This is a genomic window from Methylobacterium gregans, from assembly GCF_022179245.1.
GTDB lineage: Bacteria > Pseudomonadota > Alphaproteobacteria > Rhizobiales > Beijerinckiaceae > Methylobacterium > Methylobacterium gregans.
The window spans coordinates 1-44554 of record NZ_BPQM01000042.1; the positions used below are offsets into that span (position 1 = coordinate 1).

Here is a 44554-nt window from a genome sequence, read left to right on the forward strand (position 1 = left end):
CAGGCAGGACCGAGCAGCCCGACACCGCGAGGGCGGCGCACAGGACAAGGGGTGAAGCGCGCATTCAGGGTCGCCTGACGGTTTCGCCGAGTCCGCTGCCTAGCCCAATCCCGTGTCCTCGTCCGTAGCGGGTCGGCCACACCGGGGCGAAGACCCCGCAGGAGCGGGCTCCATCCCCGTTGCCCACAGCCCGGGCCCGCCTCCCGCCCCAGACGTCGGCACGGACAAAGACGGCGGCCGCGCGTCCTGAACCGGCTTTCCTCCGGCGGCGTCCGACCTATTCATGCTTGACGGGAGGACGATCCGTGACCCTTTCAGACGATGCCGCAGCGCGGGCACGCCCGCACATCCTCGTGGTGATGGGCGTCTCGGGCTCCGGCAAGAGCACCGTCGCCGAGGCCGTCGCGCGACGCCTCGGCTGGACCTTCGTGGACGGCGACGCCTTCCACAGCCCGGAGCACATCGCCAAGATGCATGCCGGCCAGCCTCTCACGGACGCCGACCGGGCGCCCTGGCTCGCCCGCATCGCGGACTGGATCGGCGAGCGGCTGGCGGCGGGGGAGTCCGGCGTCATCGTCTGCTCTGCCCTGCGCCGCCGCTACCGCGACGGCCTGTCCCGGGGGCGTCCCGAGGTGCGCTTCGTCTATCTCGACGGCGATCGTGCGCTGATCGAGCGGCGCCTCGCCGGACGGGCCGGGCACTTCATGCCGCCGGCCCTGCTCGACAGCCAGTTCGCCACTCTCGAGCCGCCGGGGCCGGACGAGCGGCCGATCGTCGTCGGCATCCGCGACGAACCGGAGCGCATCGCGGAGCGGGTCGTCGCGGCACTCGGAGCGGAGACGGGGAGGGCAACGTGATGCGCGATATTGCTCTCGTGATCTCGGACGTGGACGGGACCCTGGTCACGGACGACAAGCGGCTGACCCCGGCCACGATCGCGGCCGTGCGCCGGCTCGAGGCCGCAGGCATCGGCTTCACCCTGGCCTCGTCCCGCCCGCCGGTCGGCCTGCGCGGCCTCGTCGGCGAACTCGGCCTCGCCCTGCCGCTCGGTGCCTTCAACGGCGCCTGCGTGGTCGGGCCGGACCTCGCCGTGATCGAGGAGCACGCGGTTCCGGAAGACGCCGCGCGGGAGGCGGCGCGGCGCCTGGAGGCGGCGGGCATCGACGTCTGGGTCTTCGCCGCGGGCGCGTGGTGGCTGCGCGACCCGAACGGTCCCTACACGGACCTCGAGCGCCGCACCCTGCGGGCGGAGCCGCAGGTGCGGGACGATCTCGCATCCCTGCTCGGCCGCGCCCAGAAGATCGTCGGCGTGAGCCGCGACCGGGCCCGCCTCGCCGCCTGCGAGGACGCGCTGGCGCAGGCGCTAGGGTCCGGGGCGAGCGTACACCGCTCGCAGCCCTACTACCTCGACGTGACGCCGCCCGGCCAGGACAAGGGCGCCTTCGTCGCCTGGATGAGCCAGCATCTCGGCATCGCGCCCGAGCGGATCGCGACCTTCGGAGATGCCGCCAACGACCGGGCCATGTTCGAGCGGAGCGGATTCTCGGTCGCGATGGGCAACGCGGCGGCCGCGGTGAAGGCTGTCGCCTCCGCGACGACCGAATCGAATGAGGCGGACGGGTTCGCCGCCGCGGTCGAGCGCCTGATCCTGGGACCCGTGTAACCAAACCGCAACAGACACCGTCCTTCGGGAGGCCCATTCCTCGGCGCGTGCTGTGTCGCACGAGGCACAGGCCCGGGCAGGCAGGGCCGCCGCCCACAGGCTGACGCGGCCGGGCCGCTTTCCGGCCTCATTTCGCCCCGACCAGAGCTTGGCCAGAACAAGCACCGGGTCTCGAATGCATCGCCTCCTCCTCGCGACCGCCCTTGCGGCGGCGCCGGCCACGGCCTTCGCTCAAGGCGCGCGCGACAACATCGACGCGCTGATCGAGCAGCAGGCCAAGGCGAACGGCGTGCCCGCGAGCTTCGTCCACGCAGTGGTCAAGCGGGAGAGCAACTACAATCCGAAGGCGAAGGGCGGCAGCGCGCTCGGGCTGATGCAGATCAAGCACGCGACCGCCAAGGGCCTGGGCTACCAGGGAGACGCCGCCGGCCTCTACGATCCCGAGGTCAACCTGCGCTACGGCGTCGCCTACCTGGCGGGTGCCTACAAGACCGCCAAGGGCAACCTTGCGCAGGCCTACACCTACTACAACCGGGGCTACTATTACGCGGCCAAGCGCCAGGGCGTCGCCACGGAGGTGGCCAGCGTCATGGCGCCGGTGGCGGCCTCGGCCAGCGCCGTGGCGAGCCTCTTCACTGGCGCCCCGCCCGCCGCCGACCCGAACCTCGCCGCGGCCGGCACGGCGCTGGCCTACGCGCCAACCCTGGCGGCGACCCCGTCCATCCAAGTCGAGAGCGTCGAGGTGCCGCTGCCGCCGCGGCGACCGGTGGGCCTCGGCGACTCCCTAGGCACGGTCCAGCTGGCCGCGGCAGACCTCGCCGCGGTGGAGGTCGCCCCGCAGCCTTCGACCACCCGGATCTCCACGCCTCAGGCCCCCGCCGGCCAAACGCAGAAGACGGCCGCCGCGGATCCGGCCCAAATCGACAGCGTCGAGGTGCCGCTGCCGCCGCGCCGGCCCAGCCTGCAGACCCTCGCCGCCGCAGCGGCTCCGGCGCCCCGGCCCACGGCGCTCGCCCGAAAGGCCGGTACCCAACCCATCCAAGAGGCCTCCGCCCTACCAGTACCGCAACCGACGATGCCCTAGCGGACAGGAACGCAGGCCTGATTCGGGGCTGTACCGCGTCGCCCCGACTATCCGCACCCAACCGGTCCGGCGTGGCTTGACCCCCGCGGCTCAGCACAACAGATAGATGGCGGGCTTCGCTGCACCGCAGCGCGAGCGGCCCTGAACCGGCGCAGCAGGCGGCGGGGGGAGCGCCCGATCCGGGCGGGAGGCATCGGCTCTCACGGACGCGCGAAGCCGCGAGGTTTCGGCGGACCCGTGCCCGAAGGGCGTCGCCTGGGCATCGAGACGGATCGGACGCGGACGGCAGGACAGGCGTGCCACCGCACCGGAGCAGGACGGCCCCTTCGGGTCAGCCGCCCTGCCTATGAAGGAAGGCGGACGGACGCCATGAACGGCGTGGTGGAACAGGAATCTCTCTTTCTCGCCGATCTCGGTCGCCGGGTCCGCCATGCGCGGACGGTGCGTGGCCTGTCGCGCAAGACCCTGTCGCAGAGTTCGGGCCTGTCCGAGCGTTACATCGCGCAGCTCGAGGGCGGGCAGGGCAACGTCTCGATCATTCTGCTGCGCCGGGTGGCCAACGCCATGGGCGTGCGCCTCGACGACCTCATTACCGGCAACGACGCGATCCCCGACTGGCCGGTCGTGCGAGACCTCGTGACCCGGGCAACGCCCGCGCAGATCGCGGCCGCGAAGGCGGTGCTCTCGGGCAACGCGCAGGGCGGAGGCGCCATGCGCCAGCGGGTCGCCCTGGTCGGCCTGCGGGGTGCCGGTAAATCGACCCTCGGGCGCCTTACCGCCGAGCGCATCGGCTGGACCTTCATCGAGCTCAACGCCGAGATCGAGCGCGAGAACGCGCTCTCGGTGCGCGAGATCTTCGCGATCTACGGGCAGGAGGGATACCGCCGCCTGGAGCAGGCGGCGCTGCGCCGCCTCACCGAGCATCCCGGCCCGATGATCCTGGCCACCAGCGGCGGCATCGTCGCCGAGCCGCTGACCTACGACCTGCTGCTGCAGAACTTCTACAGCATCTGGCTGCGGGCCAAACCCGAGGAGCACATGCAGCGGGTGCGCGACCAGGGCCATCTCGCCATGACGGGCGACCACGCCACAGCGATGCAGGAGTTGCGCGCGGTGCTGATGAGCCGCGAGCCGCTCTACGCCCGCTGTCAGGCGACGGTCGACACCTCCGATATCCCGCTCGACACCATGGTCGAGCGTCTCACCGCCGCGATCGAGACCCGTTTCGGGCTCGGCGCGCGCGTCGCGAGCGCCTGAGCGCAGCCTCGCCCGCATCGGGGCCCCGGCGCGTTTCTGCCGGGCCGCTTCGTCATGGCGCGTCGCGCCGGGGGGCTTGATCGATCGGGGACGCAGCCCCACGCTCAGCCGCGTACGAGGCGTGAGGCCCCCAGCGGACCTTGAGAGCGGCCCGGGCCTGCGCAACCCTGATGCTGCAGGATCGGCACTTCGTCGCCAACGGTTATCAGATAGGATCCTTCCCCGGCGCGCTGCGGGGCGCAGTAACGGGACGGCGCAAGGCCCTCGGGGGAGGGCCGTCGCGCCCTGGGAGACCATGTTCGAGGAGAGAAGCATGAGCGCAAGCCCCGCCGTCAGTCCGGTCGCCCAGGGCCACGACGAGACGCTCGCGGTCTGCGATCCGGTCTGGTCCCGCCTGCGCGCCGAGGCCGAGGCCGTGCTGCGCGAGGAGCCGCAACTCGCCTCCTTCATGGTGGCCAACATCCTGAACCACGAGACCCTGGAGGGCGCCGTCGCCCACCGGGTCGCCCATCGGCTCGGGCACCCGGCGCTGCCGGCCGAGCTCATCGCGCACGGCTTCTTCGAGGCGCTGCGCGAGGATCCGCGCATGGGCGAGGCCTTCCGGGCCGACATCGTGGCGGTGATGGACCGGGACCCGGCGACGTTCCGGGCGATCGAGCCGGTGCTCTACTTCAAGGGCTTCCACGCCATCCAGGCGCACCGCCTCGCGCACCATTACTGGACCGCCGGCCGGCGCGACCTCGCCCTCTACATGCAGAGCCGCTCGTCCGAGGTGTTCCAGTGCGACATCCACCCGGCGGCGCGGATCGGGCGGGGCATCTTCCTCGACCACGCCACCGGCGTCGTGGTGGGCTCGACCGCGGTGATCGAGGACGACGTCTCGATCCTGCATGCGGTCACGCTCGGCGGCACCGGCAAGCAGGGCGCCGACCGCCACCCGAAGATCCGCCGCGGCGTGATGATCGGCGCGGGCGCCAAGATCCTCGGCAACATCGAGGTTGGCGCCTGCGCGCGGGTCGCCGCCGGCTCCGTGGTGCTGCGCCCGGTGCCGCCGAACACGACGGTCGTCGGCGTGCCGGCCCGCGTCGTCGGCACCGCCGGCTGCGCCGAGCCGGCGCGGGCCATGGACCAGCTCGTCAGCATGGACCAGTTCATCCACATGGCCGAGGGCATCTGAGCGCCCCGCGCCAGCGGCGACACCGCGCTTGCCGCCTGCCTCCCGGCGTGGCAAGCCCGCGCCGCGTCAGCGACAGGAGACGAGATAGCGTGACCAAGCCCGAGATCGCGAAGCTGCAGGACTACCTGCGCCGGAAGTTCGCGAACAACAACATCCGCATCGTCGCCATGAAGGCCGCCGACTCGGCGGAGGTGTATATCGGCGAGGAGTCGATCGGCGTGATCGCCGACGACAAGGAGGACGGCGACGACTCCTTCGTCTTCCGCATGCCAATCCTCGATATCGACCTCGAGGAGTAGGCGCGCCTGTTGACGGGTTAACCCTGTCCCGGACAAACGCTTAACGTTTCGTAAACGAGCGGGTTAGAGTGCGCGCGATCTCGTACAGGAGTCCGCGCGCATGGTCGTCTCGCCCGCCGCCCTCGAATCGATCCGCACGCTCTGCGTCGGCCTCGCGCTCTCCGGCCTGCTCGCCAGCGCCTACGAGCTGTTCACCGCCCGTCGGGCGAGCTTCAGCCTGCTTGGGCGGGGCGGCGTGGCCGCCGCCGCCGCGCTGCCGATGCTGGCCTTCAGCGCGCCCTTCATCATCCTGCGCAACACTGTGCGCGGACGCCGGATCGAGGGCCGCCCGATCCCCTTCGTGATGCTCGCCACCATGATCGCCTGCGGCTGGAGCTTGCTCTCGGGCAGCCTCGCGCTGCGGCTCGCCGGCCTGATCGCGGGCGTCTGAAAGCCTGGGATCCCAAAGGGCCACAGGCCCTTGGGCGGGGTCCCGGGGCGGCGCCCCGGGTTGGCCTCTCCGGCCCGGCTCTGCCGGGCCGGAGAGGCCAAATCCAGGACCCTGCCCTGCATCCGCCAAAGGTCTCGACCTTCGGGATCCAGGACTTCAGCGGTTCGCCGTCACCGCCGGAGAGGCGCCGCCGTTGAGGGAGACCCAGCGATCGCTGTCCTGGCCCTCGCGCTTGATGTAGGCGTAGCCGGTGCGGCGCCAGGACAGGACCGCGTTGGTCTTGTTGTCGAGGATGAAGTCCCCGCGGTCGGTGCGCACCATCAGTACCGCGTGGCCCTCGCCGATCTCGTCGATCACCACCGTCATGCGCAGCGCGCGCTTGGGCAGCCCGCGCTCCACCAGCATCCTGCGCTTCAGGAGCTGGTAGTCCTCGCAATCGCCGAAGCCGTCATCCGGATACTCCCAGCGATCGACCACGCCCCAGTGGGCCTGGTCTGTGATCGGCTTGATGCGCGCGTTGACCCGGCGGTTCACGCTGGTCAGCGTGCGCCACACGGCCGTGTTGAGAGGGATCGCGGCGGGCTCCCGCGTGTCGACGGCGCATTCCTCGGGCGTCCGTGCGCACATCGTCGTCCAGGCCGCGACGGGCCGCACCTCGCCGCCGGTCTCGACGGCGGGACCGCCCTCCGGCAGGGCGGGCTTGGTGCCGGCCTGCGTGGAGGCGCCCCCGAGCATCAGGATCGTACCGACGAGGCCGAAGCTGCAAGCCCGTCCGAGCCGCCCGGCGATCACGCGCCAGCGCGGAGCCGACACCGTCAGCGCCACCTCAGCCACATCTCGGACAACCGCGTGCGTCATGTCCGCCGCCCCATCGCCCCTCGTCGTTGCGATGAAGGTTGCATGCCGCCACGCGACGCTCAACCTGAAAATGAAGGAGAAATTAACGCGCGCGCCGCAACAGGGTTCCAAAGAAAAATACTGTTGCGGGCAGGTCGATGCGGTGACGTGTCCGCCATGCAGCAGGAGCATGAGAGAGCCGCGGCTGCGCGGGAGAGCTTGATTCCGCCCCGGTTTGCCGGCTTGAGACGATGCTCCGTGTCCGGGTGATTCGTCCCGGTCGCCCCCATTGTCGCAAGAACCCGGCCAGAGTGGCCCAACGAACAGGACCCGAGATGCAGCCCGCCATCCAGCACGTGATCCGCGCGCTCGCCGAGGATGGGCGGGACGGTGCTCAGGGGATCGCCGAGTACGCCATCGATACCTTCGCGGCGTCCTGCCCGACCGAGGGCGACCGGGCCCTTGCCCTCGATATCCTGCTGCGGGATCTCGCGAGCCTGCGGGGCGTGGCGCCGCATCTGGCCGCCTTCGTCGGCCGGATCGAGGCCTACGTCACCCGTCTGAAGGCCGTGAAGCGGCCGCTCATCGTGGCCGAGGCGGCCTGAACCGAATCAGCGGTTGGCGGTCATTGCCGGCGAGGTGAGGCCGCCGAGGGAGACCCAGGCGGTAGCCTCCTGGCTCTCGCGCTTGACGAAGACGTAGCCGGTGCGGTGCCAGGGCAGGATCTGGCTGGTCTTGTTGTCGAGCACGAGGTCGCCGCGGTCGGTGATCAGGGTGAGCACGGCGTGGCCCTCGCCCTTCTCGTCGATCACCACCGTCATGCGCATGGCCCGCTTGGGCAGGCCGGCGGCGGCCAGCAGGTGGCGCTTGAGGAGCTGGAAGTCCTCGCAATCGCCGATGCCGTCCTCGGCGAGGTCCCAGCGGTCGGGCGTGCCGAGATGGTCCTGGTCGGTCATCGCCTGCACGCTCTTGTTCACGCGCTTGTTGACCGCGATGATCGTCGACCACAGAGCCGGCGTCAGGCTGATCCGCGCCGGCTCGGCCCGGTCCACCGCGCACTCCGCCGCGTAACCCTGGCAGAACGTCACCCACGCCGCGATCGGCTTGGCCGCGCCGAGCGGGGTCGCTCCCGCCTCGATCACGGGCAGGGTAGCCTCGACGGCCTGGGCCGCCCCGCCGAGCAGACCGACGCACAGGCCGACCGCGACACCGACCACTTTCAGAACCGATCCGCCGCGCATCGCAACCACCCTCGTTCGTGTGGTCACGATGCCGCCTCGGCCCCTGTTCCGCGCTGAAACCGATGCGCGCAATTTTATCGATTCGCCGCCCCCTGCGCCCGGCCTCGGCGCAGGCACAACTGGGCCTCACGCCGATGCCGCGACTTGCGGGCATCGCGTTCAGGAATGGGAAATCCTGTTCGCGAGTGGAGGAGAGGGGCGCCGTCGATCCGGACGGCGATGCGGCCTCCGGATGCCGCTTCGGCGCGCGATGCCTCTCTCCCCGCGATGCGAGGGAAGGCGACAGGAGACGGTGTCGGACAGGTGAGACGATACGGCGTGAGGAAGCCGCGGGCTATCGCTGCCCTTGAGGGCGAGCAGGCAAGCCGGGCGCCTCGCGCCCCGAGTGCGGAGGCCCGTCCGCCTCCGCATCCCGCCTCAGAGCGTCATGCCGTCGTGGAAGCGGTCGGGGTCGATCGGCAGCAGGAACTGCACGCCGAGGCCGCCCTCGAAATAGCGCACGACCCGGCCCGGCGTCTTGCCGACGGTGACGACCGCACCGATCGCGGGCTGGGCCGCGCACGCGATGGCAGCGCCCGACATCGAGAAATCGATGATGCGGGCATGGACCTCGCGACCCGTCTCGAGGCGCAGCACGATGCCCGGCATCTTCGGCACGATGCGCTCGTGGGTGCGGCCCTCGGGAAGGCCGAGCATCTCGCGGTTGGCGAGCCAAGTGAGCTGCGAGGCGATCTTGTCGCGCTTGCGCGCCGTGCCGCCGAGCTCGATCGCGAAACCGCCGGCCGTATGGCGGGCGATAGTGCCCTCGATGCGGCCGACCTGCTCCAGATAGAGCACGACCCGCTCGCCGACGCTGCCGACCACCGCGCAGGTCAGGCGCACGCCGCCCGGCGACATATCGACGGTCTGGCAGGGATATTCCCGCCGGTCGCTCAGCATGTAGCGGCCGAGCAGGGCCACCTGCACGCGCTGGAACCGGCGCTGGTCGGAGGCGCGCACGGCGTGCCGCGGCGTCGGCGCACGGCCCGTCTCGGGCACGATGCCGCCGGGGCCCGCAGGCATGACGAGACTCGCTTGCATCCGGATCCAAATGGTGGACTGACGTTGGACCGGGACGTTACGCGCCGCCCGTTACGAAAGCCTTTTCCGGTTGCGTGAAAACCTGAGGTCGTGCCGCGCGGCCTCAGGCGCGTCCGCCGCGATGGACGAGCAGGTGCCCGCGGCGCACGGGTGCGGCGTCGTTGGCGGGGGCCGGGGGAACCGCGTCGGGCAGCGGGCGGGCCCCGCTCCCGAGGATCCGGAGCGACACGGTCTCCAGCCGGGTCAGGGGCCGCAGGCCGATCCAGTGCGGCACGGTGAGGGGGCTGAGAGTGCCGAGCATGCGCGCGTGCGTGCGCCCCCGGTGGCGCAGCGGCAGCAGCAGGAGTTCGAGATCCAGGCCCTCGCCGGCCGCGGTGTGCCCGCGCAGGCCCATCACCGCGCCGACGCCCTCGCCGGCCACGATCTCGAGGATCCGCCACGATTCGGCGTGGACCGGTCCGGCGAGCGCGGGGTCCGGCTGCCAGAGGCTGCCGAAGGGGAGCCCGCGCAGCTCCCGGCCGAACAGCGCGCAGACCCGCGTGCCGGCGAGCCGGAGAGGGGCCTGGCGCATCGGCAGGTCGATCTCCAGGATCAGGCTGTCGGCGAGCAGGTGCCGGATCTCGCCGGGCTCGATCTCCGAGCGCTCGGGCGCGCAGCGTTCCCCACGGAGCCGATTCCAGTAGGTGTGCAGTGCGCGACTGGTCGGATGCTTCATGTGTCCCGGATCCGTCCCTGACCTCACGGGGCTGTCCCGGTTCGGCACACCCGAGAGCGGGTTTCCGAACGATCGTGAAAGCTTAAGGAATCGCTGCGCACACCCTATGCCGTCGCGCTGCCCGAGGCGCGCGTAACCTGTCCTTAGGGTTAATTGTCCCCCGCCAATCGTGCGCTGCGTCCCAGAGCCGCCGCGCCGCTTCCGGGGGAGGACTTGCCCCACGGTCGCCCGAGCCGACATGGTGGGGCGATGGACGCCTCCCCCGATTTCCCACGCCAGAGCCGCGTGCCCGTGTTCAACCTGCCGGGCGTGGTCACCGCCTCGATCGCGCTGATGATGGCGATCCACGCGGCCCGCACCCTCCTGCTTCCGGACGATTGGGACATCCGGCTCTTCGATGCGCTGGCCCTGCTGCCGGTGCGCTGGACGCTCTGGATCGATCCGGACCGGGCCCAGGCCGTGATCGACGCCGCCGCGAAGGTCGAGGTACCCGGCTACGCGGAGGCCGTCGAGACCTACATCCGCGTCTTCGCGAACGACCCGGAGCCGAAGCTCTGGACCTTCGCCAGCTACGCGCTGCTGCACGGCTCTTGGCTGCACGTGATCTTCAACAGCGTCTGGCTCGCGGCCTTCGGCTCGCCGGTGGCGCGCCGCTGCGGGGCGTGGCGCTACGGGCTGATCGGGCTCGCCGGCACCGTGGCAGGGGCGGCGCTCCATGTGGCGATCGACCCGTTGAGCACCGCGCCGCTGGTGGGCGCCTCGGCAGGCGTCTCGGCGCTGATGGCGGCCGCCGCGCGCTTCGTGTTCCAGCCGCCCGCCGCGGGCTACGGCAGCCAGCCCTGGCAGCTGCCGCCGCGGCGCCCGCCCGAGACCCTGCCCGAATTGCTGCGCAACCGCACGGCGGTGACGTTCCTGATCATCTGGCTCGTCACCAACCTGCTGTTCGGCATCATCGCCCTGCCGTTCGGCGCAGAGGGCACCACGATCGCCTGGGACGCGCATCTCGGCGGCTTCGCGGTGGGCTTCTTCCTGTTCCCCTTCGTGGACCCGCTGAGCCGGTCACCGCGCTGAGGTTGGCGCCCGCCCATGCGAACATTGCAGAGCCGGGCAGCGTGCAGCGCTTGCCATCCGGCCGCATTCGCCACACACTTGCCGCGATCGGCATGAGCGCCGGGACGAACCCGGCCGAGCCGCAACCAGCGCGCCGCGGGGCTGCGGCGTGCTTCTCCAGGCAGGGAGGGGACATGACCGTCGCACGCATTCTCATCGAGAAGGGCAATTCCGTCGTCACGATCGGCCCGGCCCACACGCTGGACGCCGCGATCCACCTGCTCGCCGAGAAGAGCATCGGCGCGCTCGTGGTGACGGAGGCGGACGGCCGGGTGGCCGGCATCCTCTCGGAGCGCGACATCATGCGGGTGCTGGCCAAGCTCGGCGCCGCGGCGCTCGACGAGCCGGTCTCCGCGCACATGACCCGCAAGGTGACCACCTGCGGCCGCAGCACCACCGTCGAGGAGGTGATGCAGACCATGACCGCGGGCCGCTTCCGCCACGTGCCGGTCTGCGAGGACGGACACCTCGTCGGCATGGTCTCGATCGGCGACGTGGTGAAGCGGCGCATCGCCACCGTCGAGGCCGAGCACCAGGCCCTGCGCGACTACATCACCACGGCCTGAGTCCCGGGCTCCCGAGGAGACAAGACCCTTCGGCGGGGTTCGGGGCAGGGCCCCCCAGGTGGCTTCGCCACATCACCAGGGCTCCGCCCTGGACCTGCCGAAGGCCGAAGATCTTCGGGATCCGGGACCTAAGCTCTGGCGCTCGCGCCGGCCATCAGGGCTCGTAGGCGGGGCAGGGCGGCGCGGGCGGCTGCCTCGCCGAGCGCGATGCCCTCGGCCGCCCGGTGGAACTCGAACAGGCCCATCCCGGACAGTTCCGGGCCGATGCTGAGATCGGGCGGGTCGCGCTCCAGGCGGGCGCGCGAGATCCGGTCCTGGGTGATGTTGAAGGCGTCGAACATCACCCGGGCGATGCCGGGCGCGGCCGGCACGGGATCGCGCGGCCGGCGGCGCCGGCGGCGCACCGCCCCGAACAGGCTCCAGCGGCGGCGCGCCTCGACGGCGCCCGCCACCGCCCACTCGACCGGGTCCGGGGCCTCGGGCTCGATCACGCGACCGCGGGTGCCGGATTCGCAGCCGAGATTGACGCAGACCACGAGGTCCGCCCCCATCGCCCGGGCGAGCGCCACCGGCACCGGGTTGACCAGCGTGCCGTCCATCAGCAGGCGCCCGTCGATATGGACCGGCGGGAAGATGCCCGGCAGCGCGTAGGAGGCCTGCACCGCCTCGATCAGGGGCCCCCGGCTCAGCCAGACCTCGTGGCCGGCGCCGAGCTCGGTCGCCACCGCCGCGAAGCGCACGGGCAGGTCCTCGATGCGGCGCGTCTCGAGGTCCGCCACGAGCCGTTTGCGCAGCCGGTCGCCGCCGATCAGGCTGGCGCCCGACAGGCGCAGGTCGAGCAGGCCGACGACCCGGCGCTTGGTGAGCGCGCGGGCGAAGTCCTCCAGCGCGTCGAGCTTGCCGGCGGCGTAGCAGGCGCCGACCACCGCGCCGATCGAGCAGCCCGCCACCACGCCCGGATGGATGCCGGCCTGCTCCAGCGCCCGGATCACGCCGATATGCGCCCAGCCCCGGGCCGAGCCGCCGCCCAGCGCGAGGCCGAGCCGGGGCCCCGCCGCGGGGGCGCGGCGCGGCTCGACGGCGTCCGGCCCGAAGCCCGGATCCGGCGCCGCGCGGGTGCCCGCGCGCAGGCTCAAGGGTCGGTCGGACGCAGCACCGCGCGGCCGGCCGAGCGGTCGAGCGAGACGCTGCGGTAGAAGCAGGCGCGCCGGCCGGTGTGGCAGCAGCCGCCGTCGCCGCCGACCTCCACGGTGATCAGCACGGCGTCCTGGTCGCAATCGGTGCGCATCTCGACGACGCGCTGGATCTGCCCGGAGGTCGCGCCCTTGTGCCAGAGCTCGCCGCGGGAGCGCGACCAGTACCAGGCCTCGCCGGTCTCCAGCGTCCGCGCCAGCGCCTCGGCGTTCATGTGCGCCAGCATCAGCACGCGCCCGTCATGGGCGTCGACCGCGATGCAGCTGATCAGCCCGTTGGCGTCGAAGCGGGGCGTGAAGGCGGAGCCTTCCTCGACCGCGTGACGGCTGCCGGGGGCATCGAAGGACGGGGGGGTCGTCATCGGGATCGGTCACCGCGTGTTCCGCCTCCCCCTGAGCGGGGGAGGGTGCATGACGTCAGCCCTTGCCGCCGCGCACCAGGGTGAGGAAGCGGACCTGCTCGTTCGGGTCGTCCTTGAAGACGCCGCGGAACTGGCTGGTGATGGTTGAGACGCCGGCCTTCTGCACGCCGCGCATGGCCATGCAGAGATGTTCGGCCTCGACCAGCACGGCGACGCCGCGGGGCTTGAGGATGCTCTCGATCACGTCGGCGATCTGGGCCGTCATGGTTTCCTGCGTCTGCAGGCGGCGGGCGAAGGTATCGACCACCCGGGCGAGCTTCGAGAGGCCGACCACGCCCTTGGTCGGGTAGTAGGCGATGTGGGCGAGGCCCATGAAGGGCACCATGTGGTGCTCGCAGTGCGAGTAGAACGGGATGTCGCGCACCAGCACGATGTCCGAGTAGCCCTCGACCTCCTCGAAGACCCGCTCCAGCAGCTCCTCGGCATCGGTGTTGTAGCCGCCGAAGAGCTGGCCGTAGGCCTTCACCACGCGGGCGGGCGTGTCGAGCAGTCCCTCGCGGGTCGGGTCGTCGCCAGCCCAGCGCAGCAGGGTGCGCACGGCGGCCTCGGCCTCCTCGCGGCTCGGGCGACCGAGCGCGATGCCCTCGGGCACGCGGGTGGCGGACGCGGGCTCCGGGGCGATCTCGGGCGAGATCTCAGAAGCCTGCGACTCGGCGCGGGGCGCGTTATCGTTGCGCATCATTGGCAGAACCCGGCCCTCCTCGGCCTCGACCGAGCGGTAGGACAGGGATTTGAGAGCGGCATCCATGGCATCTCCCGCCCGCGCCACACGGGACTTCATGGTCGTGCTGTCGGGCTTTGCGTACATCGCGACAGGGCGTCCCGGGCTTCGTCTCCGGTCCGGGGTCGGAGTCCGGACGGTGCCCGCTGCGATCGAGCGCCCCTGGCCGTGGGCGCGACCCTGGTCGACGGCCGCCTCCTCGCGAAGCGGCGTGTTCCCGCCTATATCGTCGTTTCGGCGCCGTCGCGCAACGGACCATCCGATGCGCGGCGTGCGGGGCTGATCCCGATCGCGACGGGTTCCTGCGAGAGAGCGACAGAGAGCGACGCTTCGATGCTCGACGACATCTACAACCGGCGCATCCTCGAACTCGCCGCCGACATCCCCCGGCTCGGGCGTCTCGACCGGCCGGACGCCAGCGCCACAGCGCATTCCAAGCTCTGCGGCTCGACCGTGACGATCGATCTGGCGCTGGACGCCGAGGACCGCGTCGCCGATTTCGCCCACGAGGTGCGGGCCTGCGCGCTGGGGCAGGCCTCCTCCTCGCTGATGGCGCGCCACGTGGTCGGCGCCTCCGCGGCGGAGCTGCGGGGCCTGCGCGAGGCGGTGCGGGCCATGCTGAAGCAGGGCGCGGCCCCGCCGGATGGGCCCTGGGCGGATTTCGCGGTGCTGGAACCGGTGCGCGACTTCAAGGCCCGCCACGCCTCGACGCTGCTGACCTTCGACGCCGTGGTGGACGCTCTCGACCAGATCGCGGCCAAGCGGCAGGCCGCCTGAGGGGCCTCGCGTGAGCCTGACCCGACAGGCGGCGCATGTCGCGATCCGGGGCTACCAGCTCACCCTGTCGGGCCTCGTCGGGCGCCAGTGCCGACACTGGCCGAGCTGCTCCGCCTACACGGACGAGGCGATCGGCCGGCACGGCCTCTGGCCGGGCGGCTGGATGGGCTTGGCCCGGATCTGCCGCTGCGGCCCCTTCGGCACCCACGGCATCGACCTCGTGCCTGAGGCGCTGCCGGTGGGCGCGCGCTGGTACCGCCCCTGGGCGTACGGCCGCTGGCGCGGCACGCTGACTCCGCCGCCGCTCTGCGAGGCGGTGGAGGAGGGCGGCGGATAGCCCAGCCTCTCCCCCTCTGCGGGAGAGGGAGAGCGCCGTGGGAATGCCGTGCGGCGATGCCGACCTTGCCAGCCCGGCGGAAAGCGCGCCACACTCCGCGCCCGGATGAAGGAACGCCCGCGCGCATGACATCAGGCTCAGCCGCCACCGCCCTCGACGAGGGCATCGTCGCCACCGCCGAGGGCTGTCTCGCCGCCGTGAGCGAGGCCCGCGAGGCCATCCACGGGGTGATCTTCGGCCAGGAATCGGTCGTGGACCTCGCCCTGGTGACGATCCTGGCCGGCGGCCACGGCCTCCTCGTCGGTCTCCCCGGCCTCGCCAAGACCAAGCTGGTGGAAACGCTGGGCACGGTGCTGGGCCTCGACGCGCGGCGCGTGCAGTTCACCCCCGACCTGATGCCCTCGGACATCCTGGGCACCGAGATCCTCGACGAGGATGCCGAGCGCCGCCGCTCCTTCCGCTTCGTGAAGGGCCCGGTCTTCACGCAGTTGCTGATGGCCGACGAGATCAACCGGGCGAGCCCGCGCACCCAGTCGGCCCTGCTCCAGGCGATGCAGGAGCACTTCGTCTCGGTCGCCGGCGAGCGCCACGACCTGCCGCGCCCCTTCCACGTGCTGGCGACGCAGAACCCGATCGAGCAGGAGGGCACCTACCCGCTGCCCGAGGCTCAGCTCGACCGTTTCCTCCTCGAGATCGACGTCGGCTACCCCGATCGCGCCGCCGAGCGCCGCATCCTGATCGAGACCACGGGCGTCGAGGAGACGCGCGCCAGGGCGGTGATGAGCACCGACCAGCTGCTGACCGCCCAACGCCTCGTGCGCCGCCTGCCGGTGGGCGAGGCGGTGGTCGAGGCGATCCTCGACCTCGTGCGCGCGGCCCGGCCCGACAGCGGCGACGCCCTGGTGAAGGGCAAGCTGATGTGGGGCCCCGGCCCCCGTGCCAGCCAGGCGCTGACCCTGGCGGTGCGGGCCCGCGCGCTCATCGAGGGCCGGGTCGCCCCCTCGGTCGCCGACGTGAAGGCGCTGGCCGAGCCGGTGCTGAAGCACCGCATGGCGCTCGGCTACGCGGCGCGGGCCGACGGCGAGACCGTCGAGGGGCTCATCGCCAAGCTCGCGGAGCGGCTCTGAGCTTGGTCGCGACGCGCGCCCTCAGCGCCGAAGCGCGCAACCCCGGCCGGCGCGAGAGCGAGAGCGCCGCGGCTCTGGCTTCGCGGATGCCGCGGCTGATCCTGGAGGCGCGGCGGGTGTCGAGCCTCCTCGCCCACGGCCTGCACGGGCGCCGCCGCGCCGGGCCCGGCGAGAGCTTCTGGCAGTTCCGGCCCTTCGTCACCGGCGAGGCGGCCGCCCGCATCGACTGGCGCCGCTCGGCTCGGGACGACCGGCTCTACGTGCGCGAGCGCGAGTGGGAGGCCGCCCACAACATCTGGCTCTGGATCGACCGCTCGGCCTCGATGGGCTTCGCCTCAGACCTCGCCACGGTGCCGAAGATCGAGCGCGCCCTGGTACTGGGACTGGCGCTGGCCGACGCCTTCGTGGAGGGCGGCGAGCGGGTGGGCCTGCTCGGTCTGACCCGCGCCACTGCCGCCCGCAACATCGTGGAGCGCCTGGCGCAGGCGCTGGTCGCCGACGAGGCCGGCCTGAATCAGGATCTGCCGCCCCGCGCCGAGCCCGGCCGCTTCGATGAGGCGATCCTCGTCAGCGACTTCCTCACTCCGCCCGAGCGCGTCGCCGCCGCCGTGCGGGAGATCGCCGGCCGCGGCAGCCGCGGCCACCTCGTCGTGGTCGTCGATCCCGTAGAGGAGACCTTCCCGTTCGCGGGCCAAGCGGTGCTGCACGATCTCGAATCCGGCCTCGCCCTCGATATCGGCGAGGCGGCCACCTGGGGCGCGGCCTATCGCGAGCGGATCGCCGCGCACCGGGCGGCGCTCTCCGAGATCGCCCGCGGCCAGGGCTGGACCTTCACGCTCCACCGCACCGACCGGCCGGCGAGCGAGGCGGCGCTCCGCCTGATGACGCTGGTCGCGGCCAGCGGGGCTTGAGGAGGGCGTCGTGCTCGGTCTGACCTTCGCCGCGCCGCTGGCGCTGGCCGCGCTCGTCGGCCTGCCGGCCCTGTGGTTCCTGCTCCGGGTGACGCCGCCGCGCCCGCGCCGCATCGCCTTCCCGCCGCTGAAGCTGGTGGCCGATCTGATGGCCCGGCGGCAGACGCCCGCCCGCACGCCGCCCTGGCTGCTGATCCTGCGGCTCGCCGCCGCCGCCGCCCTGATCCTGGCGGTCTCGGGACCGGTCTGGAACCCGCAGGGGATCGGTGCCGGGGGCGGACGCAGCGCGCTCCTCGTCCTCCTCGACAACGGCGCCAGTGCCGCCCACGACTGGCGCGCGCGCCTCGCGGTCGCGCAGGACACGATCGAGGGCGCGGCCCGCGACGGGCGGCCCGTGGCCGTGCTCGGCAGCGCCGAGGCCGCGGCCGCGATCGAGGCCCGCACGCCGGCCGCCGCGCTTGAGCGCCTGCGCGCGCTGGCGCCCCGGCCGCATTTCGCCGACCGCGCGACGCTGCTGCCCGTGCTCGGCGCCTTCCTGGAGAAGAACCCCGGCGCCGGCCTCGTCTGGATCAGCGACGGGGTCGCCGGCCCGGAGGCGGACGCCTTCACGGGCGCGCTCGCCAAGCTGGCCGAGGCCGGCGGCACCGTCGTCACCCTGCTGCGGGCCGACGCGCCGCCTGCCCTGGCGCTGACCGCCGCCGAGAGCGGGTCCAAGCTGACGGCCAAAGTGCTGCGCGCCGCCCCGAACGGGCGCGAGGCCGGCACGGTCCGGGCCCTCGACCCGCGCGGCCTGCCGCTCGCCGAGCACGATTTCGCGTTTCCGAACGGCGCGCTGGCCGCCGAGGTACCGCTGGAGATCCCGGTGGAGCTGCGCAACAATATCAGCCGCCTGGAGGTGTCGGGCGAGCGCTCGGCCGGCGCCGTGGTGCTGATGGACGAGCGCGGCAAGCGCCGCCGGGTCGGCCTCGTCTTCGGCGGCACCAGCGACCAGGCCCAGCCGCTGCTCGCCCCGACCTACTACCTGTCCCGCGCCCTCCAGCCCTTCGCCGACGTGCAGGAGGCGCGCGGCGCCAAGGGCACGGCCGAGTCGATCAACCAGCTCCTCGACAACCAAGTCTCGGTTCTGGTGCTGGCCGATGTCGGCGCCATGGACGAGCGCACCACGGCGCGGGTGGAAAAATTCGTCTCCGAGGGCGGCCTGCTGCTGCGCTTCGCCGGGCCGCGGCTCGCCGCCGGCAACGATCCGCTGGTGCCGGTGCGCCTGCGCCGGGGCGGGCGCAACCTCGGCGGCACGCTCTCCTGGGACAACCCCAAGACGCTCGCCCCCTTCGCGCCCGAGAGCCCCTTCGCGGGCCTCTCCGCGCCCGCCGATATCGGGGTTCGCCGCCAGATCCTGGCAGAGCCCGACGGGGACCTGCCGGCCCGCACCTGGGCCTCGCTGCAGGACGGCACGCCGATCGTCACCGCCGAGACGCGGGGGCAGGGGCGGGTGGTTTTGTTCCACGTCACGGCCGACACGACGTGGTCGAATCTGCCGCTCTCCGGCCTCTTCATCGACATGCTGCGCCGCGTGGTGGCGCTCGCCGGCTCCGCGGCCCCGCCGACGGACGGCGGGCCGCGCCCGCCCGCCGCGATCCTGGCACCGCGCCTCGCGCTCGACGGCTTCGGGGCGCTCGGCTCGCCGCCGGCCTCCGCCAAGGCGGTCGCGGCCGATTACGGCGACCGCGCCACGCCGGAGCACCCGCCGGGCTTCTACGGGCCGGCGGACGGCGGCATCGCGGTCAACGCGCTCCGCCCCGGCGACGCGCTGGCACCGCTGGATCTCTCCAAGCTCACGGGGGCCCGCACCGGCACGCTCGCCGGGGCCGAGACCCTTGATTTGCGGCCCGCGCTCTTCACCTTCGCGCTGATGCTCCTCGCGCTCGACACCCTGGCGGGCCTGTGGCTCGGCGGCTTTCTCGCCCGCGGCGGCCTCGGGCGCCTGCGCGGGCGCCCGGCGGCCCTCGTCGCCGTCGGCCTGCTGCTGGCGCCGCTGCTGGCCCCGGTCCCGGCCCGCGCCGAGGAGCCCGCCGCCAACCGGCCGAACGGCATCGAATCGGCCCTCCTCACCCGGCTCGCCTACGTGATCACCGGGGACGCGGCGGTGGACGAGGCGAGCCGAGCCGGCCTCACGGGCCTGACCCAGATGCTGGCGAGCCGCACCGCCCTGGAGCCCGGCGAGCCCGCGGGCATCGACCCGGCCAAGGACGAGCTCGCCTTCTACCCGCTGATCTACTGGCCGATCGCCGCCAACCGCCCGCAGCCGGGCGAGCAGGCGATCCGGCGCATCGATGCCTTCATGCGCAACGGCGGCACGGTGCTGTTCGACACCCGCGACGGCCTGACCTCTCGCCCCGGCGCCGCGCCGACACCGGAGGGCGCCTACTTGCGCAAGATGCTGGCGACGTTGGAGGTGCCGGAGCTGGAGCCGGTGCCGGCCGATCACGTGCTGACCAAGGCCTTCTACCTCGTCGACACCTTCCCGGGCCGCTACGCCAGCGGCCAGACCTGGGTCGAGGCGCTCCCCCCGGCCGGCGAGGGCACCGAGCGCCGCCCGGCACGGGCGGGCGACGGGGTGAGCCCGATCATCATCACGGGCAACGATCTGGCCGCCGCCTGGGCGGTGGGCCGGCGTGGCGAGCCGCTCTACCCGGTGGTCGGCGGCGACCAGCGCCAGCGCGAGATGGCCTTCCGCGGGGGCGTGAACATCGTGATGTACACGCTCACCGGCAACTACAAGGCGGATCAGGTCCACGTGCCGGCGCTGTTGGAGCGGTTGGGGCAGTGATGGTTCTCGTTGGCCCCCACGCCGCCGCTCTCCCTCCCCCCTCTGCGGGGGAGGGTACCCTGCGAAGCAGGGGGGGAGAGGGGAGCGCCGTTGCAGATGAGGGCGTTACCCTTCACGTCTGCTCCGCCACTTCCGCTCACGTGGGTCCCCTCTCCCGACCCGGCCCGACGGCCGGCCCACCCTCCCCCGCAGAGGGGGGAGGGAAGGTGCGCGTCTCATGCTGAGCCTCAGCTTCACCCCGCTCCTCCCCTGGCCGGTGCTCGCGGGCCTCGGCATCGTCGTCGCGCTCCTGGGCCTGCTCGCGGTCGCCAGCCGCGGGCGGGTCGGGCTGCTGCGCGTGCTGGTGCTCGCCCTGGTGCTCGCCGCGCTGGCCAACCCCGCCCTCGTCCGCGAGGACCGCGAGCCCGTGAAGGACGTCGCCGCGGTGATCGTCGACCGATCCGGCTCGCAGAGCCTCGGCGACCGGCCGCAGATGACCGATCAGGTCCGGGCCGAGCTGCAGCGGCGCTTCGGCGCGCTCACCAACATCGAGCCCCGCTTCATCGACGTGCCGGACGCGCGCGACGGCGACGACGGCACCAAACTGTTCGCGGCGCTGGGCCAGGCGCTGGCCGACGTGCCGCCGGAGCGGCTGGCGGGCATCGTCATGCTCACCGATGGCGTGGTGCACGACATCCCCGCCTCGATGGCCGCGCTCGGCCTGAAGGCGCCGCTCCACGTCCTCGTCACCGGCCACGCCGACGAGCGCGACCGGCAGATCAAGCTGCTGGAAGCTCCGCGCTTCGGCATCGTCGGCAAGGACCTGACGATCCGCGCCGAGGTGATGGAGCGCGGCGGCACCGGCTCGGCGGTCGTCACCGTGCGCCGCGACGGCGAGGAGATCGACCGCCGCTCGGTCGCGACCGACCGGCCCTTCGCGCTGACCACCCGGATCGAGCACGGCGGCCCGAACGTGGTCGAGATCGAGGTCGAGCCGCTGCCGGGCGAGCTGACCACCGTCAACAACCGGGCGGTGCTGCCGATCGAAGGCATCCGCGAGAAGCTGCGGGTGCTCCTCGTCTCCGGCGAGCCGCACCAGGGCGAGCGCACCTGGCGCAACCTGCTGAAATCCGACGCCAACGTCGATCTCGTCCACTTCACCATCCTGCGCCCGCCGGAGAAGCAGGACGGCACGCCGATCTCGGAACTGTCGCTGATCGCCTTCCCGACGCGCGAGCTGTTCGTCCAGAAGATCAAGGACTTCGACCTGATCATCTTCGACCGCTACGCCAACCAGAGCGTGCTGCCGCAGGCCTATTTCGACAACATCGTCCGCTACGTGCGCGAGGGCGGGGCGCTGCTGATCGCGGCCGGGCCCGAATTCGCCGGGCCGGCGAGCCTCGCGCGGACGCGGCTCGCCGGCATCCTGCCGGGCGACCCGAACGGGCGCGTGGTCGAGCGGCCCTACAAGGCGACGCCGACGCAGGTGGGCCAGCGCCACCCCGTCACCCGCCTGCTGCCGGGTGCGCAGGCGGACGGCCCGCCCGCCTGGGGCGACTGGCTGCGCATCGTCGCATCCCAGACCCGGGCCGGGGTGCAGCCGATCCTGTCGGGTGCCGACAACCTGCCGCTGCTGGCGCTCAACCGCGAGGACAAGGGCCGGGTGGCGCTGCTCCTCTCCGACCATGCTTGGCTCTGGGCCCGCGGCTACCAGGAGGGCGGCCCCTATCTCGACCTGCTGCGCCGCCTCGCCCACTGGCTGATGAAGGAGCCGGCGCTGGAGGAGGAAGCGCTGCGCGCCCAGATGACCGGCCACGGCCGCGAGGTCCGCGTTGAGCGCCAGACCATGGCGGACGCGGCCGAGCCGGTCACCGTCACGGGGCCGACCGGCCGCGAGCGGACGCTCACGCTGAGCCCGGCCGAGGCGGGCCTGTTCAGCGCCACCTTCGAGGCGCAGGAACTCGGGCTCCACACCCTGCGCTCGGGCAACCTCGTGGCCTTCGTCAGCGTCGGCCCCGCCAACCCGCGCGAACTCACCGACGTGTTCAGCGACACCGAGCGCCTGCGCCCCGTCGCGGAGGGCGCGTCCGGCTCGATCCGCCGGGTGGCGGAAGCGGGCGGGATCAGCGTGCCGCGGCTCCAGAGCGTGCGCGGCGGGCGCCTCGCGGGCGCCGACTGGATCGGCTTCCGCCCGAGCGACAGCGCCATCATCCGCGGCGTCGAGGTCTACCCGCTGGCGCTGGGCCTCTGGGCACTCGTCGGCCTCGCCGCCGCGGTGCTGGCGATGTGGCTGGTCGAGGGGCGGCGGGGCCGGGCCTCGCCCTGACCCTTCGCCGCCGGCCTCGCGGCAGGCCGGCCTATTTCACGGTCACCCCGGCCTTGCGGATGATCGGAACCCACTTGTCGATCTCGGTGCGGACGAGGTTTCCAAGCGCCTCCGGGGTCTGCTCCGCCTCCTCGGGCAACTCGGCGCCCAGTTCGAGGAACCGCTTGCGGGTCGTCGGGTCCTTGAGCGCGGCGCGTGCCGCGGCGTTCAGCGTGTCGATCATCGCCTTGGGCGTGTTCTTGGGTGCGAACAGCGCGTTCCATCCCGTCGCCTGGAACTCCGGCAGGCCCTGCTCCCCCGAGGTCGGCACGTCGGGGATGACGGGAAGACGCTTCTTCACGGCGACGACCAAGGCCTTGGCCTCCTTGGCCTGCACGGTCGGTACGATGGCGACCGTCTGGTCGCAGACGTAGTCGATCTGGCCTCCGAGCAGCGCGTTGAGGGCCGGCCCCGAGCCGCGGAACGGGACGTGCTGCGGGCTCGCCCCGATCAGCGTGTCCAGGAACAGGCAGGTCAGGTGCGAGGTCGAGCCGTGCCCGCCGGAGCCGTAGTTCAGCTTCGCCGCATTCGCCTTCACGTAGGCGACGAACTCGCGGAAGTCCTGCACCGGCAGGTCCTTCTTGGCGACGACGAGCATCGGCGTCGAGGCGGAGTTCATGATCGGCGCGAAGTCGGTGCGCGGGTCGTAGGACAGCCGCGGATAGAGGCCGACGCTGGCGGCTTGCGTGCCGAGGTTGCCCATCAGCAGGGTATACCCGTCGGGATCCGCCTTCGCGACACGGGCGGCGCCCGTGGTGCCGCCGGCTCCCGTCACGTTCTCGACCACGAGCGACTGCCCGAGCGTCCGGCTCATATGGTCGGCCATCATGCGCGCGATGATGTCCGTCGTTCCACCCGCCGAGAACGGGACGACGAGCGTGATCGTCCGCGTGGGATAGCCCGTCTGCGCTGCCGCGGGCAGCAGGGTGCCGAGGGCGGCAACCAGCGCCAACATCGTCCGTCTCATCGTATCGCTTCCTCCTCGTCGTGCACCGTGAGCGATGCATCCCTTCTTCCATGGAAGGTTACGCACAAGGGACTGGAACGGCCTGACGATGTCAAGCTTGCAGGCGGCGATACTGAATTCGGGAGACGATTTTTGTCGCTCCGTGCGAAGCGAAGAGGGCGGACATTCGAGATTACCCGGCGCCGAGAGGGGAGAGACCTTTGATAGGCGTGTAGACCTGATGTCGGGCCGCACGATCAACCGCCGGCGACGGATTTCCATCGCCGGGCTGCTCCGTCTCCAGGGTATTCTTCAAGGTGTTCCCAGGGTCCGCAGCGCGCCCGGCCGCGTGGGCGCACGCATCCACACCCGACGGGGAACACGAGGCGGGATCAGGCGCGGGATGCCCGGGTGCCGCGCCGTGCCGTTGCACGCCGGAGGGCGGATCGGTCCCCAGCCAGCGGATGGCGGCGGGCACGGGCATCGCCAGCACGTCCGGAGATGCGGGCCTCGGCACGGCAGGGGCTCCGAGCCCGTGGGCGATGCTTCCGGTGGAAGGGGGATGCCGCTCAAGGCATCCCCGGCCCCTCACTTCGTCATGGCGCCGTACACCATCTGCCGCAGGATCGCGTAGTAGTGGCCGCGCAGGCTCGGCGCCTGGAACAGCGCCACCACCACGAGGCGCTCGGCCGGGTCGATCATGTAGCGCGGGCCGGTGATGCCGCCCCAGTAGACGTCGCCGACCGCACCCGGCGTGGCGTGCGGCCCGGAGCCGAGGCGGACCGGGTTCACGAGGCTCCAGCCGTAGCCCGGGTCGACGTTGTTGCGCGGCCCTTTGATCCCGTTGAGGTGGTCGCTGTGCAGCATCAGGCGCACGGTCTGGGGTGCGAGGAGCCGCACCCCGTCGATCGCGCCGCCGTTGGCGAGCATCTGCAGGAGCCGCCCGACATCGCCCGCCGTCGAGGCGAGGCCTGCACCGCCCGAGAAGCGCTTCGGCGCCTTGCGCAGGTCGAGCCAGGTGTAGACCCACGCGAGCGGATCGGTCTCGCGGATCTGCTGGGAGGGCTCGGCGAGGCGCGCGGCGCGCGTGTCGTCCACCTGCCAGACGGTGTCCTGCAGCCCGAGTGGCTCCAGCACCTGCTCGGCCAGGATCCGGTCGAGCGGCTTGCCCTCGATCCGCTCCAGCAGGTGGCCGAGCACGTCGGTGGCGATGGAGTACTCGAAGGTCGAGCCCGGCTGGTAGAGCAGGGGCTGCTGCGCGAGCTTGCCCAGCATCTCCTCGCCGGTGAGGTCGTAGAGCCCTTCGAGGTTCTGCGCGCGCTGGTTGCGGCGCACGGCATTGGCCGGGCCGATCCACCAGTAGGTGAAGCCCGCGGTGTGGCGCATCAGATCATGGATCGTCGGCGCGCGCTGGGGCGCCACCGGCGGCGGAACCTCACCTTCGGTGGCGCTCTCGGCGCCCGCATAGACCGTCAGCGCCTTGAGTTCCGGCAGGTAGGTCGCGACCGGATCCGAGAGCTTGAAGCGGCCCTGCTCGTAGAGGCGCATGGCGGCGGTCGTCACGAAGAGCTTCGTGGTCGAGGCGATGCGGTGGATGCTGTCGAGGCGCATCGGCGCGCCGGGCGTCTGCTCGCCGAAGGCACGGGTCAGCACGGGGCGGCCGTCCCGCATCACGAGCAGCACCATGCCGGGGATCTTCCCCGCCGCCACGTCCCGCTGCACGAACGCGGCGATCGCCTCGAGCCGCGCGGCGTCGAAGCCGGCCTGCGCGGCCTCGACGGCCGCCGGTGGCTGGAACGCGGCGGCCGGCCCGGCCAAACCGGTCGCGAGGCCGAGGCCGACGAGGCCGGCCGCGAGCCCGCGCATCACTGTCTCACGCATGTTCCGCTCCCTGACGGGCACCGTCTTCGCGCGATGCCTCAAACGGGGCCGGCAGCAGGACCGGAGTTCGGCGGGCAGCCCCACGGATCAGGTTGCCCGCACCGTGGCGCGCTGCCAAGCGGTGGCGCAACGGCACCCAGACCATTCATCAGGAATTCGTTTCATCGGCTCGACGCGTCTTCACCACCGCCACTCCGGGGCGCCGAAGCAGAACCCTACCCCATCACCCGCCCGAAGAACCGGGCGATCTCCTGCGCCGCGGCGTCCGGCTTCTCCCGGTGCGGGAAGTGTCCGCAACCCGGCATCGGCGCGAGGTCGAGATCGGCGAAGACATCCGGCAGCCGGTCGGTCCAGGCGTAGGGGAAGAGCGGGTCGGCCTCCGGCCAGCGGATGCAGGCCGGCACGGTGATCGGCGGAAGCGCCGGGGCCTCGCCCTTGAGCATGGCGAGGCGGCCCGCCTGCTGGCTCAGGTACCAGTTGAAGCCGCCCTGCATGGCGCCGGGGCGCAGGAAATTGTCGACGAACGCCTCCAGCACGTCGTCGAAGGCCCCCGGGTTCGGGCCGGACCAGTGCCGCAGGAAATGGCCGATATACAGGCGGCAGGCCTCCCGCGAGGAGGCGACCATCGCGGCCGCGAAGGGCTTGAGGTGGAAGGACTGGTACCAGATCTCGATGAGGTTGTCGGGCGCGCCGAGCCGCGGGCCGATGCCCGGATAGGGGCAATCGAAGAAGAACAGGCCGGCGCAGCGCTCCGGCGCCCGCCGACCCAGCGCCTGCGCCACGTAGGCCCCGACATCGTGCCCGACGATGCCGGCCCGCGCGATGCCGAGAGCGTCGAGGAGCGCCAGCACGTCGTCGGCGTGGACCTCCGGCCCGGCGCGGTCGCTCGGGCCCGTGCCCGCCTCCGCGCTCAGGCCGAAGCCGCGCAGGTCGGGCGCGATGCAGTCGAAGCGGTCGGCGAGCCGGGCCATCACCGGCTCCCAGGTCAGCCAGAACTCGGGCCAGCCGTGCAGCAGGACGAGGGGCGGGCCGAAGCCCTGCCGCGCGACGTGTAGCGCAACGCCGTTCACCGCGACGGTCTCGTGACGCACCATGCCGATCCTCCCGGGATTTCCGGGCGGTCAAGGCGTGGGGGCGGATCGCGTTCCCGTCAGGCCTTCAACACGGCGCTGTCAGGCCTCCAACACGGTGCTGTCAGGCCGCCAGAACGCGGCCGTCAGGCCGCCAGCACGGTGCCGGAGACGCGCGCGGAAAAGCCCTCGGCCAGTTCGAGCCAGAGGAAGCGTGCCGGATCGACCGGCCCCGGCAGGAGGAGGCGGCCGGGCGGCACGGGCGCGAAGCCGAAGCGGGCGTAGAAGGGTGCGTCGCCGACCAGGATCACCAGCCCCTCGCCGGCCGTCTTCGCCGCCTCCAGGCCGGCCCGCATCAGGCTGGAGCCGACGCCGCGGCCCTCGAAGCTCGGATCGACCGCGAGGGGCCCGAGCGCCAGGAAGGCCGGCCCCTCCGCCCGCACGGCGTTCATCCGCATCGAACCCGCCAGGAAGCCGCCGACGGACGCCGTGACGCTGAGATCGGCCCGGTGCGTCACGCCCTCGCGCAGCCGGTAGGCGGTGCGGGCGTAGCGGCCCGGCCCGAAGGCGCGGGCGTGCAGGCGCTGGATCGCGCCGTCGTCGTCGGGGTGCTCGGGCCGGATGACGAGGGAGAGGGCGGACACGCTGGGCACGGACTCCGGGGCAAGCCGGGGCGGTAGCAGTGCCGCGCGCGCGGGGCAAATCGGGGATCGGCGCGCGAACGATCAGGTCGCGCGGGCGGAGAAGTCGATGCGCGGGTCGATCCAGACGTAGATCAGGTCCGACAGGAGGTTCACCGCCAGCCCCAGGAGCGAGAAGATGTAGAGGGTGGCGAACACCACCGGGTAGTCGCGCCCCGTGATCGACCGGAAGGAGAGCTCGCCGAGCCCGTCCAGGCTGAAGATCGTCTCGATCAGGAGCGAGCCCGTGAAGAAGGCCGAGATGAAGGCGCCGGGAAAGCCCGCGATCACGATGAGCATCGCGTTGCGGAAGACGTGGCCGTAGAGCACCCGTCGCTCGGAGAGGCCCTTCATCCGGGCGGTCAGCACGTACTGCTTGCGGATCTCGTCGAGGAAGGAGTTCTTGGTCAGAAGCGTCGCGGTCGCGAAGGCGCCGATCACCAGCGCGGTCAGCGGCAGGGCCATGTGCCAGGCGTAGTCCGTGACCTTGTGCCAGGGCGAGAACGTCTCCCAGCCCTCGCTGACGAGGCCGCGCAGCGGGAAGAGCTGGAAGAACGAGCCGCCCGCGAACAGGATGATCAGCATCAGCCCGAACATGAAGCCCGGCACCGCGTAGCCGATGATGACCACGAAGGAGGTCCAGCGGTCGAAGCGGGTGCCGTCGCGCACCGCCTTGGCGATGCCGAGCGGGATCGAGATCGCGTAGGACAGGAGCGTCATCCACAGGCCCAGCGAGATCGAGACCGGCAGCCGCTCGCGGATCAGCTCGATCACGGTGACGTCCCGGAAGTAGCTGCGCCCGAAATCGAACCGGGCGTAGTCCCAGATCATCTTCAGGAAGCGCTCGTAGGCCGGCTTGTCGAATCCGTACTGCTTCTCGAGCTTGGCGATGAAGTCGGGGCTCAATCCTTGGGCGCCGCGGTACTTGGAGGTGTTCTCCGCGCCGCCCGCGCGCCCCGCCCCGCCGAGATCGCTCGCTCCGCCGGTGATGCGCGACATGTTGGCGTCGCCCTGCCCCTGGAGCTGGGCGATCACCCGCTCGACGGGGCCGCCGGGGGCGAACTGCACGATCACGAAGGTGATGAGCAGGATGCCGAGCACGGTCGGCACCATCAGGGCGACGCGGCGCAGGATGTAGCCGAGCATCAGAATCCCTTACCGATTGGTGCCGCGGCCGGGCTCGGACCACCAGGTCGCGGGAGCGCCGAGGTCGTAGTCCGGCCCCGTCTCGGGCCGGCCGAAACCCTCCCAGACCGCGAGGCGGTGGACGCCCGAATACCACATCGGCACCCAGTAGCGGCCCGCCCGCAGCACCCGGTCGAGGGCGCGGGCCGCGTGGCGGAGCGCCTCGCGCGAGGTCGCGCCCGCGACCTTGTCGAGCAGGGCATCGACCGCGGGGTCGCTGATGCCGGCGAGGTTGTTCGAGCCCTTCACGCCCGCGGCGCGCGCGCCGTACATCTGGCGCAACTCCGGTCCGGGCGTCGGGCCGGAGGAGAAGCGGCGCGAGACGACGTCGAAGTCGAAGTCGTTGACCCGCGCTTGATACTGCGACGGGTCGACGTTGCGGATCGCGGCGCGGATGCCGACGAGGCCGAGATTGCGGATGAAGGCCTGGGTGTGGGGCTCGAGGCTCGGGTCGAAGTCGAGGAACTCGATCGTGAACGGCTTGCCGTCCGGCAGGAGCAGGCCGCCGTTGGCGCGGGTGCAGCCGGCCTCGCGCAGCAGCGCGTCGGCGCGGCGCAGCAGCACCCGGTCCTGCCCCGAGCCGTCCGCGACCGGCGGGCTCCAGGGCTCGCCGAAGACCTCCGCCGGCAGCCGGTCGCGCAGGGGCTCCAGCAGCGCCATCTCGTCGGGGGCGGGCGGTCCCTCCGCCTTCAGGTCGGAATTCTCGAAGAACGAGACGGTGCGCGTGTAGGCACCGAACATCAGGTTCTTGTTCATCCAGGGGAAGTCGAGGCAGAGGTTCACCGCCTCGCGGATCTTCGGGTCCCGGAACTGCGGCCGGCGGGTGTTCAGCCACCAGCCCTGCGTGCCGGACGGCCGGCGGTCCGGCACGGTGAAGCGGCGCACGCGGCCCTCCGCCACCGCCGGGAAGTCGTAGGCGTTGGCCCAGAGCCTGGCGACGAACTCCTCCCGGAAGGTGTAGGCGCGGCCCTTGAAGGCCTCCATGGCGACGTTGCGATCGCGGAAATACTCGAACCGGATCTCGTCGAAGTTGTGCTGGCCGACCGACACCGGCAGGTCGGCCGCCCAGTAATCCGCGACCCGTTCCAGGCCGATCGCGCGGCCGGCATCGACGCGCGCCACCCGGTAGGGGCCCGAGCCCAGGATCGGCTCCATCGTCGAGGCCTCGAAGTCTCGGGTCCCCCACCACGCCCGCGAGAAGATCGGCAGCTGCGCCACGGTGAGCGGCAGGTCGCGGGCCCGGCCCGGATTGAACCGCACCACCAGCACCCCATCGTCCTCGGCCGCGGCCTCGCTCATGTCCCGGATCTCCTGGGAGATCGCCGGGTGGCCGTGGTCGCGCAGGGTGGTGAGCGAGAAGGCGGCGTCGTGGGCGGTGAGCCGCGTGCCGTCGTGGAAGCGCGCCTGCGGGCGCAGCCGGAAGGTGTAGGTCAGCCCGTCCGCGCTCACCGCGACCGAGCGGGCCACGAGGCCGTAGACGGCGTCCGGCTCGTCGAGGGCCCGCACCATCAGGCTGTCGAAGGTCAGGTTGATCCCCGCCGCCCCGTCGCCGCGCAGCACGTAGGGGTTGAGCGTGTTGAAGGTGCCGAAGGCCTGGTTGCCGAAGGTCTGGGAGAGCAGCGAGGCGAAGCGCCCGCCCCGCGGCGCCTCCGGATTCACGTAGGCGAACCGGGCGAAGTCGGCCGGGTATCTCAGCTCGCCGAAGCTCGACATTCCGTGCCGCTCGCCGTGCCGCTCGGGCGTCTCATCGCCCGCCGCCGGGGGCACGGCCGGGACGCCGGATGTCCCTTCGGCGCGGACGCCCCGCGGCAGAAGCGCCAGAGCGCCGGCGCCGAGAACGAGGCGGCGGGTCGGCGCCATCAGCGCGGCGCCCCCGTCTTGGCGGCCAGGGCCTCGTCGTACCACCACGTGGTCGGAAAGCCGGAGCCGCCATAGGCCGGGAGCGTGGCGGGGTGCGCGAAGCGGTTCCAGCGCAGGGTGCGGCTCACGCCGGCGGCCCATTGCGGCACCACGTAGTTGTGGGCGAGCAGCACCCGGTCGAGCGCCCGGGTCGCGGCGACGAGGCCGGGCCGATCCTTGGCGAAGATCACCCGCTCGATGAGGGCGTCGATGCCTGGGTCCTTGATACCCGCGACGTTGCTCGATCCCTGCCGGTCGGCGGCGGCCGAGCCCCAATGGTCGCGCTGCTCGTTGCCGGGCGAGAGCGACTCGCCCCAGGAATGGATGATCGCGTCGAAGTCGAAGGCGCGCACCCGGTTCTGGTACTGGCCCTGGTCGATGATCCGGGGCGTCGCCGTGATGCCGATCTGCTTGAGGGAGGCGGCGTAGGGCAGCACCACCCGCTCGAAGACGCCCTGCGCGAACAGGATCTCGAAGGCGAGCGGCTCGCCCGTCTGCTTGTTGACCATGCGGCCGTCGCGCAATTCATAGCCGGCCTCGCGCAGGAGGCGCACCGCCTCGCGCAGGTTCGTCCGCACCGCCTCCGGCGTGTCGCTGACGGGATTCCTGTAGGGCTCGGTGAAGACCCGCGCCGGGACCTTGTCCTTCAGACCCTCGAGGATCAGCCGCTCCTCGCCCTCGGGCAGGCCGGAGGAGGCGAGTTCCGAGCCGAAGAAGTAGGAATCGATGCGCCGGTAGAGGCCGTAGAACAGCGCCCGGTTCATCTCCTCGAAGTTCATCGCGAGGTTGAGGGCGCGGCGCACGCGCTCGTCCTTGAACCTGTCCTTGCGCAGGTTGAAGACGAAGGCCTGCATGATGCCGGTGCCGCGGTCCGGGAACTCCTCCTTGACGAGGCGGCCCTCCTTCACGGCCGGGAAATCGTCGTAGGCGGTGGCCCAGTTGCGGGCGATGTTCTCCACGCGGAAGTCGTAGAGGTCGCCCTTCAGCGCCTCCACGAGCACCGAGGCATCACGAAAATACTCGAAGCGGATCGTGCCGAAATTGTTGCGCCCGGCATTCACCGGCAGATCCTTGCCCCAGTAATCCTCGACGCGCTCGTAGGTCGCGGTGCGGCCGGCCTCGAAGCGGGCGAGGCGGTAGGGGCCGGAGCCGAGCGGCGGCTCCAGCGTCGTCTCGGCGACGTTGCGGGCGCGCCCCTGCGCGTCCTTGCCCGTCCACCAGTGCTTCGGGAGCACCCGCAACTGCCCGACGATCTGGGGCAATTCGCGGTTGCCCGTCTCCGAGAAGGTGAAGGTGACCTCGCGCGAGCCCGTCGCCTCGGCCTTGGCGACGTTCTGGTAGTAGGCGGCGTAGAGCGGACTGTTCGCCTTGAACGCCTCGAAGGACCAGATCACGTCCTCGGGCGTCACCGGCTTGCCGTCGTGCCAGCGGGCTCCCTCCCGCAGCCGGTAGGAGACCGAGCCGAGATCGGGCGCCACCCGGATCGCCTCCGCGAGCAGCCCGTAGGAGGTGAAAGGCTCGTCGAGCGATTCCGTGGTCAGCGTGTCGTAGATCTGCGCGATGCCGCCCTCGACGTCGCCCTTCAGGCCCGAGACCACGAGGTTGAAGCTGTCGAAGCCGCCCTGGCTGCCCAGGCGCACGAGGCCGCCCTTCGGCGCCTTCGGGTCGGCGTAGTCGAAATGCGTGAAGCCGGCCCCGTATTTCGGGCTCCCCATCAGGGTGACGGCGTGGACCCAGGCGCCGGTGTTCTCGCCCGTTGCGATCGCGGCCGAGGCCGCGGGCTCCTGGGAGGCGGCCGGGGCACTGAGCCCGGCAAGGAGGAGCGCGGCGGCGAGGAGGCGTGCGATCACGTCGGGGCTGTCTCCGGTTCGGGCGTGGGGCGCGCCGCGCCGGACCCGCCCGGGTCCGGCGCGGGCAACGCCGTCCACACAGGCGGCTACTTAGGACGTCGGGGCGCTCGGCGCCAACCCGCGCCCGAAGCCGCTCAATGACGCGCGCCCGGCTCCGCGGTGGCGCCGCCGATCTCCAGGAGCATCAGGTCGACGAGCAGGCTCAACGTCGAGGAGGGCATCGCCTCCGCGAGCGCGCGCAACTCGATGCAGAGATCCATCAGCCGGTCGGCTGCGGCAGCGGGCGACAGGGCGGCGTGTGTAACGTAGCGCTGCCCCTCGTCGCGCCCCTCGGTGATGTCGATAAGAAGCCCGTGCGCGCGCAGCGGTCGCCCCTCGGCGTCGCGATAGGCGCGCCCGCGGCTCAGCACCCAGCGCACGCTCCCGTCCGGACGGCGCACCCGATACTCGGCGAGGATCAGGCCACCCGCCTCCACGGCGCGCCGCATCTCGGCCATGACCCAGTCGAGGTCGTCCGGATGGATTCCGGCCGTCGCCTCGGAACCCTGGAGCTCACGTCCGGCGAGGCCGGGATCGCCGGCCAGCAGCGAAGCCGAGCCCTCGTCGTAGAGCACCGTGCGGCGCGTCACATACCAGTCCCAAGTGCCGACGATGCCGGAGGCATCGAGCACCCGGCGCAGATCCGGGAACGCGCCCGCCCGTCCCTCACTCGCCGTCACACGCACACGACTCACTCCCATTCACCATCCGGTATACGTCGGACGACCAGCCTATTGTTCCCGCATACGCCACACCGCGGCAAGTCGCTCTACCGCAAAACAGGCCTGCGTAACCGCACCGTCTCGGGCCTCATCAGTTCCGCTCCGCCCGGGCCTTGCCGCCGAGGGACCAAGCTCTGTGCCCAGCCTGGCCCAAGGCATGACAGGATCATCCCCGCACTCGCTTTCGTCGCCGTCCGTGCGATGCTGGAATGCATGACGAGCCGCATCACCGACATCCCCGGGATCCGGGTTGGCCACGCGAGCGACCTGCGCGCCGCGACCGGCGTGACCGTGCTCCTGTTCGACGGGCCTGTCACGGCGGCGGTCGACGTGCGCGGCGGTGGGCCGGGCACCCGGGAGACCGACCTGCTCGACCCGGAACGGACGGTGGAGGGCATCGACGCGCTGGTGCTCTCCGGTGGCTCGGTCTTCGGCCTCGACGCGGCGGCGGGCGCGGTCGCGTGGCTCGCCGAGCAGGGCCGCGGCTTTCCCGTGGGCGGCACCGGCGGCCCTGCCGGCGGCACCGGCGGCCCTGCCGGCGGCGTGCGCGTGCCGATCGTGCCGGCCGCGATCCTGTTCGACCTCCTCAACGGCGGCGACAAGAACTGGGGCCGCTTCGCGCCCTATCGCGACCTCGGCTACGCGGCGGCGCAGGCGGCCGCCCACGACTTCGCCCTCGGCTCCGTGGGGGCGGGCACCGGCGCGCGCACCGGCAACCTCAAGGGCGGGGTCGGCTCGGCCTCGGCGGCGGTCGCCGGAACCGGGTTTCAGGTGGGCGCGCTCGCGGCGGTGAACGCCTTCGGGCGCGTCACGATCGGCGACGGCCCGCACTTCTGGGCCGCCCCCTACGAGCGGGAGGCCGAGTTCGGCGGCCTCGGCTGGCCCGCCCAGATGCCCGCGGACGCGCTCGCCTTCCCGGCCCGCGCCCTTCCGGGCGGGGCCACGACGCTGGCCGTCGTGGCAACCGACGCGCGACTGACAAAGGCGCAGGCGCGCCGTCTCGCGGTGACGGCGCAGGACGGGCTCGCCCGGGCGATCCAGCCGGTGCACACGCCGCTGGACGGCGACGTCGTCTTCGCCGCGGCCACGGGCGCGGTCCCGCTGGCCGACCCGGTGGTCGACCTCGCGCGCCTCGGCGACGCGGCCGCGCAGGTTCTCGCCCGCGCGGTCGCGCTCGGCGTCCACGCCGCCGCGAACCTGCCCGGGCATGCGCCCGCCCCGCCGCTCGCCCCGGAGGGCCTGCCCCCCGCCTGGCGCGACCGCTTCGGCGGCTGAGCAGCCGCACGGCGCGGCGTGTCGCGACAAAAGCGAAACGTTGTCAGGACCGGCCTTTACGGCGGCCGGATCTGATCGTCGGCAACAGCCGGGCGGAATCCCGGTCACACCAGCGTGCGTTTGCGGCTCGAACGAACGATCCGGGCGCGAATGACACATGCAGAGCCGCCGCTGGAGCCCCGAGACCTCGACTTTCCGCCGATTGACAGGGCGGAGGGGCGGACAATAGCCCGGGATCACCTGTGACGACTCCGGCGACCCCTTCGCCGGGACGCTTGCGGCCCCTGCACGGGCAGGGCATGACATCTGGGACAAGTCCGGCTGCGCGGGATCGCCCGCGAACGATCGGGCACCAATCAGGGAAGAAGCGTGATGAGCGAGAAGGTCGTCGCCGTTCAGGATGCTTGGCGCCAGGGCGCGCACGTGGACGATGCCAAGTACCAGGAGATGTACCGCGCCTCCGTGTCCGATCCGGAGGCGTTCTGGGGCGAGCACGGCCGGCGCATCGACTGGATGACACCGTTCTCGACGGTGAAGAATACCAGCTTCGCCCCGGGCAACGTGTCGATCAAGTGGTTCGAGGACGGCAAGACCAACGTCGCCTACAACTGCATCGATCGTCACCTCGAGACCCGCGGCGATCAGACCGCGATCATCTGGGAGGGCGACGACCCGAACGAGTCGAAACACATCACCTACCGCGAGCTGCACGCGCAGGTCTGTCGGATGGCCAACGTCCTGCGCAACCGCGGCGTCGGCAAGGGCGATCGGGTGACGATCTACCTGCCGATGATCCCGGAGGCCGCCTACGCGATGCTGGCCTGCGCCCGGCTCGGCGCGATCCACTCGATCGTCTTCGGCGGCTTCTCGCCGGACTCGCTCGCCGCCCGCATCCAGGGCTGCGACGCCAAGGTGGTGATCACCGCCGACGAGGGCCTGCGCGGCGGCCGCAAGGTGCCGCTCAAGGCCAATGTCGACGCCGCCATCGGCCGCCTGCCGAAGGACGCCGTCGACCACGTCATCGTGGTGCGCCGCACGGGCGGCAGCGTGGCGATGGAGCCGGGGCGCGACGTCTACTACCATGAGGCCGCCGAGCAGGTGACCGACGCCTGCCCGGCCGAGGCTTTCGAGGCCGAGCACCCGCTCTTCATCCTCTACACCTCGGGCTCGACGGGCCAGCCGAAGGGCGTGGTGCACACCACGGGCGGCTACCTCGTCTACGCCTCGATGACGCATCAGTACGTCTTCGATTACCGCGAGGGCGACGTCTACTGGTGCACGGCCGACGTCGGCTGGGTCACCGGCCACAGCTACATCGTCTACGGCCCGCTCGCGAACGGCGCGACCACGCTGATGTTCGAGGGCATCCCGACCTACCCGTCCAACGCCCGCTTCTGGGAGGTGATCGACAAGCACAAGGTCAACATCTTCTACACGGCGCCGACCGCGATCCGCTCGCTGATGGGCGCGGGCGAGGGCCCGGTGAAGAAGACCTCGCGGGCCTCGCTGCGGGTGCTCGGCTCGGTCGGCGAGCCGATCAACCCGGAGGCCTGGGACTGGTACTACCGGGTGGTCGGCGATTCCCGCTGCCCCATCGTCGACACGTGGTGGCAGACCGAGACCGGCGGCATCCTGATCACGCCGCTGCCCGGCGCCACCGCGCTGAAGCCCGGCTCGGCGACGCGCCCCTTCTTCGGCGTGCAGCCGGTGATGGTCGATGCGGAGGGCAAGCAGATCGACGGCCCCTGCGAGGGCAACCTCTGCATCAAGGATTCCTGGCCCGGGCAGATGCGCACGGTCTACGGCGACCACGAGCGCTTCGAGCAGACCTACTTCTCGACCTACCCGAACCTCTACTTCACGGGCGACGGCGCGCGCCGCGATGCGGACGGCTACTACTGGATCACGGGCCGCGTGGACGACGTGATCAATGTCTCGGGCCACCGCATGGGCACGGCCGAGGTGGAATCCTCGCTCGTGGCCCACGCCAAGGTGGCGGAGGCCGCGGTCGTCGGCTTCCCGCACAACGTGAAGGGCCAGGGCATCTACGCCTACGTCACCCTCAACGAAGGCGAGGAGGGCGACGACGCGCTCCGCAAGGAGCTCGTCGCCTGGGTGCGCAAGGATATCGGGCCGATCGCCTCGCCCGACCTGATCCAGTTCGCGCCGGGCCTGCCCAAGACCCGCTCGGGCAAGATCATGCGCCGCATCCTGCGCAAGATCGCCGAGGACGACTTCTCGACGCTCGGCGACACCTCGACGCTGGCCGATCCGGCGGTCGTGGACGACCTGATCGAGAACCGGCAGAACCGGGCGGGCTGAGCCCGCTGACCGCACCGGCCCACGCTCTTCTGTGGGCCGGCGCTTCGAACAACGGCCCGCCCCACCCACGCCGTCATCCCGGGACCGCGAAGCGGAGCCCGGGATCCAGGGACACCGGGCATCCGGACAGGGCTCTGTGGTGTACATGGATTCCGGGCTCGCCTGCGGCGCCCCGGAATGACGGAGCGGGGGCCGGACGCAGGCTGGCCAGGACGAGATGTAACCACGGCAACCCCGCGGGAGAGGGGCCTACTAGGCCCCTCGGCGTCTGGTTTGCCGGTTCGGCCTAAGTATCGTGCGCGACGTCGTCCGTCCGCGGAGCAAGCAGATCCACCGCGGCGGCGAGCAATCTCCGGGACCGTCTGGACACAATTCCTCGTCCCTCAAGTATCCTCGCGCCGACGTGACTATCAATCCATCGCGCGCTACGGCATGAGGAGGGCTCGCACGGGCTCGGCCTGCACGGCCCATCTCGGCGATATCCCCCAGCCCGGCGGAAGATCGGTGCGGGACGGCAAAGATAAACGAACGTCCGAAGCACGACGACCGGAGAGCCGCCCCGCGCGCTCTCATCGGAGGAACGCCCCATGAGTACCGCAACCGGCCTCGGCAGCGCCGAGACCCGATCCGCGCCCGCTGCCCCCCGCCCGGCCCATGCGGAGCCCGGCTCGGCGGTCGACCGCATCGCCCATAGCCCGCAGTTCCAGCAGCTCGTCCACGAGCGGACCCGCTTCGGCTGGGCGCTCACCGCCGCGATGCTGGTGGTCTATTTCGGCTTCATCGGGCTGATCGCCTTCGACAAGTCGCTGCTCGCCGTGAAGGTCGGCTCGACCAGCACGCTCGGCCTCGTGCTCGGCGTGTTCGTGATCGTCTTCGCCTTCGTGCTCACGGGCCTCTACGTCGCCCGCGCCAACACCCGCTACGACGCGCTGAGCGACGCGCTGAAGCGGAGCCTCGGCCAATGATCCGCGCCGCGCTCCTCCTCACCGCGGCCCTCGGCGCCGGCCCGGCGCTCGCCGCCGGCCCCGACATGGGCGCCGTGCAGCAGCAGGCCACGAACTGGCCCGCCATCCTGATGTTCCTGTTCTTCGTGCTGTTCACCCTCGGCATCACCTACCGGGCGGCGAAGGGCTCGAAGTCGGCCGCCGACTTCTACGCCGCGGGCGGCGGCATCTCGGCCCGCACCAACGCGCTGGCGATCGCGGGCGACTACATGTCGGCGGCCTCGTTCCTCGGCATCTCGGGCCTCGTCTACACCTCGGGCTTCGACGGGCTGATCTACTCGACGGGCTTCCTCGTCGGCTGGCCGATCGTGCTGTTCCTGATCGCCGAGCGCCTGCGCAACCTCGGCAAGTTCACCTTCGCGGACGTGGCGAGCTTCCGCCTCGACCAGACCGCGATCCGCATCATCTCGGCGACCGGCACGCTCGTCGTGGTGGCCTTCTACCTGATCGCCCAAATGGTCGGCGCGGGGAAGCTGATCCAGCTCCTGTTCGGCCTGCCCTACCTCTACGCGGTCATCATCGTCGGCGTCCTGATGATCGTCTACGTCGCCTTCGGGGGCATGAAGGCCACCACCTGGGTGCAGGTGATCAAGGCCTGCCTGCTCCTCGGCGGCGCGACCTTCATGGCGGGCGCGGTGCTCTACCGCTACGGCTTCAACCCCGAGGCGCTCTTCGCGAAGTCCGTCGAGGTCCATCCGAAGGGCGAGGCCATCATGGCGCCCGGCGGGCTGGTGGCGAACCCCGTCGAGGCGATCTCGCTCGGCGTCGGCCTGATGTTCGGCACAGCCGGCCTGCCGCACATCCTGATGCGCTTCTTCACCGTGTCGGACGCCCAGGCCGCCCGCAAGTCGGTGTTCTACGCCACCGGCCTGATCGGCTACTTCTACATCCTCACCTTCATCATCGGCTTCGGCGGCATCGCGCTGCTGATGTCCGATCCGAGCTACTTCAAGCTCGGGCCGGCGGGCGCCTTCGACAAGCTGAAGGACATGATCGGCGGCACCAACATGGTGGCGGTGAACCTCGCCAACGCGGTCGGCGGCCCGTATTTCCTCGGCTTCATCTCGGCGGTCGCCTTCGCGACGATCCTGGCCGTCGTGGCGGGCCTGACGCTCGCGGGCGCGAGCGCCGTCAGCCACGACCTCTACGCCCAGGTGATCGCCCGCGGGCGCACCACCGAGGCGCACGAGGTCAACCTGTCGAAGATCGCCGCCGTCGTGATCGGCATCGTGGCGATCGCGCTCGGCTACGTTTTCGAGAACCAGAACGTCGCCTTCATGGTCGGCCTCGCCTTCTCGGTCGCGGCCTCGTGCAACTTCCCCGTGCTCGCCATGTCGATCCTGTGGCGGGGCACCACCACCTGGGGCGCGCTCGCGGGCGGTCTCGTCGGGCTCGTCGCGGCCGTCGTCATGGTGGTTCTGTCGAAGGCCGTCTGGGTGGCGACGCTGGGCAACCCGGCCCCGCTCTTCCCCTACGACAACCCGGCCCTGTTCTCGATGCCGCTCGCCTTCGCGACGATCTGGGTGGTCTCCTCGATTGACCGCTCGCGGCGGGCCGATCGGGAGCGGGCCGCCTTCGAGGCGCAGTATGTGCGCTCGGAGACCGGCATCGGGGCGGCCGGCGCGCACGCGCACTGAAGGGAGCGCGCGGCGCCTGCTCGCAGGTCCTGGGCTTAGGGACGGCACAGAGGGCGCGGTCGGGAGGCCGCGCCCTTTCCCGTGCGTGCACGGGCAGAACCATTACAGCCGCGTAAATTCTGTCGACTGCGCACCATTCGCGGCGATTTACCTATTGGGCGGTTCCGAGGCATGCGATAACACGATCGTGCGCATGCGCTGAGCGCATGATAGCGGGGCGAAGCCGGCGAACCGGACACCCGCGCACGGACGATGCTGGAGGATCGACAACAATGGCTGTGGCAACCGCAGTACCGCGGGCCGGAGAGGCGGTCAGGCCGATGACCGCCGGCGAGAAGAAGGTCATCATGGCCTCCTCGCTTGGCACCGTCTTCGAATGGTACGACTTCTATCTCTACGGCTCGCTCGCCGCGATCATCGGCGCGCAGTTCTTCTCGGCCTATCCTGAGGCGACCCGCAACATCTTCGCGCTGCTCGCCTTCGCGGCGGGCTTCCTGGTGCGTCCCTTCGGCGCCCTGGTGTTCGGCCGGCTCGGCGACATGGTCGGCCGCAAGTACACCTTCCTCGTCACCATCCTGATCATGGGCATCTCGACCTTCGCGGTCGGCCTGCTGCCCTCCTACACCACGCTGAACGCCTACGGCATCGGCTGGGTCGCGCCGGTGACGCTCTTGGTGCTGCGGATGCTCCAGGGTCTCGCGCTCGGCGGTGAGTACGGCGGCGCGGCGGTCTACGTGGCCGAGCACGCGCCCCCCGGACGCCGCGGCTTCTACACCGCCTTCATCCAGACGACGGCGACGCTGGGACTGCTGCTCTCGCTGATCATCATCCTGTCGACGCAAGGGTACGTGAACAGCGCCTATCCGGGCACCACGGTGACGAACCCGGACGGCACCACGACCACGCTGACCGCCTTCCAGGAATGGGGCTGGCGCATTCCCTTCCTCGTCTCGGTGGCGCTGCTCGCGATCTCGGTCTGGATCCGTCTCCAGATGCAGGAGAGCCCGGCCTTCCAGAAGATGAAGGAGGAGGGCACGCACTCCAAGGCGCCGCTCTCCGAGGCCTTCGGCCAGTGGAAGAACGCCAAGTGGGCGCTCCTCGCGCTGCTCGGCCTCACCGCCGGTCAGGCCGTGGTCTGGTACACCGGCCAGTTCTACGCGCTGTTCTTCCTGCAGAGCATCCTGAAGGTCGACCAGTTCACCGCCAACGTGATGATCGCCTGGTCGCTCATCCTCGGCACCGCGGGCTTCCTGTTCTTCGGCAGCCTGTCGGACCGGATCGGCCGCAAGCCGATCATCCTCGGCGGCTGCCTGATCGCGGCGCTCACCTACTTCCCGCTGTTCAACATGCTGACGGCCAACGCCAACCCGGCGCTGCACGCGGCCCAGGCGAACGTGCCGGTGGTGGTGAAGACGAACACGGATGAGTGCTCGTTCCAGTTCAATCCGGTCGGCACGGCCAAGTTCACGAAGCAGTGCGACATCGCCAAGGCGCTGCTCGCCCGCTCAGCGGTGAGCTACAAGACGGAGAACCAGCCGGCGGGTACGCCCACCGTGGTGAGCATCAACGGGAAGGACTTCCCCGTCGCCGACCCGAACTTCGCCAAGGCGGTGCCGGCGGCGCTGACCGAGGCGGGCTACCCCTCGGCGGCGGCGAACCCGAGCGTGATCAAGGCGGCGAACCCGATCGACATCTTCACGGGCCAGAAGCTCGCGGTGATCGGCATCCTGACGATCCTCGTCATCTACGTGACGATGGTCTACGGCCCGATCGCGGCGGCCCTGGTGGAGCTGTTCCCGACCCGGATCCGCTACACCTCGATGTCGCTGCCCTACCATATCGGCAACGGCTGGTTCGGCGGCCTGCTGCCCGCCACCGCCTTCGCGATGGTGGCCCAGACCGGCGACATCTACTACGGCCTCTGGTACCCGATCGTGATCGCGCTCTTCACCTTCGTGGTGGGCCTGATCTTCATCCCCGAGACCAAGGACCGGGACATCCTGGCCTGACGAACCCGTCCGGCGCGGCGACGCGCCGGACATCTCGGAGACGCGCGGGGCGGGCCGGACGGTCCGCCCCGTTCGCGTTTCGGGGTCCCGCTCACCGCACGAGGGCGAGACGCGGCGCCCCCGGCGCGTCGGCCGCGTCGAGTTCCGCCTCCAGCTCGGCGGCGAGCGCGAAGAAGCGGCGCCGCACCTCCGGGGCGAACGGGTTCTGCCGCTCGATCGCGGAGAAGACCTCCGGCGCGTCGTGCCGGACCATGTCGACCGCCTCCATGATCCGCTCGAAACTGCGGGTGGTCATGCGGCGCCCGCCCGCGCGACCGGGCAGGGGCTCCATCCGCACCAGCACCTTGGCGATCAGGTGGGTCAGCCCCTGCACGGCCGCCATCTCGCGGTCGTGCGCCTCGGGCGTGGTGACGACGACCGCGAGGCCGAGCACGCGGCGCAGGAAGGCCGCCGCCCGCAAGGAGCGCCGGCCCCGGACCGGGCAGACCGCGACCGTCAGCCCCGCGATGCCGTCGCGGGCGCTCTGCGGGCCGAAGAGCGGGTGCGTCGCCAGGATGTCCACCTGTGCGGGCAGTTCCGCGCGCAGGATCGCCGCGGGCACCACCTTCACCGAGCCGACATCGGCGACGAGCGCGCCGGGGCGCAGGTGCGGGGCGATCGCGCGCGCCACCGTCCGCAAGGTAGGGACGGGCGTCGCCAGGATCACGAAGGGGCAGGCCGCCGCCGTGGCGAGATCGACGCCCTCCGCGTCGGGCCCGAAGGCGTCCGCGGCCACGACCGGGTCGTAGGCGCGCAGGCGGGCGTGCGGCGCGAGATGGTGGGCGATCAGGCGGCCGAAGGCGCCGAAGCCGATCAGGCCGACGGTACGGGCAGGAGCGAAGCGGGCAGGGGTCTTGGGCGGGAACGACACGGCGGAACCTCGGGTGTGAGGCGAAGCCGACGGTCCACGGGAAGGATACCAGCCGCCGGCGACGCGGGCGGCTGGGCATGACAAGCACGGCCGCTAGGGAAGCGGCGCGGTATAGAGTCCGGCGAGGCGGGTGCTGGTCATGGTGCGGGGCGTGTAGGCCTGGGCGGGGCGGAGCGTCAAGCCACCCGAAGGCGGGCCCGATGCACCGAGGCGCGTGTCCTCTCCCCCGCACGCGGGGCTCGCGGATCCACACGCGGCGTGCGGACACCCACCGCGCCCTGCCTCCCCCTCCGTGGGGCAGGGTCGGGGTCGGCTCAGTGCCGGAAGTGCCGGAAGCCCGTGAACACCATCGCGAGCCCGGCCGCGTCGGCCGCGGCGATCACCTCGGCGTCGCGCATGGAGCCGCCGGGCTGGATCACCGCCGTGGCGCCGGCCTCGGCGGCGGCCATGAGGCCGTCCGCGAAGGGGAAGAAGGCGTCGGAGGCGACCACCGCGCCCTTGGCGAGGCTCTCGGGCAGGCCGAGGCGGTCGGCGCCCTCCTGCGCCTTCCAGGCGGCGATGCGGGAGGAATCGACCCGCGACATCTGCCCGGCGCCGATGCCGACCGTGGCGCCGTCCCGGGCGTAGACGATCGCGTTCGACTTCACGTGCTTGGCCACCCGGTAGGCGAAGCGCATGTCGGCGTACTCGGCCTCGCTCGGCTGGCGCTTGGTCACGACCTTCAGCGGCATGTCGTCGACGACGGCGCTGTCGCGGCCCTGGATCAGCAGGCCGCCCGAGAGCGTGCGGACGGTCTCGCCGGTCTCGCGCGGGTCGGGCAGGGCGCCCGCGAGCAGCAGCCGCAGGTTCTTCTTGGCGCCGACGATCGCGCGGGCCTCCTCGGTGGCGTCCGGCGCGATGATCACCTCGGTGAAGATCTCGACGATCTTGCGCGCGGCCTCGGCGTCGAGCGGGCGGTTCAGCGCCACGATGCCGCCGAAGGCGGAGGTCGGATCGCAGCTCAGCGCCCGCTCGTAGGCCTGGAGCAGGTCCGCGCCCTCGGCCACGCCGCACGGGTTGGCGTGCTTGATGATCGCGACCGCCGCGGTGCGGGCCGGGTCGAACTCGGCGACGCACTCGTAGGCCGCGTCGGTGTCGTTGAAGTTGTTGAAGGAGAGTTCCTTGCCCTGGAGCTGGCGCGCGGTGGCGACGCCCGCCCGCGGCGTGCCGGGCGCCCGGTAGAAGGCGGCCGTCTGGTGCGGGTTCTCGCCGTAGCGCAGACTCTGGCCGAGGCTGCCGCCGACCGCGCGGAAGGGGGCCGGGCCCTCCGCCTCGACGTGCCGGCTCAGCCAGTTGGCGATGGCCGCGTCGTAGGCGGCGGTGCGCGCGTAGGCCTTCTGGGCGAGGCTGCGACGGAGCGCCGTGGAGAGCGAGCCGGCGCCCGCCTCCAGGGCGGCCAGCACGGCGGCGTAGTCCGAGACGTCCGTGACCACCGCGACGTCGCCGTGGTTCTTGGCCGCCGCGCGGATCATGGCCGGGCCACCGATATCGATGTTCTCGACACAGTCGTCGTAGGGCTTGTCCGCCGCGATCGTGGCCTCGAACGGGTAGAGGTTGACCACGAGCAGGTCGATCGCGCCGATGCCGTGGGCGGCGAGCGCCGCCTGATGCTCGGGGTTGTCGCGGATGGCGAGGAGGCCCCCGTGCACCGCCGGGTGCAGGGTCTTGACCCGGCCGTCCATCATCTCCGGATAGCCCGTGAGGTCGGCGACCTCCTTCACCGGCAGCCCCGCCTCGCTGAGGGCGCGGTGCGTGCCGCCGGTCGAGACCAGCTCGATGCCGCGCGCGTGGAGCGCGCGGGCGAAGTCGACGAGCCCGGTCTTGTCCGAGACGGAGAGGAGCGCGCGGGCAACCCGCACCTGATCATGCGACATGGCGGAATCTTCGGCTAAGTCTTGGTCGTCGGTGGCGATTTGGCCCGGCCGGTAGCACGGAACGGGCCGGGCCGGCCAGGGAGCCTCGCGACGATCCAGACCTGCGTTCCGCCGGGGGGCCGGGCGGCGCGCCTCAGCGCTTGCGGTAGACGAACACGTCCTGATGCCCGTCGAGCTGCGCCGGCCGGTAGGAGACGGGCTCCAGATCGGGCGCCGCCTCGGCGACGAGCGCCTCGACGGCGGCGCGGCTGAACCAAGTCAGGCCGTAATCGGCCGTGTAGTAGGGGTAGCGGGCGTAGTAGTAGCCCGCGCGCGCCATGGCGGCGAGGACGGCCGGCTTGTCGAGCCAGAACTGCTCGTAGCGCTCGGCCTGCTCGGCCGAGGCCTGGCCGTGGATGGTGAAGACCGCGATGCCGCCGGACTTCAGCGCCCGCGCCACGTCCGCGAGGTTGCGGGCGACGACGTCGCGCGGCAGGTGCGTGTAGACCGAGAGCAGGTAGACGAGGTCGTAGGCGGCCTCGGGCTTCGGCTCGGCCCGCTCCATCACCGGCACCTGCGTGGCGCCGAACTCGGCGGCGGTGAAGCGGGCGCCCTCCTCGATCATGTCGCAGACGGCGATGCGCTCGCCCGGCAGGCGGCGGGAGAGCTGGCGCACGATGCGGCCGTAGCCGCAGCCGATCTCGAGCGCACGGCCGATCGAGTCCCAGTCGCGCCCGACCTCCCGGACCGCCGCCTCCAGGATGTCGACGAACTGCGCGGCGCCGGCCATGTAGCTCGCGACTTTGTCGGGCGCGGTCGAGGTCAGCATGAAGTCGTTGTAGTGGGCGCGCCCGATGCCGGCGACGGGCCGGGCGCCGAGGCGCGAGCCCAGCGCGAAGCGGGCCTTGCGGCCGACGCCGTAGAGGGTGGGCGAGCGCTTGATCACGTCCAGCATCGCGGGCGGGATCAGCCGGGTCGAGATTGAGGGCACGGGCGGGGCTCCGCAGGGCAGGTGCCCCACGATGCGGCCATGGGTGCGCGCCCACAACGATTTACGCGCGGCAAGCCTAACGGAGCTTTGCGGGCTCGGGATCAGCCCCGCCCCGGCGCCGCCG

General features: G+C 71.7%; 38 protein-coding genes and 1 pseudogene. 21 read left to right on the forward strand and 18 right to left on the reverse strand.

All coding sequences use genetic code 11. The features are described 5' to 3' along the window. Window positions 1-359 precede the first annotated feature (359 nt). The 7 genes and pseudogenes from MFF54_RS09995 to MFF54_RS10025 all read left to right on the forward strand — a co-directional run bounded on the left by MFF54_RS09995 (window position 360) and on the right by MFF54_RS10025 (window position 5910). Entirely contained in the window at window positions 360-857 is a 498-nt protein-coding gene (locus MFF54_RS09995) for a gluconokinase (protein ID WP_238302497.1), read from the forward strand. Continuing rightward, complete coding sequence (locus MFF54_RS10000; RefSeq protein ID WP_238302463.1) at window positions 857-1663, forward strand: Cof-type HAD-IIB family hydrolase; 807 nt, start codon at window positions 857-859, stop codon at window positions 1661-1663. Before MFF54_RS09995 ends, MFF54_RS10000 begins: the two co-directional genes overlap by 1 nt. 175 nt (window positions 1664-1838) lie before the next feature. After that, window positions 1839-2747, forward strand: a complete 909-nt coding sequence (locus MFF54_RS10005; protein ID WP_238302464.1) for a lytic transglycosylase domain-containing protein — start codon at window positions 1839-1841, stop codon at window positions 2745-2747. 360 nt (window positions 2748-3107) lie between these two features. After that, window positions 3108-4004: pseudogene (locus MFF54_RS10010) on the forward strand (helix-turn-helix transcriptional regulator); the annotation flags it as partial. 313 nt (window positions 4005-4317) lie between these two features. Next, window positions 4318-5181: a serine O-acetyltransferase gene (cysE, locus tag MFF54_RS10015; protein ID WP_238302466.1), complete on the forward strand. Its 864-nt coding sequence runs from the start codon at window positions 4318-4320 to the stop codon at window positions 5179-5181. Window positions 5182-5270: 89 nt separating this feature from the next. Continuing rightward, window positions 5271-5480: a DUF3126 family protein gene (locus MFF54_RS10020; protein WP_238302467.1), complete on the forward strand. Its 210-nt coding sequence runs from the start codon at window positions 5271-5273 to the stop codon at window positions 5478-5480. Between the two features lie 100 nt (window positions 5481-5580). Beyond that, window positions 5581-5910, forward strand: a complete 330-nt coding sequence (locus MFF54_RS10025; protein WP_238302468.1) for a DUF6949 family protein — start codon at window positions 5581-5583, stop codon at window positions 5908-5910. A 156-nt stretch (window positions 5911-6066) separates the two neighbouring features. Here MFF54_RS10025 and MFF54_RS10030 read toward each other — a convergent pair whose 3' ends face one another. Further along, window positions 6067-6768, reverse strand: coding sequence for a transglutaminase-like cysteine peptidase (locus MFF54_RS10030; protein ID WP_370880134.1), 702 nt, complete (start codon window positions 6766-6768; stop codon window positions 6067-6069). A gap of 314 nt (window positions 6769-7082) precedes the next feature. Between MFF54_RS10030 and MFF54_RS10035 the strand changes: the two genes are divergently transcribed. Beyond that, window positions 7083-7352, forward strand: a complete 270-nt coding sequence (locus MFF54_RS10035) for a hypothetical protein (RefSeq protein ID WP_238302469.1) — start codon at window positions 7083-7085, stop codon at window positions 7350-7352. Between the two features lie 6 nt (window positions 7353-7358). Here MFF54_RS10035 and MFF54_RS10040 read toward each other — a convergent pair whose 3' ends face one another. The 3 genes from MFF54_RS10040 to MFF54_RS10050 all read right to left on the reverse strand — a co-directional run bounded on the left by MFF54_RS10040 (window position 7359) and on the right by MFF54_RS10050 (window position 9783). Next, window positions 7359-7988, reverse strand: coding sequence for a transglutaminase-like cysteine peptidase (locus MFF54_RS10040; RefSeq protein WP_238302470.1), 630 nt, complete (start codon window positions 7986-7988; stop codon window positions 7359-7361). 417 nt (window positions 7989-8405) lie between these two features. After that, entirely contained in the window at window positions 8406-9050 is a 645-nt protein-coding gene (locus tag MFF54_RS10045; protein WP_283206271.1) for a PilZ domain-containing protein, read from the reverse strand. A gap of 121 nt (window positions 9051-9171) precedes the next feature. Next, window positions 9172-9783, reverse strand: coding sequence for a PAS domain-containing protein (locus tag MFF54_RS10050; protein WP_238302471.1), 612 nt, complete (start codon window positions 9781-9783; stop codon window positions 9172-9174). A 249-nt stretch (window positions 9784-10032) separates the two neighbouring features. Here MFF54_RS10050 and MFF54_RS10055 point away from each other — a divergent pair, with 249 nt between their 5' ends. Both MFF54_RS10055 and MFF54_RS10060 read left to right on the forward strand, forming a co-directional pair. Then, window positions 10033-10854 carry a rhomboid family intramembrane serine protease gene (locus MFF54_RS10055; RefSeq protein ID WP_238302472.1) on the forward strand — a complete coding sequence of 274 codons (822 nt, stop codon included), beginning with the start codon at window positions 10033-10035 and terminating at the stop codon, window positions 10852-10854. 173 nt (window positions 10855-11027) lie between these two features. Beyond that, entirely contained in the window at window positions 11028-11459 is a 432-nt protein-coding gene (locus tag MFF54_RS10060; protein WP_238302473.1) for a CBS domain-containing protein, read from the forward strand. 128 nt (window positions 11460-11587) lie between these two features. Here the strand turns inward: MFF54_RS10060 and MFF54_RS10065 are convergent, their stop codons facing one another. Genes MFF54_RS10065 through folE form a run of 3 tightly spaced genes read right to left on the reverse strand, consistent with a single transcriptional unit; the run spans window position 11588 to window position 13822 of the window. Next, window positions 11588-12595: a patatin-like phospholipase family protein gene (locus MFF54_RS10065; RefSeq protein ID WP_370880133.1), complete on the reverse strand. Its 1008-nt coding sequence runs from the start codon at window positions 12593-12595 to the stop codon at window positions 11588-11590. Further along, entirely contained in the window at window positions 12592-13014 is a 423-nt protein-coding gene (gene hisI / locus MFF54_RS10070) for a phosphoribosyl-AMP cyclohydrolase (protein WP_238302474.1), read from the reverse strand. Before hisI ends, MFF54_RS10065 begins: the two co-directional genes overlap by 4 nt. A gap of 55 nt (window positions 13015-13069) precedes the next feature. Continuing rightward, complete coding sequence (gene folE / locus MFF54_RS10075; RefSeq protein WP_488803251.1) at window positions 13070-13822, reverse strand: GTP cyclohydrolase I FolE; 753 nt, start codon at window positions 13820-13822, stop codon at window positions 13070-13072. A 306-nt stretch (window positions 13823-14128) separates the two neighbouring features. On the opposite strand from folE, the gene MFF54_RS10080 reads away from it, so the two are divergent. The 6 genes from MFF54_RS10080 to MFF54_RS10105 all read left to right on the forward strand — a co-directional run bounded on the left by MFF54_RS10080 (window position 14129) and on the right by MFF54_RS10105 (window position 22079). After that, a complete protein-coding gene (locus MFF54_RS10080; RefSeq protein ID WP_238302476.1) occupies window positions 14129-14572 on the forward strand; it encodes an iron-sulfur cluster assembly scaffold protein in 444 nt (147 codons plus the stop codon). Window positions 14573-14582: 10 nt separating this feature from the next. After that, window positions 14583-14909 carry a membrane protein insertion efficiency factor YidD gene (gene yidD / locus MFF54_RS10085; RefSeq protein WP_238302477.1) on the forward strand — a complete coding sequence of 109 codons (327 nt, stop codon included), beginning with the start codon at window positions 14583-14585 and terminating at the stop codon, window positions 14907-14909. Between the two features lie 125 nt (window positions 14910-15034). Continuing rightward, the gene (locus tag MFF54_RS10090; RefSeq protein WP_238302478.1) at window positions 15035-16036 is read left to right on the forward strand and encodes an AAA family ATPase; all 1002 of its coding nucleotides are present in this window, start codon (window positions 15035-15037) and stop codon (window positions 16034-16036) included. Window positions 16037-16038: 2 nt separating this feature from the next. Continuing rightward, entirely contained in the window at window positions 16039-16947 is a 909-nt protein-coding gene (locus MFF54_RS10095; RefSeq protein WP_238302479.1) for a DUF58 domain-containing protein, read from the forward strand. Between the two features lie 10 nt (window positions 16948-16957). Next, on the forward strand, window positions 16958-19774 hold the full coding sequence (locus MFF54_RS10100) for a DUF4159 domain-containing protein (protein ID WP_238302480.1): 2817 nt from the start codon (window positions 16958-16960) through the stop codon (window positions 19772-19774). A 217-nt stretch (window positions 19775-19991) separates the two neighbouring features. Continuing rightward, window positions 19992-22079 carry a hypothetical protein gene (locus MFF54_RS10105; RefSeq protein WP_238302481.1) on the forward strand — a complete coding sequence of 696 codons (2088 nt, stop codon included), beginning with the start codon at window positions 19992-19994 and terminating at the stop codon, window positions 22077-22079. A gap of 31 nt (window positions 22080-22110) precedes the next feature. Here the strand turns inward: MFF54_RS10105 and MFF54_RS10110 are convergent, their stop codons facing one another. The 8 genes from MFF54_RS10110 to MFF54_RS10145 all read right to left on the reverse strand — a co-directional run bounded on the left by MFF54_RS10110 (window position 22111) and on the right by MFF54_RS10145 (window position 32369). Next, a complete protein-coding gene (locus MFF54_RS10110) occupies window positions 22111-23085 on the reverse strand; it encodes a tripartite tricarboxylate transporter substrate-binding protein (RefSeq protein ID WP_238302482.1) in 975 nt (324 codons plus the stop codon). 567 nt (window positions 23086-23652) lie between these two features. Further along, window positions 23653-24945, reverse strand: coding sequence for a serine hydrolase domain-containing protein (locus MFF54_RS10115; RefSeq protein ID WP_238302483.1), 1293 nt, complete (start codon window positions 24943-24945; stop codon window positions 23653-23655). Window positions 24946-25160: 215 nt separating this feature from the next. After that, window positions 25161-26039 (reverse strand): alpha/beta fold hydrolase, encoded by an 879-nt coding sequence (locus MFF54_RS10120; protein WP_370880132.1) that lies wholly within the window; start codon window positions 26037-26039, stop codon window positions 25161-25163. 122 nt (window positions 26040-26161) lie between these two features. Beyond that, complete coding sequence (locus MFF54_RS10125) at window positions 26162-26659, reverse strand: GNAT family N-acetyltransferase (protein WP_238302484.1); 498 nt, start codon at window positions 26657-26659, stop codon at window positions 26162-26164. 81 nt (window positions 26660-26740) lie between these two features. Then, window positions 26741-27841 (reverse strand): microcin C ABC transporter permease YejB, encoded by a 1101-nt coding sequence (locus tag MFF54_RS10130; protein ID WP_238302485.1) that lies wholly within the window; start codon window positions 27839-27841, stop codon window positions 26741-26743. Between the two features lie 9 nt (window positions 27842-27850). Next, complete coding sequence (locus tag MFF54_RS10135) at window positions 27851-29740, reverse strand: extracellular solute-binding protein (RefSeq protein WP_238302486.1); 1890 nt, start codon at window positions 29738-29740, stop codon at window positions 27851-27853. Next, complete coding sequence (locus tag MFF54_RS10140) at window positions 29740-31629, reverse strand: extracellular solute-binding protein (protein ID WP_238302487.1); 1890 nt, start codon at window positions 31627-31629, stop codon at window positions 29740-29742. Before MFF54_RS10140 ends, MFF54_RS10135 begins: the two co-directional genes overlap by 1 nt. A 134-nt stretch (window positions 31630-31763) precedes the next feature. Further along, the gene (locus tag MFF54_RS10145) at window positions 31764-32369 is read right to left on the reverse strand and encodes a PAS domain-containing protein (RefSeq protein ID WP_238302488.1); all 606 of its coding nucleotides are present in this window, start codon (window positions 32367-32369) and stop codon (window positions 31764-31766) included. Between the two features lie 234 nt (window positions 32370-32603). On the opposite strand from MFF54_RS10145, the gene MFF54_RS10150 reads away from it, so the two are divergent. From MFF54_RS10150 to MFF54_RS10170, 5 genes are all read left to right on the forward strand, one after another. Further along, on the forward strand, window positions 32604-33665 hold the full coding sequence (locus MFF54_RS10150; protein ID WP_238302489.1) for a P1 family peptidase: 1062 nt from the start codon (window positions 32604-32606) through the stop codon (window positions 33663-33665). Between the two features lie 372 nt (window positions 33666-34037). Beyond that, window positions 34038-35987: an acetate--CoA ligase gene (gene acs, locus MFF54_RS10155; protein WP_238302490.1), complete on the forward strand. Its 1950-nt coding sequence runs from the start codon at window positions 34038-34040 to the stop codon at window positions 35985-35987. A gap of 587 nt (window positions 35988-36574) precedes the next feature. Continuing rightward, window positions 36575-36952, forward strand: coding sequence for a DUF485 domain-containing protein (locus MFF54_RS10160; RefSeq protein ID WP_238302491.1), 378 nt, complete (start codon window positions 36575-36577; stop codon window positions 36950-36952). Continuing rightward, window positions 36949-38628, forward strand: coding sequence for a cation acetate symporter (locus tag MFF54_RS10165; protein ID WP_238302492.1), 1680 nt, complete (start codon window positions 36949-36951; stop codon window positions 38626-38628). Before MFF54_RS10160 ends, MFF54_RS10165 begins: the two co-directional genes overlap by 4 nt. Before the next feature lie 272 nt (window positions 38629-38900). After that, entirely contained in the window at window positions 38901-40637 is a 1737-nt protein-coding gene (locus MFF54_RS10170) for an MFS transporter (RefSeq protein ID WP_238302493.1), read from the forward strand. A 91-nt stretch (window positions 40638-40728) separates the two neighbouring features. On the opposite strand, the gene MFF54_RS10175 is transcribed toward MFF54_RS10170, so the two are convergent. From MFF54_RS10175 to MFF54_RS10185, 3 genes are all read right to left on the reverse strand, one after another. After that, window positions 40729-41547, reverse strand: coding sequence for a prephenate dehydrogenase/arogenate dehydrogenase family protein (locus MFF54_RS10175; RefSeq protein ID WP_238302494.1), 819 nt, complete (start codon window positions 41545-41547; stop codon window positions 40729-40731). 314 nt (window positions 41548-41861) lie between these two features. Continuing rightward, a complete protein-coding gene (gene purH, locus MFF54_RS10180) occupies window positions 41862-43460 on the reverse strand; it encodes a bifunctional phosphoribosylaminoimidazolecarboxamide formyltransferase/IMP cyclohydrolase (protein WP_238302495.1) in 1599 nt (532 codons plus the stop codon). 133 nt (window positions 43461-43593) lie between these two features. After that, entirely contained in the window at window positions 43594-44430 is an 837-nt protein-coding gene (locus MFF54_RS10185; RefSeq protein WP_238302496.1) for a class I SAM-dependent methyltransferase, read from the reverse strand. Window positions 44431-44554: the final 124 nt, after the last annotated feature.

Excerpts from the sequence above, each read along its gene's own strand:
- MFF54_RS09995 (WP_238302497.1), top strand. The coding sequence starts at position 360 with ATGGGCGTCTCGGGCTCCGGCAAGAGCACCGTCGCCGAGGCCGTCGCG.
- MFF54_RS10000 (WP_238302463.1), top strand. The coding sequence starts at position 857 with ATGCGCGATATTGCTCTCGTGATCTCGGACGTGGACGGGACCCTGGTC.
- MFF54_RS10005 (WP_238302464.1), top strand. The coding sequence starts at position 1,839 with ATGCATCGCCTCCTCCTCGCGACCGCCCTTGCGGCGGCGCCGGCCACG.
- cysE (WP_238302466.1), top strand. The coding sequence starts at position 4,318 with ATGAGCGCAAGCCCCGCCGTCAGTCCGGTCGCCCAGGGCCACGACGAG.
- MFF54_RS10025 (WP_238302468.1), top strand. The coding sequence starts at position 5,581 with ATGGTCGTCTCGCCCGCCGCCCTCGAATCGATCCGCACGCTCTGCGTC.
- MFF54_RS10030 (WP_370880134.1), bottom strand. The coding sequence starts at position 6,768 with ATGACGCACGCGGTTGTCCGAGATGTGGCTGAGGTGGCGCTGACGGTG.
- MFF54_RS10035 (WP_238302469.1), top strand. The coding sequence starts at position 7,083 with ATGCAGCCCGCCATCCAGCACGTGATCCGCGCGCTCGCCGAGGATGGG.
- MFF54_RS10040 (WP_238302470.1), bottom strand. The coding sequence starts at position 7,988 with ATGCGCGGCGGATCGGTTCTGAAAGTGGTCGGTGTCGCGGTCGGCCTG.
- MFF54_RS10045 (WP_283206271.1), bottom strand. The coding sequence starts at position 9,050 with ATGCCTGCGGGCCCCGGCGGCATCGTGCCCGAGACGGGCCGTGCGCCG.
- MFF54_RS10050 (WP_238302471.1), bottom strand. The coding sequence starts at position 9,783 with ATGAAGCATCCGACCAGTCGCGCACTGCACACCTACTGGAATCGGCTC.
- MFF54_RS10055 (WP_238302472.1), top strand. The coding sequence starts at position 10,033 with ATGGACGCCTCCCCCGATTTCCCACGCCAGAGCCGCGTGCCCGTGTTC.
- MFF54_RS10060 (WP_238302473.1), top strand. The coding sequence starts at position 11,028 with ATGACCGTCGCACGCATTCTCATCGAGAAGGGCAATTCCGTCGTCACG.
- hisI (WP_238302474.1), bottom strand. The coding sequence starts at position 13,014 with ATGACGACCCCCCCGTCCTTCGATGCCCCCGGCAGCCGTCACGCGGTC.
- folE (WP_488803251.1), bottom strand. The coding sequence starts at position 13,822 with ATGGATGCCGCTCTCAAATCCCTGTCCTACCGCTCGGTCGAGGCCGAG.
- MFF54_RS10080 (WP_238302476.1), top strand. The coding sequence starts at position 14,129 with ATGCTCGACGACATCTACAACCGGCGCATCCTCGAACTCGCCGCCGAC.
- MFF54_RS10090 (WP_238302478.1), top strand. The coding sequence starts at position 15,035 with ATGACATCAGGCTCAGCCGCCACCGCCCTCGACGAGGGCATCGTCGCC.
- MFF54_RS10105 (WP_238302481.1), top strand. The coding sequence starts at position 19,992 with ATGCTGAGCCTCAGCTTCACCCCGCTCCTCCCCTGGCCGGTGCTCGCG.
- MFF54_RS10110 (WP_238302482.1), bottom strand. The coding sequence starts at position 23,085 with ATGAGACGGACGATGTTGGCGCTGGTTGCCGCCCTCGGCACCCTGCTG.
- MFF54_RS10115 (WP_238302483.1), bottom strand. The coding sequence starts at position 24,945 with ATGCGTGAGACAGTGATGCGCGGGCTCGCGGCCGGCCTCGTCGGCCTC.
- MFF54_RS10120 (WP_370880132.1), bottom strand. The coding sequence starts at position 26,039 with ATGGTGCGTCACGAGACCGTCGCGGTGAACGGCGTTGCGCTACACGTC.
- MFF54_RS10130 (WP_238302485.1), bottom strand. The coding sequence starts at position 27,841 with ATGCTCGGCTACATCCTGCGCCGCGTCGCCCTGATGGTGCCGACCGTG.
- MFF54_RS10135 (WP_238302486.1), bottom strand. The coding sequence starts at position 29,740 with ATGGCGCCGACCCGCCGCCTCGTTCTCGGCGCCGGCGCTCTGGCGCTT.
- MFF54_RS10145 (WP_238302488.1), bottom strand. The coding sequence starts at position 32,369 with ATGGGAGTGAGTCGTGTGCGTGTGACGGCGAGTGAGGGACGGGCGGGC.
- MFF54_RS10150 (WP_238302489.1), top strand. The coding sequence starts at position 32,604 with ATGACGAGCCGCATCACCGACATCCCCGGGATCCGGGTTGGCCACGCG.
- acs (WP_238302490.1), top strand. The coding sequence starts at position 34,038 with ATGAGCGAGAAGGTCGTCGCCGTTCAGGATGCTTGGCGCCAGGGCGCG.
- MFF54_RS10160 (WP_238302491.1), top strand. The coding sequence starts at position 36,575 with ATGAGTACCGCAACCGGCCTCGGCAGCGCCGAGACCCGATCCGCGCCC.
- MFF54_RS10165 (WP_238302492.1), top strand. The coding sequence starts at position 36,949 with ATGATCCGCGCCGCGCTCCTCCTCACCGCGGCCCTCGGCGCCGGCCCG.
- MFF54_RS10170 (WP_238302493.1), top strand. The coding sequence starts at position 38,901 with ATGGCTGTGGCAACCGCAGTACCGCGGGCCGGAGAGGCGGTCAGGCCG.
- purH (WP_238302495.1), bottom strand. The coding sequence starts at position 43,460 with ATGTCGCATGATCAGGTGCGGGTTGCCCGCGCGCTCCTCTCCGTCTCG.